Source organism: Anaerolineaceae bacterium oral taxon 439, assembly GCA_001717545.1.
Classification (GTDB): Bacteria; Chloroflexota; Anaerolineae; order Anaerolineales; family Anaerolineaceae; genus Flexilinea.
Window position 1 is genome coordinate 2,073,649 of record CP017039.1, and the last position, 57,671, is coordinate 2,131,319.

At 50.9% G+C, this 57,671-nt stretch carries 51 protein-coding genes, 2 tRNA genes and 2 pseudogenes (2 of these 55 only partly in view); 21 read left to right on the forward strand and 34 right to left on the reverse strand.

Annotated elements, in window-relative coordinates; all coding sequences use genetic code 11:
• The 5 genes from BEQ56_09230 to BEQ56_09250 form a co-directional block, all read right to left on the reverse strand.
• A protein-coding gene (locus BEQ56_09230; protein AOH43638.1) for a hypothetical protein crosses the window boundary here: on the reverse strand, positions 1–2,049 show its 5' portion. 507 nt of this gene lie to the left of the window's left edge; the window shows 2,049 of its 2,556 coding nt (coding positions 1–2,049); the start codon lies at positions 2,047–2,049; its stop codon lies off the left edge, out of view.
• A gap of 17 nt (positions 2,050–2,066) precedes the next feature.
• The gene (locus BEQ56_09235) at positions 2,067–3,062 is read right to left on the reverse strand and encodes an AAA family ATPase (GenBank protein ID AOH43639.1); all 996 of its coding nucleotides are present in this window, start codon (positions 3,060–3,062) and stop codon (positions 2,067–2,069) included.
• Positions 3,063–3,248: 186 nt separating this feature from the next.
• Entirely contained in the window at positions 3,249–4,772 is a 1,524-nt protein-coding gene (locus BEQ56_09240; protein AOH43640.1) for a glutamine-hydrolyzing GMP synthase, read from the reverse strand.
• A gap of 26 nt (positions 4,773–4,798) precedes the next feature.
• Complete coding sequence (locus tag BEQ56_09245) at positions 4,799–5,383, reverse strand: xanthine phosphoribosyltransferase (GenBank protein ID AOH44491.1); 585 nt, start codon at positions 5,381–5,383, stop codon at positions 4,799–4,801.
• 162 nt (positions 5,384–5,545) lie between these two features.
• The gene (locus BEQ56_09250; protein AOH43641.1) at positions 5,546–7,267 is read right to left on the reverse strand and encodes a hypothetical protein; all 1,722 of its coding nucleotides are present in this window, start codon (positions 7,265–7,267) and stop codon (positions 5,546–5,548) included.
• A gap of 192 nt (positions 7,268–7,459) precedes the next feature.
• Here BEQ56_09250 and BEQ56_09255 point away from each other — a divergent pair, with 192 nt between their 5' ends.
• From BEQ56_09255 to BEQ56_09270, 4 genes are all read left to right on the forward strand, one after another.
• The gene (locus BEQ56_09255) at positions 7,460–8,536 is read left to right on the forward strand and encodes a hypothetical protein (GenBank protein AOH43642.1); all 1,077 of its coding nucleotides are present in this window, start codon (positions 7,460–7,462) and stop codon (positions 8,534–8,536) included.
• 67 nt (positions 8,537–8,603) lie between these two features.
• Positions 8,604–9,575: a hypothetical protein gene (locus BEQ56_09260; GenBank protein AOH43643.1), complete on the forward strand. Its 972-nt coding sequence runs from the start codon at positions 8,604–8,606 to the stop codon at positions 9,573–9,575.
• A gap of 55 nt (positions 9,576–9,630) precedes the next feature.
• Positions 9,631–10,686 carry a type I glyceraldehyde-3-phosphate dehydrogenase gene (locus BEQ56_09265; GenBank protein AOH43644.1) on the forward strand — a complete coding sequence of 352 codons (1,056 nt, stop codon included), beginning with the start codon at positions 9,631–9,633 and terminating at the stop codon, positions 10,684–10,686.
• Positions 10,687–10,780: 94 nt separating this feature from the next.
• The gene (locus BEQ56_09270) at positions 10,781–11,956 is read left to right on the forward strand and encodes a phosphoglycerate kinase (GenBank protein AOH43645.1); all 1,176 of its coding nucleotides are present in this window, start codon (positions 10,781–10,783) and stop codon (positions 11,954–11,956) included.
• Between the two features lie 158 nt (positions 11,957–12,114).
• Here the strand turns inward: BEQ56_09270 and BEQ56_09275 are convergent, their stop codons facing one another.
• From BEQ56_09275 to BEQ56_09315, 9 genes are all read right to left on the reverse strand, one after another.
• Positions 12,115–14,682 (reverse strand): hypothetical protein, encoded by a 2,568-nt coding sequence (locus BEQ56_09275; GenBank protein AOH43646.1) that lies wholly within the window; start codon positions 14,680–14,682, stop codon positions 12,115–12,117.
• A gap of 7 nt (positions 14,683–14,689) precedes the next feature.
• Complete coding sequence (locus tag BEQ56_09280) at positions 14,690–15,310, reverse strand: hypothetical protein (GenBank protein ID AOH43647.1); 621 nt, start codon at positions 15,308–15,310, stop codon at positions 14,690–14,692.
• Positions 15,311–15,342: 32 nt separating this feature from the next.
• Positions 15,343–15,816 (reverse strand): hypothetical protein, encoded by a 474-nt coding sequence (locus BEQ56_09285; protein AOH43648.1) that lies wholly within the window; start codon positions 15,814–15,816, stop codon positions 15,343–15,345.
• Between the two features lie 249 nt (positions 15,817–16,065).
• Positions 16,066–16,743: a hypothetical protein gene (locus tag BEQ56_09290; protein AOH43649.1), complete on the reverse strand. Its 678-nt coding sequence runs from the start codon at positions 16,741–16,743 to the stop codon at positions 16,066–16,068.
• A 14-nt stretch (positions 16,744–16,757) separates the two neighbouring features.
• Positions 16,758–18,167 carry a hypothetical protein gene (locus tag BEQ56_09295; GenBank protein AOH43650.1) on the reverse strand — a complete coding sequence of 470 codons (1,410 nt, stop codon included), beginning with the start codon at positions 18,165–18,167 and terminating at the stop codon, positions 16,758–16,760.
• A gap of 92 nt (positions 18,168–18,259) precedes the next feature.
• A complete protein-coding gene (locus BEQ56_09300) occupies positions 18,260–20,038 on the reverse strand; it encodes a hypothetical protein (protein ID AOH43651.1) in 1,779 nt (592 codons plus the stop codon).
• Positions 20,039–20,052: 14 nt separating this feature from the next.
• On the reverse strand, positions 20,053–20,757 hold the full coding sequence (locus BEQ56_09305) for a hypothetical protein (protein ID AOH43652.1): 705 nt from the start codon (positions 20,755–20,757) through the stop codon (positions 20,053–20,055).
• Positions 20,758–20,766: 9 nt separating this feature from the next.
• Positions 20,767–21,831, reverse strand: a complete 1,065-nt coding sequence (locus BEQ56_09310; protein AOH43653.1) for a hypothetical protein — start codon at positions 21,829–21,831, stop codon at positions 20,767–20,769.
• Positions 21,832–21,998: 167 nt separating this feature from the next.
• The gene (locus BEQ56_09315) at positions 21,999–22,178 is read right to left on the reverse strand and encodes a hypothetical protein (GenBank protein ID AOH43654.1); all 180 of its coding nucleotides are present in this window, start codon (positions 22,176–22,178) and stop codon (positions 21,999–22,001) included.
• A gap of 190 nt (positions 22,179–22,368) precedes the next feature.
• Between BEQ56_09315 and BEQ56_09320 the strand changes: the two genes are divergently transcribed.
• The gene (locus BEQ56_09320; protein ID AOH43655.1) at positions 22,369–22,656 is read left to right on the forward strand and encodes a hypothetical protein; all 288 of its coding nucleotides are present in this window, start codon (positions 22,369–22,371) and stop codon (positions 22,654–22,656) included.
• Between the two features lie 310 nt (positions 22,657–22,966).
• On the opposite strand, the gene BEQ56_09325 is transcribed toward BEQ56_09320, so the two are convergent.
• Complete coding sequence (locus BEQ56_09325; GenBank protein AOH43656.1) at positions 22,967–23,818, reverse strand: hypothetical protein; 852 nt, start codon at positions 23,816–23,818, stop codon at positions 22,967–22,969.
• 352 nt (positions 23,819–24,170) lie between these two features.
• On the opposite strand from BEQ56_09325, the gene BEQ56_09330 reads away from it, so the two are divergent.
• Complete coding sequence (locus BEQ56_09330) at positions 24,171–26,216, forward strand: hypothetical protein (GenBank protein AOH43657.1); 2,046 nt, start codon at positions 24,171–24,173, stop codon at positions 26,214–26,216.
• 24 nt (positions 26,217–26,240) lie between these two features.
• Here BEQ56_09330 and BEQ56_09335 read toward each other — a convergent pair whose 3' ends face one another.
• The gene (locus tag BEQ56_09335) at positions 26,241–27,002 is read right to left on the reverse strand and encodes a hypothetical protein (GenBank protein ID AOH43658.1); all 762 of its coding nucleotides are present in this window, start codon (positions 27,000–27,002) and stop codon (positions 26,241–26,243) included.
• A 155-nt stretch (positions 27,003–27,157) separates the two neighbouring features.
• Between BEQ56_09335 and BEQ56_09340 the strand changes: the two genes are divergently transcribed.
• On the forward strand, positions 27,158–28,120 hold the full coding sequence (locus BEQ56_09340; GenBank protein ID AOH43659.1) for a hypothetical protein: 963 nt from the start codon (positions 27,158–27,160) through the stop codon (positions 28,118–28,120).
• A gap of 67 nt (positions 28,121–28,187) precedes the next feature.
• Complete coding sequence (locus BEQ56_09345) at positions 28,188–29,042, forward strand: hypothetical protein (GenBank protein AOH43660.1); 855 nt, start codon at positions 28,188–28,190, stop codon at positions 29,040–29,042.
• A 35-nt stretch (positions 29,043–29,077) separates the two neighbouring features.
• Here the strand turns inward: BEQ56_09345 and BEQ56_09350 are convergent, their stop codons facing one another.
• The 11 genes and pseudogenes from BEQ56_09350 to BEQ56_09400 form a co-directional block, all read right to left on the reverse strand.
• Positions 29,078–29,692, reverse strand: a complete 615-nt coding sequence (locus BEQ56_09350; GenBank protein ID AOH43661.1) for a hypothetical protein — start codon at positions 29,690–29,692, stop codon at positions 29,078–29,080.
• Positions 29,693–29,797: 105 nt separating this feature from the next.
• On the reverse strand, positions 29,798–30,826 hold the full coding sequence (locus tag BEQ56_09355) for a uroporphyrinogen decarboxylase (protein ID AOH43662.1): 1,029 nt from the start codon (positions 30,824–30,826) through the stop codon (positions 29,798–29,800).
• Complete coding sequence (locus tag BEQ56_09360; GenBank protein AOH43663.1) at positions 30,826–31,872, reverse strand: hypothetical protein; 1,047 nt, start codon at positions 31,870–31,872, stop codon at positions 30,826–30,828. Before BEQ56_09360 ends, BEQ56_09355 begins: the two co-directional genes overlap by 1 nt.
• A gap of 37 nt (positions 31,873–31,909) precedes the next feature.
• On the reverse strand, positions 31,910–32,548 hold the full coding sequence (locus BEQ56_09365) for a dihydroxyacetone kinase subunit L (GenBank protein ID AOH43664.1): 639 nt from the start codon (positions 32,546–32,548) through the stop codon (positions 31,910–31,912).
• A gap of 4 nt (positions 32,549–32,552) precedes the next feature.
• Positions 32,553–33,542, reverse strand: a complete 990-nt coding sequence (locus BEQ56_09370; GenBank protein AOH43665.1) for a dihydroxyacetone kinase subunit DhaK — start codon at positions 33,540–33,542, stop codon at positions 32,553–32,555.
• Between the two features lies 1 nt (position 33,543).
• The gene (locus BEQ56_09375; protein AOH43666.1) at positions 33,544–34,263 is read right to left on the reverse strand and encodes an ABC transporter ATP-binding protein; all 720 of its coding nucleotides are present in this window, start codon (positions 34,261–34,263) and stop codon (positions 33,544–33,546) included.
• Complete coding sequence (locus BEQ56_09380) at positions 34,250–35,029, reverse strand: ABC transporter ATP-binding protein (GenBank protein ID AOH43667.1); 780 nt, start codon at positions 35,027–35,029, stop codon at positions 34,250–34,252. The genes BEQ56_09375 and BEQ56_09380 overlap by 14 nt, the downstream gene beginning before the upstream one ends.
• Positions 35,026–36,069, reverse strand: a complete 1,044-nt coding sequence (locus tag BEQ56_09385) for an ABC transporter permease (GenBank protein ID AOH43668.1) — start codon at positions 36,067–36,069, stop codon at positions 35,026–35,028. The genes BEQ56_09380 and BEQ56_09385 overlap by 4 nt, the downstream gene beginning before the upstream one ends.
• Position 36,070: 1 nt before the next feature.
• Complete coding sequence (locus BEQ56_09390; GenBank protein ID AOH43669.1) at positions 36,071–36,946, reverse strand: ABC transporter permease; 876 nt, start codon at positions 36,944–36,946, stop codon at positions 36,071–36,073.
• A 41-nt stretch (positions 36,947–36,987) separates the two neighbouring features.
• A complete protein-coding gene (locus BEQ56_09395) occupies positions 36,988–38,184 on the reverse strand; it encodes an ABC transporter substrate-binding protein (GenBank protein ID AOH43670.1) in 1,197 nt (398 codons plus the stop codon).
• Positions 38,185–39,270: 1,086 nt separating this feature from the next.
• Positions 39,271–40,057: pseudogene (locus BEQ56_09400) on the reverse strand (hypothetical protein).
• A gap of 435 nt (positions 40,058–40,492) precedes the next feature.
• On the opposite strand from BEQ56_09400, the gene BEQ56_09405 reads away from it, so the two are divergent.
• The 6 genes and pseudogenes from BEQ56_09405 (at position 40,493) to BEQ56_09430 (ending at position 46,961) form a co-directional block, all read left to right on the forward strand.
• Positions 40,493–41,278: a short-chain dehydrogenase gene (locus tag BEQ56_09405; protein ID AOH43671.1), complete on the forward strand. Its 786-nt coding sequence runs from the start codon at positions 40,493–40,495 to the stop codon at positions 41,276–41,278.
• A 51-nt stretch (positions 41,279–41,329) separates the two neighbouring features.
• Complete coding sequence (locus BEQ56_09410; protein ID AOH43672.1) at positions 41,330–42,253, forward strand: hypothetical protein; 924 nt, start codon at positions 41,330–41,332, stop codon at positions 42,251–42,253.
• 110 nt (positions 42,254–42,363) lie between these two features.
• The gene (locus BEQ56_09415; GenBank protein AOH43673.1) at positions 42,364–43,893 is read left to right on the forward strand and encodes a D-xylose ABC transporter ATP-binding protein; all 1,530 of its coding nucleotides are present in this window, start codon (positions 42,364–42,366) and stop codon (positions 43,891–43,893) included.
• Entirely contained in the window at positions 43,880–44,860 is a 981-nt protein-coding gene (gene rbsC, locus BEQ56_09420) for a ribose ABC transporter permease (protein ID AOH43674.1), read from the forward strand. The genes BEQ56_09415 and rbsC overlap by 14 nt, the downstream gene beginning before the upstream one ends.
• 139 nt (positions 44,861–44,999) lie before the next feature.
• On the forward strand, positions 45,000–45,902 hold the full coding sequence (locus BEQ56_09425; GenBank protein AOH43675.1) for a hypothetical protein: 903 nt from the start codon (positions 45,000–45,002) through the stop codon (positions 45,900–45,902).
• Between the two features lie 272 nt (positions 45,903–46,174).
• Positions 46,175–46,961, forward strand: a pseudogene (locus BEQ56_09430) (hypothetical protein).
• 21 nt (positions 46,962–46,982) lie between these two features.
• On the opposite strand, the gene BEQ56_09435 reads toward BEQ56_09430, so the two are convergent.
• The 6 genes from BEQ56_09435 to BEQ56_09460 form a co-directional block, all read right to left on the reverse strand.
• Positions 46,983–47,198, reverse strand: coding sequence for a hypothetical protein (locus tag BEQ56_09435; protein ID AOH43676.1), 216 nt, complete (start codon positions 47,196–47,198; stop codon positions 46,983–46,985).
• Positions 47,199–47,331: 133 nt separating this feature from the next.
• On the reverse strand, positions 47,332–48,039 hold the full coding sequence (locus BEQ56_09440; GenBank protein AOH43677.1) for a hypothetical protein: 708 nt from the start codon (positions 48,037–48,039) through the stop codon (positions 47,332–47,334).
• 467 nt (positions 48,040–48,506) lie between these two features.
• Positions 48,507–48,947 (reverse strand): hypothetical protein, encoded by a 441-nt coding sequence (locus tag BEQ56_09445; protein AOH43678.1) that lies wholly within the window; start codon positions 48,945–48,947, stop codon positions 48,507–48,509.
• A gap of 181 nt (positions 48,948–49,128) precedes the next feature.
• Positions 49,129–49,962: an endonuclease IV gene (locus BEQ56_09450; GenBank protein AOH43679.1), complete on the reverse strand. Its 834-nt coding sequence runs from the start codon at positions 49,960–49,962 to the stop codon at positions 49,129–49,131.
• A 1-nt stretch (position 49,963) separates the two neighbouring features.
• Positions 49,964–50,884: a hypothetical protein gene (locus tag BEQ56_09455; GenBank protein ID AOH43680.1), complete on the reverse strand. Its 921-nt coding sequence runs from the start codon at positions 50,882–50,884 to the stop codon at positions 49,964–49,966.
• Between the two features lie 47 nt (positions 50,885–50,931).
• Entirely contained in the window at positions 50,932–51,573 is a 642-nt protein-coding gene (locus BEQ56_09460; protein ID AOH43681.1) for a hypothetical protein, read from the reverse strand.
• Positions 51,574–51,812: 239 nt separating this feature from the next.
• On the opposite strand from BEQ56_09460, the gene BEQ56_09465 reads away from it, so the two are divergent.
• The 4 genes from BEQ56_09465 to BEQ56_09480 all read left to right on the forward strand — a co-directional run bounded on the left by BEQ56_09465 (position 51,813) and on the right by BEQ56_09480 (position 56,616).
• Positions 51,813–52,805, forward strand: coding sequence for a peptidase S58 (locus BEQ56_09465; protein AOH43682.1), 993 nt, complete (start codon positions 51,813–51,815; stop codon positions 52,803–52,805).
• A gap of 282 nt (positions 52,806–53,087) precedes the next feature.
• The gene (locus tag BEQ56_09470; protein ID AOH43683.1) at positions 53,088–54,296 is read left to right on the forward strand and encodes an RNA polymerase subunit sigma; all 1,209 of its coding nucleotides are present in this window, start codon (positions 53,088–53,090) and stop codon (positions 54,294–54,296) included.
• A 131-nt stretch (positions 54,297–54,427) separates the two neighbouring features.
• Positions 54,428–56,131 (forward strand): hypothetical protein, encoded by a 1,704-nt coding sequence (locus BEQ56_09475; protein ID AOH43684.1) that lies wholly within the window; start codon positions 54,428–54,430, stop codon positions 56,129–56,131.
• 26 nt (positions 56,132–56,157) lie between these two features.
• Positions 56,158–56,616 carry a nucleoside-diphosphate kinase gene (locus tag BEQ56_09480; GenBank protein AOH43685.1) on the forward strand — a complete coding sequence of 153 codons (459 nt, stop codon included), beginning with the start codon at positions 56,158–56,160 and terminating at the stop codon, positions 56,614–56,616.
• On the opposite strand, the gene BEQ56_09485 is transcribed toward BEQ56_09480, so the two are convergent.
• Entirely contained in the window at positions 56,613–57,038 is a 426-nt protein-coding gene (locus BEQ56_09485) for a hypothetical protein (protein ID AOH43686.1), read from the reverse strand. The two genes, BEQ56_09480 and BEQ56_09485, sit on opposite strands and share 4 nt — an antisense overlap.
• Positions 57,039–57,222: 184 nt before the next feature.
• Between BEQ56_09485 and BEQ56_09490 the strand changes: the two genes are divergently transcribed.
• From BEQ56_09490 to BEQ56_09500, 3 genes are all read left to right on the forward strand, one after another.
• A tRNA-Arg gene (locus BEQ56_09490) sits at positions 57,223–57,294 on the forward strand.
• A 14-nt stretch (positions 57,295–57,308) separates the two neighbouring features.
• Positions 57,309–57,390: transfer RNA gene (locus BEQ56_09495), tRNA-Leu, on the forward strand.
• Between the two features lie 77 nt (positions 57,391–57,467).
• Positions 57,468–57,671: the 5' portion of a trigger factor gene (locus BEQ56_09500; GenBank protein ID AOH43687.1), read on the forward strand. 1,236 nt of this gene lie beyond the right edge of the window; only the first 204 of its 1,440 coding nucleotides appear in the window; its start codon is at positions 57,468–57,470; its stop codon lies off the right edge, out of view.

Here is a 57,671-nt window from a genome sequence, read left to right on the forward strand (position 1 = left end):
TCCAAGGTAGCGGTGTAGTTTGTTAGATATATCCCGCCTTGTCTTTAATTCAAGTGAAATTGCTAATATATTCGCTAAAAAACCCCATTCAGCACCATGCACTAACATTGCCTTAATCAACAAAGCTAAGTGAGCATCAGGAATTTGTTCGTTTTCGTTCTGAAACATGTCGAGTAAGGTATCATAGCATCTACTGGCTTCGTGAGAAATAAGTGCAGCAGCATTGCTTGTTCCGTATGTGTACATAATTTTATTTCCCATTCCACCAATAGATAATGGTGCAGCTGACGCAATTCCTGGCTTATTGGTTGGTGAAAACGGCCATTTAACAGTCGAATTTTTGCCTCTATTTACACTCATTCTTACATAACTTCGTCCGCCTGGATAAAGGATATCTGGTTTGACAGCTCTGTTCAGTCCCATACCAATTGCACTGTAAGCAGATGGCAACCCGTCTGAGCAAGGTATAGTTTGGTTAATATTCATATTTGAAGCAAGTGTAGCACTATCTTCAAATGTTGCCCCTACCGTCAATGCACTTATACTTTCAGCAGGAGATAACAGTCTTAGATTTCTAGATTTTCTATTTATATATTTAATAATTATATTATCACGATTCTTCATTGTTGAATTTGAAAAATCACTAAAATTCATACCTGTACCGATATCATCGATATGATTTCCTGCGCTTACAATAAATAGAACTCTATATTTCCAACTCAACCAATCCAACAATCTTGCAAGAGGGCTAATTATCCTATCAAATTGCCTATACGTTATTCCGATTGACAAATTAATAATTTTTATGGAAGGAGCAACTTCTTCTGCATCAGCTTCAAAAAGTCTTCTCACTGCAACATGTATCTTATCAACTAGAAGGCTGTTTGATGGGATTTCTTCACAAAAACCGTCAACAGTATTATATGGTCTCATAATAGGACGCACATATATTTTATGTGTTGTTGTATGGGTTGTTTCAGATAAATCACCGTGCGCAATTATTGAAGCCATCGATGTGCCATGCTTTCTTGCATCTGCGACATATCCAGCCGCATAGTTATCTGGATCATCTACAATCAAACGACCTTGTAGATAAGGATGGTTCTCCTGCGGTAAGCCATCGAAAAGAGCTATTATTGGCTCATCAGATATTTCCTCTGATGGCGGAATAATAAAATCTCCATCAAAGTATGTATCTTGAATAGCAACCGCTTGCCCAACCGGACGAAAAAACATAATCTGATCTGCTATTACAATTGATACGTCTTTATTTCCATTAATGATATCTTCTGCAGCCGCACGAGGTATAGATGCAAGTATTGAATGGTAAGCTATATCAGGTATTACGGAGCTACTTATAATTTCCCCGCCAAGAGCTCTAATCTTGTCCTTTAATTCCGCTTCAGCGACTATGCGTTTCTGTTCGTCTTTTCTAAAAAATAATTCAAGCTCGCAGTGTACTTTATCAGCATGAGGATCTTGCAACTCTTCTTGCCAAAATTCAAGGATATTTGTCTCTTCAATACGCTCTTTATACCCCCAAAAACGTATGTCTCGTAAATGTTTAAAGATATATTTCAAACCTGTTTTTCCATGTGGAAAAACTACATCTTCATCTTGACTATAGAGTTTCCATAACGACAGTATTTCTTCCATGGCTCGCACATTGGATAATACACAATATACCTTTCCGCTTAAGGCATCATCAGCCCGTGTACCATCCGATTTTAAGGTGAAAAAATCTTCATCAGTCTCAAATTCATCCGACACATCAAAAATCCATTCAATATTATCTCCGAAATTTTTTATAGCAGTATAAAAAGATTCAACATCTCCTATTACATCAAAAACAAGCGTCTTTTCTACTTCTATCGCGGCAGAAGTTTGTGTTAGCTTTAACACTGCATTCTGTAAATTTGTCATTTTAGGAGCAAGTCTTTGAATTTGTCTTCCGTGTGTGGGGTATTGTATTTTATCTGGGCCGCCATGGCGTTTTGCTCTTGAGGCCATATTTGGCTGACCAAAGAGAATTATAGGTCGTTTTGGCATTATTTATATCCTCCTTTTTATAAATGGTTTCCCGAGTCATCGTTTACCAGTGGGAGAAGAGACAACTCCCTTTGAGTGATGCTGCGTGGATTACCATCAGGAAAACGTAACACGAATTGCCGATAAACCGATAATCCGAATTCTTCTACTTCTGCATAGCTGCGTCCAAGCAATTTACGCGCTAAAGTCGATGGTGCTAAACCAAATGTGAAGCCATTTTGTGAATTCTTTTTCTCGAAAAGATAAAACCACTTTTCTAAATCCATTCGAGACGGTTTTGGTAGCTCCATCCGTATTTGAAATCTGCGCCAAGCAGCTTTGTCAAGTAGTGTGTCGTGGTTTGTAGCAGCAATAGCAATAACATAGCTCGGTAGAGCATCTATTTGGAGAAGGAGCGAACTTACTACACGCTTTATTTCCCCAGTTTCATGTATGTCGCCACGCTCCTTGCCAATTGTCTCAAATTCATCAAAGAATAAAACGCATTGTCGAGTCTTTGCATAGTCGAATAATTTGACAAGTCGCGATGCCGTCTCACCTAAATATGCTCCTATAAGACTTTCATATTTAACAGTTAGCAAAGGGAGCATTAAAGCCTCTGCTATTGCCTCTGCAAGAGATGTCTTTCCATTTCCAGGTGGCCCAATTAATAATATTCGATTGCGCGGTTCCAAACCGTATGAACGAAGCAAATCGGCTCTCATGTGTTCTTCAATTAGTGCATTACAGTTATCTATAATGCTTTGTGGCAATAACAATTGGTTTAATTTTTTTTCTGGAATTTTTTCGTATACGATATTTTCGCCGTTCCCATTGCGAGTAGAAGGCGTTATAGTATTTTTCATGGGATTCTTAGAGGACATATGTAGTATATCCTCAATTTTTTTTGCTACTACGTTATGTTGCTTAGATCGTTCCTCAGCACATATTGCTTCTACTGCTTTTCGGAAGTTGATATTATCGTTATTTAGTCCATACTTTATAATATCACATAAAAGGTCTGCTCTCGCCATTTTGAAACCTCCTTTCTTTATGGCCTATTTTTTTGTCTTTTAATTCGGCAGGTATCCCTACAAGATTTCCTTCGCAAAATTGAAAGAATGTCCTTTGGGCGAGATTACTTGGCTCCGATTTGCCGTTTTCCCAACGATTTACCGTGGTGTAATTAACGTTCAATGCTTGTGTTAGCTGCTGTTGACTCACTCCCACTCGATCGTCGCAGGCGGTTTATCCGTTACATCGTACACGACCCGATTCACCCCCGCGACTTCACTCGTAATTCTACGCGAAATTCTCCGCAGAACCTCGTCCGGCAATGGCACATACGAAGCTTTCATAAAATCCATCGTCTGAACCGCACGCAGAATAACCGTATGGTGATACGTTCTCGCCCCCTTTTCGACGCCAACGGAGCGATGATCGGATAAAACGGCGAAAAACTGACTCGGACGCAAATCGGCATCCGCAAGCTCCTCACGGAAAATCGCGTCCGCCTCGCGCAGCAGCTCAGCTTTCGCCCGGGTAACATCTCCCAAAATACGGATCGCTAACCCAGGACCCGGAAACGGCTGACGGTTAACGATCGACGACGGCAGCCCCATCAGCCGGCCTAACTGGCGGACTTCATCCTTAAATAAATACCGCAGCGGCTCGACTAAATCCTTAAAGCCGAGCTCCTTCGGCAGCCCGCCGACGTTATGATGCGATTTGATCAGGTTATTTTTACCGATTCCGCTTTCGATAACGTCAGGGTAGATCGTGCCCTGCGCTAAGAATTTTGCGCCGCCAACGCGCTGCGCCTGCTTGCTGAAAACTTTGATGAACTGCTCCCCGATAATTTTTCGCTTTTTCTCAGGATCGACGACGCCGGAGAGCTTCTTAAAGAAGCGCTCGGAGGCGTCGACCCGGACCAGCTTCAGCGATTTTCCCTGGAACGCCGCCTCGATTTCATCGCCTTCACCCTTGCGCATCAAGCCATGATCCACGAAGACACAGGTCAATTGATTCGGGACAGCCGCAGACAGAATCGCGGCGACAACAGAGCTATCGAGCCCGCCGGAAAGCGCCAACAGGATTCTTTCTTTCCCAACGGTATGCTTGATCGATTTAATCTGATTATTCAGGTAATCATCAATCGTAAACGATCCCTCCGCGCCGCAGATCCCGAACAGGAACCGTTCGAGCATTCGCCTTCCCGAAGCGGTTTCCTCCGCTTCAAGAAAAAACTGCGTTCCGTAGAGCTTCGCGGCGTCGTTTTCGAACGCAGCAACATTCAAATCCTGCATACTGGCAGTTGAGCGAAATCCGTCCGGAAGCTTCTCAATTCGCGCCACATGATCAAAATAAACCGGCTGAGCCTCGTCCAGATTCGAAAAAAGCGGCGAAGACGCGTCAACGCGAATTTCCGCCGCCGAACCCGGTGAATCCAACGGGATAACCGTTCCTCCCAGCTGCGCCGCCATGAGCTGCGCGCCGAGGCCAATCCCGAGGATCGGGATTCCTGATTTATACAGGCTCTTCTCCGGAAAAACGATATCCGAATCCAGAATTGATTTCCCACCGCCGACGAGAATAATCCCGATCGGATTCATTTTTCTGATCTTATCAGCATGGGTTTCGACCGGCAGAATTTCCGAATAAACCGAAAGCTCGCGAACGCGGCGCGCGATGGTATCGCGATAACGCCCGCCAAAATTGAGAATAACAATCGTTTGCTGGTCCATATGAGCTCCTGAATAACCGCGCCGCGTTAGTCTGACTGTGAACGAAAGATAATTTCGCCCTGCGGATTCATCGCATCAATAATCGCCAGCGATTCGACGCGATACCCCTGATTCCGGAGGTTCTTTCCGCCGGCCTGGAATCCCTTTTCGATCGCAATCCCACATCCGACAACCACCGCGCCGGCATCCTCAACCATGCCGACGAGACCCTTGAGCGCCTGCCCCTGCGCGAGGAAATCGTCGATAATCAGGACGCGATCGCCTCTGTTCAAAAATTTCCTGGAAATAATAACCGTGTAAGTAATTCCGGACGTAAACGATTCAACCGCAGCGGAATAAACCTCGCCTTCAATATTTTTCGTTCGATTTTTTTTCGCGAAAACGGCCGGGACGTTAAACTCGCGAGCGACCGAAACCGCGATCGCAATTCCGGAAGACTCAATTGTCAGAATCTTCGTAACCCCCTGATCTTTAAAGAGACGGTAAAATTCTTTTCCGAGTTCGTCGAGAAGCTTTACGTCAAGCTGATGATTCAAAAAACTGTCAACCTTCAGGATCGTTCCGTTCCGGACAACGCCGTCTCTCCTGATTCGCTCTTCAAGTAATCTCACCTTTTCCTCCAAAACCATTAACGCAACGAGGCCATCTATTAAATTTCAAAAAAACCTGTACGAATATTTTACCAACCCATCAGGACGATAATTCAATCGTCTCAATCTGTCATGACAGGCTGAAGACGGATAAATCGCCTTCGGTTCGTTCGCCTCCGACGCTCATTTAAGGATCCGAAGCGTCATCGGAGCGATCAGGATCTTTGAAGACAGGGAAGGCGTTTCGATGTCCTCGCCGGTCATCAGATCGTGCAAAATTCCCTTTCGAAGCGATTCCGGCGGACTGATCGCCGCTTCCGCATCGCTGTTATTGACAGCGCAAAGAATCGACACGTTCCCAAAATCACGCTGATAGACAAAAACTCCCGGTTCCTGAGTAAAGACCGTTTTGAAGCTGCCGAATCGAAGCGCCGGCTCGCATTTCCGCAGCGCAATCAATTTTTTATACAAAACGAGCGTCTCCTGATCCTGCCGCGACGCGTCCCAGATCATCCCGCGGCGGCAGTCCGGATCCGGCCCGCCGCTCAGCCCAACTTCGTCGCCGTAAAAAATCGACGGCGACCCGACGAACGTCATCTGGAACCCAACCGCCAGACGGTGGCGGCGCCGATCGTTCCCCGCGTCGTATAAAAACCGCGGCGTATCATGGCTGTCGAGCAGATTGAACATGACCTGATTGGTGACGTCCGCATAACTGGAAAGCATATGATTGATCCGCGAAGAAAAAGCGGCCGCGCCAATACGCCGATTCGCGAAAAAGTCGCGCGCCGCTTCGCGGAAAGCGTAATTCATCGCCGTATCGAATTTATCTCCCTGCGTCAGGTAACGCGAGGCGTCCCGCCATGTTTCGGCGATCAGGATCGCCTCCGGGAATTCGGCTTTTACCGCACGGCGTACCTCGCTCCAGGTCGTAAGCTGAACCTCGTCGGCGACGTCAAGACGCCACCCATCGATTTTTCCCTCGCGGAGCCAGAACAGCATAACCTCAATAACGAAATCCCGGACCGGACGGTAATCCGTATTCAGCTTGGGCATATGCGCCCTATCGGCGAAAGCTTCATACGTCAGGATCTCGCCGCCTTCTCCGCGATCGACAGGAAGAAACCAGCGAAAATACTCCGACGCCTCTCTTCTGGCTAAAAAATCCATAAACGGATGAAACTTCCGGCTGCTATGATTAAAAACGCCGTCTAAAACGACGCGGATCCCGAACGAATGCGCCTTAGCGACGAACGCATGAAAATCCGCCATCGTTCCAAAATCAGGGTCAATCGTGAAGTAATCGGTCGTCGCATATTTATGATTACATTCTGCATGAAAAATCGGATTCAGATAAATACAGTCCACGCCTAACGCCGAGATCCAGGGAAGCCTCTCGGTAATCCCGGGCAGATCCCCGCCCCAATAGTCATCCAGACTGGGTTTTTCATCCCAATCCCGATAATCATCCCGATTTTTCTGATTCAAACTCCGATAGAAGCGGTCGGGGAAAATCTGATAATAAACGATCCCCTTTGCCCAGTCCGGCGGTCGAACGCAGTCATTTTCGTTCGTATACTGATACTCGAAAAAACCGTCCTCAGGAACGCCGTCGCTGAATCCATACTCGCTGAGATAGATCTTCCGATGATCCTGATCCGTTAATTCAAAGTAATAACACAGGAACCGCGCTGGCGAATCAAACTTAAGAATCGCGCGATAATCGTCGGTATAAGCGTCTCGATACGCGATCTGGAGCGGCTGAGTCAGCGCAGTCGAAGGAGATCGATAGCGGCTGAAATAAACGAAACGAACGCTCGTAAGGTCATCCTTAGCGCAGCGCAGCCGAATCGCAAGTTCAGTCCGAGTCAACGGTATAACGAATTCATAGTTTGTACGATGCATTATGGCGGAAAAGTTCATTCAGGGAAAACTCCTCCCGGACGGGTTTCGTTGGATCGGCGCCTTGATAAGCGGATGATCAGAGTGTAATTTTACGAAATACCAAAAATGCCTGGATTCCGAAAGCAGGTAAAATATGATTAATCGCGTTTCTGAGCCGAAATTCGAACGAATAACTCGATTTGGGGGTATTTCATGATCCATTTAACACGCGGCGCACCCGCGCCGGAATCTTACGCAACCGACGATTTTGCGGACTGCTTCGCAAAGGCGATGAAAGAAGATGGGGAACGCGCCTGCGCGTATAACGGCGCGCCTGGATACGCGCCATTGGTTGAACTTTTGGCTGAACGGAATCATGTCGAACCTGCTCAGGTTTTCCTTGGGAACGGTTCGCTTGAGCTCTTCGGTTTCATCGCGCAGACCGAACTCCAGCCGGGCGATAAGGTTCTCGTTGAAGGGCCGTCCTATGATCGGACGAACCTGCTCCTGAAACGGCGCGGATCGATCCCGATCGAAATTCCGCTCGAATCGGACGGCGTCGATCTGAACGCGCTGGAAGACGCGATGAAAACGGATTCACCGAAAATCTTCTACTGCATCCCGGATTTTCAGAATCCGACCGGAACAACAATGAGTGTCGCAAAGCGAAAAGCGGTCGCCGGGCTGGCTGAAAAATATAACGTTCTGATTATTGAGGACTCGCCGTATCGAAGCCTGCGCTATTTTGGGGAAGACCTTCCGGAATTAGCCAGCTTCGCGAATCCAGATCGCGTTATCCGTGCTTCATCATTTTCGAAAACAATGGCCCCCGGATTTCGCATCGGATATATTGTCGGCAGCGCGGAAATCGTCAAACGTGTCAAAGCCTACGCCGGGAATACCTATATTGCGCCTGGCTCGGTTGCGCAGGCAGCCGCCTATCAGTTCATCGTCGGCGGATATTTCGAATCGAACCTGGAAAAACTGAAAGCGCTCTATCGTCCGCGGCTCGTTCGAACGCTGGAGCTGCTCGACGAGCGGCTGAGCTTCGCTCAGTATGCGCGGCCTGAAGGCGGTTTTTTCGTCGGCGTGACGCTTCCCGAAGGGAACGACATGGAAACGTTAATCCCCGCGGCAAAAGCGGCCGGATTGAATATCACCGACGGACGCGGCTTTTACCTGAACCCGGCGCTGGGAAGTCGTTTCCTGCGGATTCCGTTCTGCGGCTTGAATGCGAAGGAGTTGGAGACGGCGTTTGAGATTTTGACGCCGCTGGTAAAAATGGGGTAAAAGACAGACCGTGAAGCGACGCCGCCTCTATCTTTACAGGACGCAGCGGAAATGCTATAGTTACCTCATGAAAAATCAGGCAGGCTTGAAAATCGTCGCCATCGGCGGAGGGCACGGACTATCCACCGCGCTCCGCGGATTCAAAAAAATCGCGTCAGAATTAATCGCTATCGTTACCGTCGCTGACGACGGCGGTTCGTCCGGCGCGCTCCGCCGCGACATCGGCATCCTTCCGCCCGGAGACATCCGTAACTGCATGGCCGCCCTGTCCGACGATGAAGAATTCCTGACGCAGGTTCTTCAGTACCGATTTCCCGCGGAATCCAGCGTCGGCGGTCATAACCTCGGCAACTTGCTCCTGACTGCGCTCGCGAATATCACCGGCTCCTTCGAACAGGGCGTCAACGAACTCAGCCGGCTCCTCTCCATCCACGGGAAAGTCATCCCATCCACGCTCAGCGACATCAACCTGGTCGCCGACATCGAAACCGAACGGAATGGGGCCAAACTCGTCGAAACAGTTCGCGGCGAATCAACGATCACAGAACGAAACGGACGAATTATCCGCCTCGATATCGTACCCTGCGACGCAGCCGCAAACCCCGCCGCGCTCCGGGAAATCCTCAGCGCCGACCTGATCGCGATGGGCCCGGGTTCGCTCTATACCAGCGTGCTGCCAAATTTGAAGGTGCGTGGTATCCATCAGGCGATTCAAGCGTCGCATGCAAAAAAAATCTACGTCTGCAACGTCAGCACACAGCCCGGCGAAACCGATCATTACACCTGCTATGACCACGCAAAAGCGATTCAAAACGCCCTTCCCAACGTGAGTTTGGACGGTATAATTTGTAACAACAATCACGAAGCCGCTCTGTCTGTACCGGTTCAGTGGGTTAAAATAAATGAGCATCTATTAAGTGAATTCACCGTTTTTCAAGGCGACTTAATCGACGACCAGCATCCTTGGCGGCATGATCCCGATAAGCTCGCCGCGACCGTCCTTAAGGCATTCCAGAGTGGTAAAGCCAAAGACAAATGATGAAATCACTCTAAAGAAACGATAAAAAATATTATATTCAAACGGAGGATTACAAATGAGCAAGATTCAAATCGGTATTAATGGCTTCGGTCGAATCGGACGGCAGGTCCTGAAGTCGCTGATCGAGAATTACGGAAACGATCTCGAGGTTGTCGCGATCAATGATCTCTTTGATATCAAGACCAACGCACATCTTTTCAAATATGACTCTACCTACGGCCGCTTCAACGGGTCCGTCGCCGTTGACGGTTCCAACCTGGTTATCGACGGAAAGAAAATCCGGGTTTTCGCCGAAAAAGATCCGGGGAATCTGCCTTGGAAGGATTTGGGCGTCGATATCGTCATTGAATCAACCGGCATCTTCACCGACGCAATCGGCGATCCGGAAAAAGGAAAACCGGGCGCGAACGTCCATATTACCAAAGGCGGCGCCAGGAAAGTTATTATCTCCGCTCCCGCGAAGAACGAAGATATTACGATCGTCATGGGCGTCAACGACGACAAATACGATCCGTCGAAACATCACGTCGTCTCCAACGCCTCCTGCACGACCAACTGCCTGGCCCCCGCGGCGAAAATCGTCAACGACGCTTTCGGCATTGAATACGGCCTGATGACCACCATTCATAGCTACACGAACGATCAGGTCATCCTCGATCAGGGGCATAAGAAAGAAATGCGTCGATCCCGCGCCGCCGCGCTGAATATTATCCCGACGACGACCGGCGCCGCGAAAGCCGTCGCGCTCGTCATTCCGGAACTCAAGGGAAAATTCGACGGGTATTCTCTCCGTGTCCCGACCCCGACCGTCTCGGTCGTCGATTTCGTCTGCATGACCAGCAAGAAAACCTCGAAGGATGAGCTCAACGCGCTCTTCACCGAAGCCGCCAACGGCAAGCTCAAGGGCATTCTCGGCGTCACCACCGGCGAATATGACAACCCGCTCGTCGGGACCGACTTCCGCGGAGATCCTCGTTCCTCGATCGTCGATCTTCAGTATAACGCCGTCATGGGCGGGAATTTCGTCAAGGTCGTGACTTGGTACGATAACGAATGGGGTTATTCAAATCGCGCTTGCGACCTCGCGCTCATGATGTCCAGGAGCCTTTAATTTTCCGTTCAAACTGACGGATCCGAAAAATGAAATGATCGGCTTCGGTTTTTGACCGATCCGATCATTTTTCGATAAAAGAAGGAGATATCGCATGTTCAATAAGAAAACCATTCGCGACGTCGACGTCAACGGGAAGAAAGTCCTCGTCCGCGTCGATTTTAACGTTCCGCTGAAAGGCGGAAAAGTCGGCGACGACACCCGGATTCGAAGCGCGCTTCCAACGATTCAGTACCTGCTGGAACATGGCGCCGCCGTGATCCTCTGTTCCCATCTGGGCCGGCCGAAGGGAACGTTTAACATGGATTATTCGCTGAAACCAGTCGCGGAATATTTAGCCGGACTCGTCCCCAACAAGGTTTCGTTCGTTCCAGACTGTATCAACGAGCCGGCGGAAAAAGCCGTCGCTGCGCTTCAACCCGGCGAAATCCTCGTCCTCGAAAATACGCGTTTCTATAAAGAAGAAGAAAAGAACGATCCCGAATTCTCCGCCAGGCTCGCTTCGTTAGCCGACATCTACGTTAACGACGCGTTCGGCACGGCGCATCGCGCCCACGCCTCAACCGAAGGCGTCACGCATACAAAACCCGGCGTCGCCGGCTTCCTCCTCGAAAAAGAAATCCAATACCTTTCATCGGCGGTCGAAGACCCGAAACGTCCGTTCGTCGCGATACTCGGCGGCGCGAAGATCTCCGACAAAATCGGCGTGATTAAGAATCTGCTGACGAAAGCGGATCATGTCCTGATCGGCGGCGGAATGGCGAATACGTTCTTCAAGGCGCAGGGCTTCGAAACGGCGGATTCGCTCGTTCAGGACGAAGCGCTCGATACCGCGAAGGAAATCCTTGCCGCCGGATCGGAAAAACTCATCCTGCCAGTCGACCTGGTCATCGCCGATAAATTCGACAACGAAGCCGAAACGAAAGTCATCCCGACCGGAAACGTCCCCGCCGGCTGGCGCGTTCTTGACGTCGGACCGGAAACGGTCAAGCTCTTTTCAAAATACGTCGCGAAGGCCGGGACCGTTGTTTGGAACGGGCCAATGGGCGTTTTCGAAATGCCGTCGTTCGCCAAAGGGACCTTTGACGTCGCGAAAGCCGTCGCTGAGTCAAAAGCGATCTCGATTATCGGCGGCGGCGATTCGGTCGCCGCGATCCAGCAATCCGGCCTCGCGGATCAGGTCACGCATATTTCAACCGGCGGCGGCGCTTCGTTGGAGATGCTCGAAGGGCTCGTTTTGCCCGGCGTCGCTGCGCTCGAAGATAAGTAAATAAATATATTTTAATAGAATACAAAAGGCTGCTGATATCAGCGGCCTTTTATATTTATACTTGTTCTCTCGGCGAAACTATAGGTGACCACCGTCGATCCACTATTTATCATACGTCATCACACTGATCCGGGATGCAGAATCTGCCTGCTCGTTTTTTATCTATACGCATCCATCAGACCGGTAAACTGGCCTGAAGAAATATGAGCCTTGAGAACGGAGCATCCCTGCCCCTTCGGGAACACCGTAATCGTATAATCTTCTTCCGAAAACCGATTTCTGTTATAGCTAAGAATAAAGGGGCCGCAATGAAAGCGATTATCAATCAGTTGACAAGAATACCGATCGGAATAGAAACGACCCACATCTTCAACCTGAATTTCCCAATCCTGATTCATAGCCCAATCCGGAGGCTCGATCACCGCCATGACGCCGCCCAGAGCTGTAATCCCATCAGAAGTGCCTCGCGTTGCGCTGTAAATATTATATAAGCTGCCCATTCCCTCAGCGCTCCAGGGTTTACAATCTCCGCTCGCCAGCTTTAAATTACCGGTCATTTTCCAAACTGCCAAATCCTCAAACCGGGTCGAATACCCCTTAACCTCATGTCCATTCATAAATCCGGTCCCAAGCGAAATCTGACCGCTGTTCGTTCGATCTGAAAGATTCAGCCACGAGACAAACTGGTCATTCACAAAAAACAACCCAGTGCTCCCGGTAACGATTAACTTCAGCGTATTCTTTTCACCCTTTTGATAGGAATAAAACTTCGAGAGGCTCCCGCTGCTCAAAGCCGCTGCATCGCCCGAGCCAGTATGGTTGGACAGAGCCCAATCCCCGTCCGAATCGACAACAAGCCGGTATTGGCTATTCGGACCGTCATCGCGGAACAGCATGCCGTAATCCCAGGAATGGAAGGATGCGTCGTATGGGTTAATAAAACTGGCTTCAAGAATAAAATTCCGGATATCGTCTAAAGTTGAAGGGCTGTATGTCTCAATATAATCGTCTTCCATATGGGAGAGACTCGATTCAGAAACAGCCCGCATTTTCTTCGAAGCCTGCTTGATCTTTTCATAAGCGTCGTCAAACGCCCGCAGGAAATCGTCCTGACTCTCATATTCCCGATCAAAAAACTCCGCCTGAATCTGAGAAATACTCATCGCCGTTTTCGTCAAAGCAGGCGTTTTCTTAACGAGTGTTCCAGCCACTCCGGCCAAACTATTCCATGCCGAGCTCAAAGCAGGCGCCAGCGTAGCGGTCTCCAAGGCAGGGATCGGTCTGGCGTTCGACTCAGCAGGCGTAAGCGTAGCGCTTGGAACGGCTGCCGCAACCGTCATCGCGTTCTTTAACCCCGCGGCCATTTCTGTCGAGGCCAGCTGAAGACCGTTCTCGAACAGATGAGCAGAAATTACATCTGGAATGACGTCCAAACCATACGGAAGCCGGCTAAATCGAGAAACACGAACCAGGTTTCCAACGAATGCAACGAATAAAATCACCCCCAAAACTACAATCGGTATGCGATATCGACTTCGATTTACCTTCGTCGGCGCGGACGGGCGCGTCTTAACCTCGCTGGCCATCCTTTCAGCGGATTCCGCCGGAACAGTCGCCATCTCCGCCGCAGCCCGAACCGTCCGCAGCTCCGACATCCGCAGCATCACGGAACTATCGCCGCTTTCCGCCGAATCCGTCGGCAGGACCTCAACCGCCGTCTGGCTGACCGGAATCGTCATAACGCCGCTACGATCCGGCGCGGCCGCATCCTTCGCCGTCGTTCGTGCCGCAGAAGCCGCATCGGCGCTTTCAGGCTTGGCAGCCGCGGCTTCATTCGTCCCCTGTCCCGTCGCTTCCGCATCCTTCTTCAGCGCTGCTCGCTGCGCCCGAAGCGCCAGCCCCTGCAACCGGAGCCCGTCCAGATCGCGCAGATAATCTTTCATCTCCGCATACCGGTCTTCAGGCTTTTTCGCCAGCGCCCGATCCATGAACCGTTTCACCGATTCGCTCAATTCCGGATTAAACTCGCGCGGATCGGGAACCGGCTCGCTCGCCTGCCGCATGAGAATTTCCAAAGGCGTATCGCCGGTAAACGGCTTTCGCCCGGTTATCAGCTCGTAAAATACGATCGACAGCGAATATTCGTCGGCGCGCCCGTCTGTCTTCTTCCCTAACCCCTGCTCGGGGGCCATATACTCCGGCGTCCCAACGCCGACGCCCGTCCCCGTCAGGCCTTTCTGATCCTCATCCTCTTCAAGCCACTTCGCGATCCCAAAATCCGTCAGCATGACTTTTTCATGCTTCGTGATCATGATATTCGACGGCTTCACGTCCCGATGCAGCAGCCCTTCCGAATGCACATACGCTAACGCCTCCGCGATTGGCCGGATTAATCGCACCGCCGTTTCCACCCGCAGCGGCTTTTTCACGTCTTTCAGCGTCGCGCCCTCCAGGTACTCCATAACCAGGTAGGGCGCTTCCTCATGTTCTCCGTAATCCAGGACCTTTACGATATTCGGATGGTCCAGGCGCGCCAAAGCCCGCGCTTCCCGTTCGAACCGCGCCCGGATATGCCCGAAAATATTAGCCGCGAACGCGTTCGCCTGGATCAGCTTGATCGCGACAACCCGATCCAGTTTCGGATCATGCGCCTTATATACGATCGCCATTCCGCCCCGCCCGCGTTCGCCCAGGATTTCGTACCGTCCAATCGTTTTCATCCGCATAGCTCCGTCAGAAGCTCAAAAAACTATTTAAATTATTGATCATAATCGCACCGGATAACGCTAATACCAAAGCCAGAATCAGCGCGACGATCAGGATATAGATAATCGTTCCGCGCACGATCCGATTTTTATCGAGCCCGAAGAAAGTAAATATCAGCGTCACCATACTGAGCCATGCCGAAGCGGCGGGAGCAACCGCAAGCGCGCTGATTCCCAGATTGGCGACGGAAAAAGACCGGAAGCCCAGCGCAAGGTTCGAGAACAGTACCGCGACCGCCAGTAATGGAATCGCGGCGATCTGCGCCGCTGACAACGCGCAAAAAACATAGTCAAACGGAATATCCCGACCTAAGATCGACCCCGACGTCGCGGAAATCAGCCAGGCAATCCCAAGCGCCAGCAGGACAGATCCGACCAGTATGGAAGCCCATACCCGGATCCCGATACCCGCCATATTATCATTGTCAATACTGAATAGAAGCGACAAAAGCGAACCCCAGATCGGAATAATCGCGAAAAGCGTGAACGCCAAACCCATCTTCCTTTTTTTTACGACCCATTTCGCGGCTGAAACCGGTTCCAGCCAGTGCCGCATGATAAACGTCAGATCCCGCAAAATTTCATCCATATTCAATTCCTTCCCCTGCGCGGGCAGTCAAATTATTCACACTCGTTCGGATCGATCAGACGCATACCGCGCTTGCTGACAACACGTACGCAGTTAACCCGCGGCGAATACTTTCGCAGCACGTCAAGCAGCTGTTTTTTGACGACATGACAGCGGTTCCGATCTGATTCACCGTAATATTCAAGATCAGGCCAGATAAACCGATGGATCTCCTCGTACGAATACAGCCGGCCCGGATCCTGACAAAGAAGCTCCAACAGTCTGAAACAATTCGGGCTCAACGGCGGCGAGATTAACGTATTCTCGATCCAGACGTTCCCGGTCCGCGTGTCGAGAACGATCCCCAGCGAGAACTGCGGCGTCGTACCGGTCAGCGTAATATCCGAATCCTGAAACAGGAAGTAATACTTCCCGATAATCGAAATACGATCGTTCGCGAACAACGAAACCTCGTCTAAAACCTTCTTCCCGTTCACGAACGTTCCGTTCCGGCTCTGCAGGTCCATGATCGTGAACCGGCTCCCGCGTCTCCGAATCTTAGCGTGGTGACGCGAGACCTTCTGGTCGTCGATCACAAGATCAGCGTCTGGACTTCGTCCGAATATAAACTCTCCGTCTGACAGGCAAATCTTTCTCCTCGCCGAATCAAACAGAAAAGCAGTATCATTCGTTGGCATACAATGTCCTATCTCAGCAATGCTCAATTTCAAACGAAACGATCACGAAATCATAAGACGCCCGCGGCAGCGGCGGGCTTATCCGGATTGTGAACCGTTTTTATCCTTCTCCGAATCAGATTTCCAGGTAAACTGCGCTCCGCAAAACGGCACGAACAACATCGTCGTTTCCCCGATCTCGATCCGACTGTACGCCGATATCGGAAGCTGATTCATGCACGGCTCCCCATCGACGAAAGGCAGCAGGTTCCCATACGATCCAGCGCCGAAGATAAACTCGTTATGGCGGTCGTCATACGCGATTGAAGCGACCGCTTCCGTCCGCGAAATATTCATGTCGCTCAGGTTGACCTGATACTTATTCGTTGACGAACGCCCGATCAGGTTGCGCCCAGCCAGGATCCGGTAATCCTTTCCTTTATCCGGACCGGAGATACAAACGAGCCAACCCGCCACCGGCCCAATCTTATATTCTTCCTTATTATAGAAAGCGATCGTCTGCCCGCTGTCGTCGGCGCCTTTTTTCTCAGCGGCCATTTCGCTGAACATGGCATCCGTCGGGAGCGAAGAAGGAACGTCCGACAGAAAATCTGACGAAACGTCCGATGAAAAATCCATTCCACTCGCGCCGTACGAAACCGGAACCGTCGGCGCGTCGCTGTTTCCAAACGTCATTGAATCCGCATTACAATTCGGACACTGATCAAAAACGTCGTTGTTATAAAAGTGACCATTTGGACATTGAACGATACCCATAACATAACTCCTTGTCAACTAAACAGAATTATAATAACCATAATAACAATAAAAACAAGCGATCCATACAGAACGTAATCTACGATCGACAGCCCCTTTTGGGTCTCGTTCGGCCGGTTCCAGATTTCCGGATGGCTCGCTATCCTGTTTTCATCCCGCTCCCCGGCATCTTCGGCGCGCAGGATATCTTCTTCTTCTTCTTCTTCTTCGAAAAAAGTGTCGAATAGTGCGTTGCCTTCAACGATCGGCTGCGCAACCCCGGTCTCCGCAGGCTCCGGGAGCAAATTCGCTTCCGCCGCCGCGAATTCAACAACCGGCGCGGCCGCCGGGATCGCCGCTGGAACGGGAGCCGCACCGGGCTGCTGTCCAGCGCGAACCTGAACTGGCTGCGCAGCGGGCATTTGCCGCCGGCTTGCGACCGTCCGGCGGGAAAAAATCGGCTGGATCGATCGGACCAGCGCCTCGCGGAACTCCATCGCGCTTCCATATCGCTCGGACGGCTCAATCGCCAACCCCTTGAGCAGGACCGCTTCCTGAGCCCTGCTGACCGATGGATTGACCGCCGTCGGGCGGATCAGCTGATCGTCGAGCTTCCGGGAAAGCGAATCGAGCGGCGTCTTTCCGGTCAGCGCGTAATACATCGTCCCCGCCACGGCGTAAATATCCGTCCAGGGGCCCTGCTTCCCGGTCGAGGTGTATTGTTCCGGGGGTGCGAACCCCGGTTTCAGGATCGTCGTCATCGCCTTTCCCTTCGACTGCGTAAAGAATCGCGCCGCGCCGAAATCAAGGAGCTTAACCGTCCCGTCTTTTTGGATAAAGACATTATCCGGACTGACGTCCCGATGGATCAGCCCTTTGCTATGGATAAACGCGATCGCCTTCAGGATCGGATCGATAATCCCGACCACGTCCGGATACAGCAGCCGTCCATTCATCCGCCGGACATAATCTTTCAACGAAATCCCGTCAATAAAATCCATTACAAAATAACCGGTATTATTCCCATAGAAGAAACGATGGACCGAGACGATATGCTCCTGGTTTCGGAACGTCGCTAACAGCTCCGCTTCTTCCTTGAATTTTTTCAGTCCATAGCGAAAGATATCTTCGTCTTTGGTTGAGTTTGGCTGGACATTGGTCCTGAGACCGGTCTCCTGACGGGAAACGAGATGCGACGGGAAGAACTCTTTGATCGCGACGATTTTTTCGGTTTTCAGGTCAAGGGACAGATAAGTAATCCCAAAACCTCCCTGCCCCAGCGTCTTTCCGACGATAAAGCGCCCGCCGATAATCGTCCCCGGCGCGAGCGAAACGCCGCAGCTCTGGTTCGAGCCGACGCCCGTCCGGTTATCAAACCCGCAAACCGGACAGGCCCCGTCGTTCCGCTTCGCCGTAAAACAATTGAAACAAACCTTTTCAAACATCGTTTTCCCTTAGCCCACGTCCTGTCAGAACCGCCGCACTGACGAATCGCTTCGATCCGCAGCCTTCGCGCAGGTCCATATGACCGCCGCCGCTAAAAATACAGCTGCGTCTTATCGTCCGCGGTCGAAATCCCAGACCTGATCACATGAACCCGGTAGGTCGTCTTCCCGATCAGCAGGATATCCCCATCCTTTAATCGCGCCCGCGTCTGAATCCGGTTCCCGTTGAGAACGACGCCGTTACTGGAGGCCATATCCTCGATATAGAGCGTATCGTTGAGATACGCCAGCTTGAAATGCACCTTGGAAATACTCTCGTCGCCGTTCAGCCCGACGATTCCTTCAGCGGTCCGACGCCCGAACGTCTTTTCGCCGCCGCTGATAATCGATTCGCGGATCGGCGCTTCGACCCGACTCCGGTCCATATTTTCAAAAGAGATATTGCAGGAGCCTTTCGCGCGGTCCGCCTCCGTCTCAAAGCCGACGGTCGAAAGCTGATTCGCAATTCCGTCGGGAACCATGTCCGTCACGGTCGGCGGAATATCGGCGCCCTCGTCGTCCCAATCGTAATCGTCCCGCGCGTCTCTCCTCTCGGAGCGGACACCCCGCGTAAAGAGAATAACCGCCAGCAGGACCAGCCCGACCAGCCCCGCTCCAATCGCGATCAGAATTTTATTTTTAACCGTATATCCGAAAAGCGTCGTCGAACCATCCAGCCAAGATTCCGACGGTTCCAGCATCACCTGAGCCGTCGCCGTCATCTCAGCCTCTACCGTCGCCGTCATCTCAACCTCTGCCGTCGCCGTCATCTCAGCCTCTGCCGTCGCCGTCATCTCAGCCTCTGCCGTCGCCGTCATCTGCGCTTCTGCCGTCGCCGTCAGCGACTGGGCCACAGCGGTCAGCTCCTGCGCATATGTCATGACGTCGTTATACAGACCGCGGATCTTCGCGTTCTTCTTGACCGCCGACGCGGTTTCCGATCCTCGCGTCCCGAACCGCAGCGTCAATTGGTACGTGTCCTCCGGATTCGGCTTCAGCCCGATATAATCCTGCTGAAGCTGTCCGGTCAGGACGTACGACCGGAGCATCTCAACAACAATATTATCGACAACCTTCTGATTCCCGTCGTTGTATTCGCGCGCGCGCTGCGTCGTTCCGCTCGAGCTGTCGGTAATCTCGCGCATCAGGTCGACATGCTCCTGCTTTGTCATGTTGTCCTTATCATTATGAACAACGGCGTACACCGGGATTCCATATTCCTTCAACGCGTTTTTCAAATTCAGCTTGGAAATCTTTTTTTCGGAATGCGTCGTCGCGTCGGTAATCAGGACGATCGCCTGATACTCCTGAATTTTCGTTTCGCGCCGCTGCGCGAGGAAAGCGATCCCCTCCGAAAGCGCGGCGAAATAATCGGAATCCTCCGCCGTATAGGAGAACGCCTGCGAATTTTCTTCCGGGTTATACGCGCCTTCAACGCGGTCTCCGAACGGGATAACGAAATACGTTCGCGTCCGTCCTTCGCCGAGGTCGTTCTTCGTCGAGTCCATGAAGCGTTCGATAATTTCCTTCGCGCGCGACCGTTCGAGAAAATAATTATTCTTCTTCAGGTCGACCAGGAACAGGATCGTCATCGGATAGTCGGTATTCTTCCCGATCTGTTCAAAACTGACGTTCTGAAGCGGGGAATCGTCGATCGTCACGAACGGTTCGGTCGCGTCGACGACATGCGTCGGATCGTTGAAATAAATCTGGACGTTTTTCGAGGAATAATAAATATTCCCAACGCGAACGACGTCGCTGTTCGACTGAAATCCGCAAAGCAGGAAAATAACCGTCAGCGAAACAACAAGACACAGTATCCTTTTTTTCATGGCAAGCTCCATTTTTATTGAATCATGACCGCAATGGCCGAAAAATTATCGCTTTCCGACTTGAGTCGACGAACGATACGCAGCAACATAAAGTCAACCCAATCCTTAGGCTGACGCGATTTCAGCAGATCGATTTCCATCTCCGTTTCAAAAAGATATTCCCAGAATCCGTCGGAACACATCAGGAAAGCGTCGCCCGCCGCGGCATCGATCGCGGGATAGAGCTGCGGCTGGACCTTTTCGCTCGTTCCGATCGCGCGGACAAGCCGGCTCCGGTCGGGATGAAACCGGATATCCCCATAGTTCACCTCGCCGGAAGCGTAGGCGGCGTAGGCGACGCTGTGGTCGGCGGTCCGCTGGAAAAGTTCGCCTTTACGGAAATAATAGAGGCGCGAATCGCCGACATTCGCGAAGCGAAAGACACCCTCTTTCAAAAACGCGCTGACGAGCGTCGTCCGCGGGCCGTTCTGAGAATAAACGTACGAATTGATCCCCTGATACGCCGCTTCGATCGCCTCGTTCGTGAGCTCCGCCTCTCCGATCGGAAGCGACCGGATCGTTCTGACCGCGTATTGCGAAGCCAGTTCCCCGCGGGCGTGCCCGCCCAGTCCGTCCGCCAGCGCCCAGACGCCCAGATTCCCGTCGGCGAAAAATTCGAGCGCGTCTTCGTTCGGCGTGTGGGTTCCAGGATTGGTAAATAAAAAAGTAGACAGTTTCATCGTTCCTCGCTAATCGCAGCAAATAACTTCAGCGGTTAAATTATCCTGTTTGGGTGCGTTTTTCTTTAAAACCATGCTCTTCATCGCGTCCGCGCAGGCCTGCGCCGTCCCCTGGCTCATCGCGACCAGAAGCTCCTTCTCGGTCAGCCGGCCGCTGACCCCGTCGGTGCAGAGCAGGATCCGATCGCCGGATTGCAGCCGCAGCCCGGTCAGGTTCTGATCCAGATCGCGCAGTTCGCGCCGCCCAATATTCGACGTCAGCCCCTGAAGCGAAGGCTCGGCCATGAGCTGTTCCTTCGTAATCTCGCGATACATGAATTTCAGGTACAGTTCGTTCAGGCGGTTATGCTCCTTGTTGAGCTGGTAAAGCCGGCCCTGACGGAAGAGGAAAATCGCGCTGTCGCCGACGCTGACCCAGTACATCCCGTTCCGGTAAATATAGACGCAGATTAACGTCGTCCCGCCCTTCTGACGATCCGTTTCGTAGATATCATGATTCGTCTCTGCGACGAGAGAAGATAGCTGCCGCGGGATATTTCCGGCCGGAGAAAAATTCAGGAACGCCTTTCGGAACTTCCCGATCGCCCGCTCGCTGATCGATTTCCCGTTCTTAAGCCCGCCCATTCCGTCCGCGACGATCGCCAGAATTCCGCGCTTCGCGACCAGTTCCGGATCGGAGATATCCGAAAAACCGAATGAGTCTTCCTGATAATCCCGCCGCCCCTGATGCTGCATGTTTCCAAAATCGAATTTCAGGAAAGCGCTCATCGCCTGAATCTCCATCGTTTTCGGATCGGTCCCGACCCCGTCTTCGAGCCGAAGCGTCCGATTTTCCCGCGGCTCCCGGATATCCCGCGCTTCCGGCGCCGCGGCAGGTCGTACTGGAGCGGGTCGTGCCGCCGCCGGGCGGATCCGCTCCGGACGGGCCGGGCGGCGCTTCCGCTTCCGGATCAGCGTCCAGACCGCGCCGATCCCCACCAGTCCTGCCGCTGCGATGATTAATTCTCGAAGATATTTTTTAATTTTATCCCAGATCCCGCCACGTGTTGGAACGCCTGTATCGCTCGTTTCCAAAGGGTTGATATCTGCACTGCCCGTTCCCGGCACAGTGGTTTCAATGGGGCGGGCCGTCAGCGTCGCCGTCGACGTTGGCGTCGGGATTGGCGTTGGCGTTGGCGCAGGTGGATATATGTTTTCGTCCGAGCCATTCTCATTCCCTGCCGGTCCGATAGGTGCCAGGTTCAATCCTTGCCCTTCTTCAACTTCTGGATTCTGAAAATCCTGATTCTGTACAGATTCAGGATTACCTGTTGAGAGAATGTCCGCACCTGGCGCGCCATTGGACGGTGCAGATTGTACAGAATGATTTCCATCACCCCAAATAGCCCGTGCAGTTTGAGCCTGTGCGGTTTCAGTTGCAATTTGAGCCTGTTCCGCTTGTGTCCTCGCGGATTCCGTTTGGGCCAATGCAACCCTGGCTTGCTCAGTTTTAGAAGGATCTGGGGTATCTGAAGGCACAAATGTCGCGTCCGGTGTAGGCATACTATGAGGATTCACCATCTTATACACTTCGTCTAATGTTGAATAAAGGTCAGACATGCCAGGATTCCGTTGGTCAATCATCCACGCAAGCTCGCTGACAAAGAAGCGGTGAGGATCAAAGCTTTTATCGTCAGACGAGGATATACCACGATAATTTTCTTTTATACAATTTTCATATACTTTGAAGTAATACCACTCGCTCGGCATCTTAATACAATTTTGGTTCACTGCATTATTTCCAGAGCTCAGATCTACCGGTTGAAAAAAAAGGTTCTCAAATTCTGGAGAGGAAAAAAAATCACCAGAATCCTGATTATCCGAGGCAGACATAATCCAGCAATCGAAAGCCCTCTTTAAACATAATTCCTTGTCTGTATCCACATATGCTTTCATCCCATCTATTCTTTGTTTTTTTTCGTCAGCCTTCAGATTTTCGTCGCCATAAATCTTCGTTTCATACGCGTCAATAATTTCCTGAATAAAATGAGGGTATTCCGGCGGCTCCTGCCCCTGCCCCAGCGCGGCGAGCGCCCGCGCGAAAACCAGAACCATTGCAATTATCGCCGCGCCCAGCGCCCGCCGCGCCCTTCCGCCCCATATCCCGTTCAACCGCTTCGCCTTCGGCATAGACATCCTCCCTATCCTTTCGCTTCTTCCGCCCCGCGATCTATCCGACCCGGAAGCCCACCCGCTTCGAACCCAGATAAATCACGTCGTTTCGCTTCAGCGTCTTCGGTGCGCGCGGCTCGATCTTCCGCCCGTTCAGGTACGTCCCGTACGTCGACCCCATATCCACGACCTGATACGCGCCGTGGCTGGCGCTGTAACGAATCGCACAGTGCTTCTTGCTGATTCCCTTCACGTAATTGCGCATGACCAGACTGCATTCGCGCGACCGCCCGATCGTCAGCATCTGGCCCGAAAGCGGGATGGACTGGCCCGCGTAATCGCCTTCAATTCCGACGAGACGGGCCCGCGACGGCGATCCCGACGGACGTCGGGAAGGAGAGCGACCGTCGCCGAAAAGATCCGTATCGTCGTCCTGAAACGTCATCGATCCGCCCCGCGACCGGCTCGATCGGGAGGAGCTTCGTCCTTCCGACCTGAAAATATCGTCATCGCGGTCGTCAAACGAAAACGGATCCTGCCGCGAACGGCGCGAGCCGGAGCCGCCGCGCTTCTGCGACCGGTCATAGAGGATCATCCCGATCAGGATCGCCGCCCCAACCAGCGCGACGATAATCGTCATCTTGTGCTCTTCCCAGACAGATTTCTTTGGCCTAAAAACCCCATTAATCAAATCCCATATACCGTGGCCTACTACATTTTCTAATGTTCCTCCCGCGAATTCCTTTAAATAGTCCAGAACCCCATCCAAAAATCCCGAACTCGCTTCAATCGCTGGAGATGAATCCAAACCAAAGACGCCCATCAGTTCGCCCATGTCCTGAAGCGCCGGCTGGAACGCGTTCTCGAACGCCAGCGCCGGCGAAAACGAAATCAGGAGAACGAAAGACAACACAAGCGGTACCCACACAATTTTTTTCATCAGAATCCTCCAGAATTACGATTCTCATTATGAACGAAACCCGACATAATCTCTAAGAAAGCCTGCTTTCAAAAAAATTTATGAAAAATTAAGCCCTTAACAATAAGTTAGACATATTATAGTCCGCCTCGGCATGAAAAATTAAATAAAATTTGGGCAAAACAAGGTCAATTTCTGTTAAAACACCCGCTGTCGATAAAAAGAATGTAAACTTATGCAAACGAAAGATTAAGTTCCGAATCCATATTATAGTACGAAAAGGTATTTTAGAAAATACCTGGCAGGAATAAATCGAAAAATATGAAATACTTGGTAATGGGCTATGACGAATTTTGACGATCTCTGCATGAACTGTTTCGAACCGCGCCAGGGAGAAAACCCCTGTCCGAAATGCGGCGCGCCGGTCAAGCCGCCGTCGCAGAGCGGGTTCACGCTGCCGCCGGGAACGATCCTGAGCGGAAAATACCTGGTCGGGAAGGTCCTCGGCCAGGGCGGTTTCGGGATCACCTACCTTGGCTTCGACCTGAACCTGAAAAGTAAAATCGCGATCAAGGAATACTTCCTGAACGGATTTGTAACGCGAAGAAACGGGAAAATCGTCCCCGCCAATCCGCAGAACCGTGAAACGTTCCTGGAAGGCGTTGAGACCTTTTATCGTGAGGCCGAAAACCTCGCGCGCTTCCGTTCGAATCCGATCATCGTCAACGTTTACGACTTTTTCCGCGAAAACGGGACCGCGTATATCGTCATGGAATATATTACCGGTACGTCGCTGGAAACGTATCTGGAAAAGAAGAATGGGAAACTCGGATACAACGAAACGCTCCGGATCCTGAACCCAATCATGGACGCGCTGGACACGCTCCATAACGCCGGTTTCCTTCATCGCGACGTCTCGCCGGATAATATCCTGATCGCGACCGACGGACGGATCCGCCTGATCGACTTTGGGGCGACGCTTCCCGCCCTGAAAGGCAGTCGGGAAAACCTGCCGACGATCCTGAAAACCGGGTATGCGCCGATTGAACAGCACGCACAGGCTGAGGCCCAGGGATCCTGGACCGATTTATACGCGCTCGGGGCGACGTTTTATCGCTGCCTGACCGGGGAGGCAATTCCCGAAGCCACCGACCGGATCCTCAAGGATTCGCTTTCCGCCCCGTCGAAAAAAGGCGCGATCCTTCCTTCGGCGGCGGACCGGGCGATCGTAAAAGCGCTGGCGATCCATTCTGAAGACCGGATCCAGACGATCGCCGAATTCCGAGACGCGCTGAGCCGTTCCCAATCCCCTATGCCAGCCAAAACGTCCGACCCCGCCGCGGAGAATAAATCCTACGCGAAATCAAAGCGGGCCGACGATAAAAAAACGGGCGCTGAAAACCGCTCGGGGAAACCGAAAGCGAAAAGCGATCGGAAACTGCTCCGAGGGCCGCTCTTCCGCTTCCTTCTCCTCGCCACCGCTTATTTAGCGCTCGTCAACGGGTTCAACCGCCTGACCCGGAGCCATTCGGGCTTCGCCGTCTATCCGATCCTGAAGCTGACTTCCGCGCCCGCGACCGGGCCGGGAGCCGCCGCGCCGATCGGATCGACGGGCCCGGAAAAAACGGGACCGACCGGTCTGCCGACCGCCGCGTCAACTTCAACTCAGTTGTCTACGCGAAAACCTTCCGCCACGCTCAGCACGTCCACGCTCCCTTCGACGCTCACGCCAACGCTTCAGCCAACCCGAGCGCAGTCAACTGCGTTCGCCGCGTCCCCGGTCCCGGAGCGAGCGGAAAACCGCGTCCGAACGATCGATAACATGACCGAAGTCAATATCCGTTCAAGATCGATGAATTATTGGATAGACGAGCGAGAAATATCGGCGCAGCAATTTACCAATTATGCCGTCCAAAACGGCCTGGTCCAGCGGAGACCGAACGATCCGCCCGCGGCGCCAATGACGCAGGTTTCGCGGACCGACGCCGCCAACTACTGCGTCTGGGCTGGCGGACGCCTCCCGACGTTCCGGGAATGGCTCGCCGCCGCGAATCCGGGCTATGACCCTGCCGCCGGCATCGCGCTCGCTCCGGATATCGACCTGACGGGAACGAACTGCGGAAGTCTCCGCGCGAATCACGTCGACAATCCTCACTTTCCCGCGAACGGGAACGGGGTCTACGACCTGTACGGAAACGTCTGGGAATGGATCAACGGTGCGCCCGACGCGGCGCTCATCGAAGAAATCACGGGCGAAACCGATCTGCGCTTTCTTGTCGTCGGGGGCTCCTGGAAAAGCGAATGCGATTCGCTCCTCGATCCCGCGAACCTGGTTCAAGCTGGCGCGGAACGGGACGACGTCGGCTTCCGATGCGTCCGCGACGGATAAAAAACCGCCGCGCCGGCCCGCGATTCAGAGACGGCGCCCGATCAGGACCGAAACGTTATCCGGCCCACCCTTTTCGTTGACCCGGCGGATGAGCTCTTCCGCCGCGCCACGCGGCGATTTTTCCAGAACGACGTCGCGAATCTCATCCTCCTGAAGGACGCCCCAGAGCCCATCCGAGCAGAGCAATACGCGATCGCCCCGCGCCCATTCGGCCTTCGCGATATACGGTTTGACTTTCTCCTGCCGGAGCGATATTGCCATGGTCAAAACGCTGCGTTTGAGATGCGTTTTGGCTTCCTCCTCGGTAATCAGCCCCAATCGGACCTGCTCCGCGACCAGGCTGTGATCGTAGCTGATCTGTTTGATTTGATCCCCATGGATCAGGTAAGCGCGGCTGTCGCCGACATTCGCGATCGTCAGCCGGTCCCCGGTCAGCAGCGCGACGACGATCGTACAACCCATCCAGCCATGCTCCGCGTCCCGCGTGGAAACGCGCTTAATGGCGCGATGCGCCGCGTCGATCCCCTGCCGAATCGCGCTTTCCGCGGACCGCGTCAGAAGTCCGAAGCGAAACGAAGCGGTAAACGTCTCGATCGCGGTACGGCTGGCGATTTCGCCGCCGTTATACCCGCCCATCCCGTCCGATACGATCAGCCCTGCCGGCCGCCGCAGCCATTCATTCGGTTCGATCATGCCGATCGCGTCCTGGTTGGGCGATTCAGCGCGTTTTCGCCCAGGATCGGTCGCCCCGCCGATTTCGACGAATGGATATCGTTGTTCGATCATGCAGTTATTCCTCCCGACTTATCTACAAGCATACAGGAAAATCATCCTTTTCAAGGAACTGCCCGAGTTTTTTCATTGAATTGACAGATTATCACAAGGTTTAGCAGATCATTCCATCTTATAATAATATAAAAATCAAGCTGTCGGAGAAACTCATGAAAAAGTATATTCCTTATTTCGCGGTCTTTTTTGTCATTCTGTTGATCGTTATAACGATCGAAGAGAATAACGACCAGCCCTCAGAAACCAGCGCGGGAACCCTCATCGGCGCGGGCGCCGCCGCCGTCATCGGAGGCATCATCGGAAGCGGCAACAGTACGCATCAGGCCGTCAGTCCCACGCTCCCGGCCATCTACGATCCGGCCCCGCCGGAAGTCCCGCCAGCCATCATCGAACCGCTGGCCCCCGGCGCTTTCGATTCGCCCGAGACCGAGGCAGAGCCAGCGAACGGCCCGGACTACGGAGACACGCCGGTAAATATCCAGTTTGAGCCGACGCTGCCCGCGCCCGATCCCGCGAACCTGATCGTGAACGGATATTTTCTGAACGAATTTACTGAATGGAAGCGCGAATTAACCGACGAAGGCGGATCGAGCAAGGCGGCGATTGTCGAATCGAATAACAGCCCGTTCAACCGTGCGCTTCAGATCCAGCAGAGCGGTTTAGGGAATATCAGCTTCTCGCAGCTCGTCCCAGTCAACTCGATTAACCTCACTTTCTCCGTAACCTTCGAGTCCACCGCGACGCAGGGCGTCATCTGGGGCTTCAGCGGAACCGGATACTCAGCGATTATCCTGGACTACTACGATTATTATATACAGCCGTTAGGCTATACCATGCTGGCGACGATCAACGAAAGTCCGTTCGCCGGAGGGCCCGCCGTCGGCGCGCCCGATAAAATCGCGGATACAAATACGGAGCACTATATCCGCATCGAGTCGGACAAAGTCAATAAAGATTATACTCTCCATTTAGCATCGGAAATCAGCGAAAACCTGCTGGGGATAAACCCCGCCGACGTTTGCTACGTGAAAATCACGCTCCTGGCCGGATCGAACGATAAAAACGCCGAAGGGACGCTGACCGTGTCCGACCTTGTCCTGAAATACTACCTCTGAGACGCGACGTCATGCAGCGCCTGTCAGGGAATGATAAAAACAGCCTGATCGTCAGGCGGAGGACCACATGAAAAAGTACATACCCTTCCTGCTCGTCTTCAGCGTCTTCCTCCTGATCGCCGCAATGATCGACGAAAACAGGAACCGATCAGAAAAAGCCGCCAGAGATGCCGCGATCGACGCGATCACGGACGCCGTTATCCAAAGCATCCGCGAAGGCGAATTCAATATTAACAAGATCTTCGATGATCCGAACCGGACTCCCGCCGCGATTCCGCCGAACGATTCGCCGATTTCGATCGAGCCGCTCGATCCCGGAATTTTTGAGAATCCGGGGACCGGATCCGGATCGGGTGACGCGCCGATGATGGACATCCCGTATCCGTCGGCGCTGCCGGAGCACGACCCCGGTAACCTGATCTGGAATGGAAACTTCCAATGGGATCTCGACGGCTGGATACCGGACAAGATTGACGGAAGCGGATCAGGCAGCGCGGATATTCTTCAATCGAACAGCGATCCGAACGTTCGGGCGCTCCGGATCCGCCAGACCGGTATTGGCGCCCTCTTTTTCACTCAGGTCATCGCGATTGACTCAATCGATCTGGCTTTCTCGATGAGCTTTGATTCCGCCGTAACGAAAGACGAACGCCTCGACGCCAGCGAATTCGGATTCACGGCGGTCATTATCAGCTTCCACGATCAGGAATTCAACAGCCTGCGCCAGATCGAGCTGGATACGACGGTCGGCAGCGATGAGAACTATACGCTCGATTTATCCGATAAAAATAACCTGCACAACGACAACATGGATCCGGGCGACGTCCGCTATGTCAGTATCACGCTGATGGCCGGGACAGACGACGAGAACGCGGAAGCAACGCTGATCGTTACCAACCTCGCCCTGAAATATAACCGCTGAGTCGCCCCCTTTTGAAAAAAAGTCAGCTTTGACCGTCAGGCTGACTTGATATCCTCTTCCAGCAGGTAGATCGCCGCCCGCTTTTCATGCCGTTCGATCGCGTTCAGCACGGCGGTATGATTATCCGACATCTTTTTATCGGCGATATCGCTCAAGTTCGACCAGTACAGCGTCGCAAACGTAATCAGCTGCCGGTCCAGAATCTTTTTCAAAATATCGTAATAGAATTTATCCTGATACGAAATCGCCAGCGCCAGATGAAAATGGCTCGTTTGTTTCCAGTATTCAAACGGATTGTTCAGGACCGTTTTATCCATCGGAACGATACTCTTCCGAATCCGAACGATATCGGTCTCCGAAATCTTATCGAAAAAGAGCTCAAGATACCGCGGCTCAAGATTCAGCCGGAACCGGATAATCCCTTCAAGGTATTCGCGGTCAACGCTTTGAATCCTGTAACCGACGCGCGGAATACTGACCAGGATATTCTCGTGGCAGAGGCGGACGAGCGACTCGCGGACCGGGGACTTCGAAACGTGGAACCGCTCCATCAGCAAAGCTTCCGTAACCACGCTGTCGGAATGGATTTCCCCCTGAATAATAGCCGCAATAATAGCATCATATATCTCTTCAGACAAAGTAATTTTCATAATGCCATTGCCTCAACCAGTTATTCTATCACGAATATAATCCATTTTAATTGTTTTCATGACTGGCAGCTCAGACGTCGAAAAGCCAGTCATGAAGCGAAAAAACTAAGCCCCAACCGAGCCGCGGTCTTTTCCGTACGCCCCGGCGATATCGATTATCCAGCGCGCCCGTTCGGGATCGAACGTGTCCTTCACCGTGCAATCCGCCCCCAGCGCGACGCCCTTCGTCCCTGCCGCGTCCAGGATCCGGTAAATCTCATCCTTCAGTTCCGCTTTCGACCCTTCGTAAAGAAGCGATCCCGCGTTATTATCGAACCCGCCCAGAACCGGCTTGTCCTTAAAAATCTTCTTGCCCTCAGCGAGACCGATCTGCTCCGTATGCGTCGCCCAGTTGAAAATCTTCGCCGGATAATCGGCGTACCAGGCGAGCGGATTCTGATAATGACCGTAACCGCAGATATGAATCATAATATTATCCGTGTACTTCTGGATACGATCCATAATCATCAGGTCCAGCGGCCGGACATACGCGTCATGAAACGCGCGATCGGCGCGTGGATCCTGAACCGATTGAACGCTGTAATATATCCCGTCGACCCGCGTTTTTTCAAAAATCCGGTCGATCAGCAGCAAGATATCCGACGCGATCCGATCCCCCGCCGCGACCATCGCGTCCGTATCCTCGAAAAACAGCCGCGTAAATTTTTCGAAATCTTCGTCGTATTCCTCAAATTTAAGCCGAATATATTGCAGCGGCGAGAAAAGATTATAATACGTGTAAACGTCTCCGTTAACAAAGTCGCACACTTTTTTAACATATTCAACCTGCTCCTGAATAAACGGATGCGCCGCGCCGCAGGGCTGGATCCCCCGGATCCCAGCGACCGAATCGATCAGCTCGCCCGTCATGGCCGGATGACCGAAGAAGCCGTCGGACATGATCTTCACCAGATCCGGCTTGAACCGCCGGATATAGTCAAGCTGCCCGTCCAATACCTTTTTCATCACCGCCGGATCGGTAAGCCCGCGATGATGGTCATGAAACGATACAAAATGATGCCAGAAGACGACCGGCGCCCGCTCCGGCGACTCATTATTCATAAACTGTTCGACAATTTTTCGCTGATTCGTCATCAAAGACGCTCCTCTCCCTGTACCGCGAAATCTGGATTCGTAAACTCATGGCAAGCGTCGCGAATGACGCGGACCTGATCGTCGTTAATATCGTTCGGAATCGAACAGTCCGCGCCCACGATATACCCCGAATATCCGTTTTCCTCGATCAATCTTTTCGTATACGCGCGCAGCATCTCCGGCGTTCCCGTATCGATCAGCGTCCCCGGGTTATTATCGAACCCGCCCAGAACGCAGGCGCCGCCGAAAGCCGCCTTTCCCGCCTGAAGACCGATTTTCTCGGTATGCACCGCCCAATTATAAATCTTCGCGGAATAATCCCGATACGTCGAAAAACGGTTCACATGGCGATCATAACCGCAGATATGCAGAATATTCGTCGAAGTCAGCCGGTTCGCGAGCTTCAGGACCGGAAGCTCGCACGGCGCGACAATTTCATGATATTTTTCGTCGTCGTAGAAATCGCTTTGAATATTCTGGACACAGAAATAAAGTCCGTCGATCCCACTCCCGGCCAGCAGCAGCTCCGTCAACGTCAGGACGTCCTCCATGATGCGCAGTCCGGCGCCGCGAAACGCTTCCGGGTACCTTTCCGCGATTGTCACGAACTTATCGAGCGTCAAATCCAGGAAGTCGAATTTAATCCGGATCATCTGAAGCGGGGAAAACATGTTATAAAAACACATCTTTTCGTCCCGGAACCGATCGGCGATCCGCCGAACGTGCGCAACCTGCCGCGCGATCCAGGGATGATTCCGACCGACCGGGCGAATCCGATCGAGGTCCGACGCCGTCGTCAGCGCGTTCTCCATGATCGGCGGATACCCGAAAAAACCTTCCGACATGATCTTCACCAGATCGGTTTCAACGCGGCGATAATAGGCGAGATGACCCGCATAAGCGCGTTCAAGAACCTCAGGCTCCGTAAGCCCGATAAACTGATCCCTCCCCAGGATAAAATGGTGCCAGAATCCGCAGGGAACGCGCTCAACCTCCCGATTATTCATCACGTCCTGAAGAAGCCTGCGACTACTTCTTTGAATCATATCGCCGTCCTCACCACAATCGATAGCGCGTCCATATTCAAAGAGAAGCCAGAATGACGTCGCAGAGCGCGCCGACCTGATACGACATTGTGACCGCGCCAGGATCGAGATGCCCGACACCCTTGCCCGATTGATACGTAGCGCGGCCGCGAACGGCCTCCATCGCCCTCGTCGATTCAGCGCCCGCTTCCGCCGCGGCCTTCACCTTCGTCAGCAGCTCCGCCTCCGGCAAGCCCTCCGACAGGCCAAGCCTGAACGTTTCGACGGCAGGCGCAAGCGCGTCGATCATCGTCTTAAACCCGGCCTTCGCCTTTCCACGCGCCATGATATCGTTCAGCATCGCTTCCAGCGCGTCGCAAAGCCCCTGCCCATCCAGCGCTTCTTTTCCGTTCAGGCCCTTCGCCGCCGCGATATACGCGCCGCCATATAAAACTCCCGAGGACCCGCCGATCGTCGCCATCATCGTCATCCCGATCTTCTGAAATAAAGCGTTCAGCGGTAAACCGGCCAGCTCGTCCCTCATTTCAACCAGCTTCCGAAAACCCTTATCCAAATTGGACCAATGGTCCCCGTCGCCGGTAGCCAAATCCAAATCCGTCACGTACGTTTCGTTCGCATGGATCCGATCGTACGCCGCCCTCAGGAAGTCCACATAAAGCTCAGACGTAATCCTCATCAGCCTACCCCCTTATCGTTAATCCGAGCGTCCGGCAGGGCGCTGAAACCAGCTTTTTCAGTTCGACGTCGAGCTTCAGCAGCGTCACGCTCGCCCCCGCCATATCAACCGACGTCATATAATTACCGACCAAATCAAGCGCGACCCGAATTCCTCTGGATTTCAGGATTTCCTGAACCTCGTAATTTAAAATATATAATTCCATGACCGGGGTCGCGCCCAATCCGTTGATCATCAGCGCGACTTCGCTCTGATCAAAGTCATAATCCGCGAAAATATAATCGGTCAGCGTCTTCGCTAATTCCTTCGCCGTCTGAACCTTTCCGCGATGGACCCCCGGCTCGCCATGGATCCCCATCCCGATTTCGATCTCGTCGTCAGCCAGCTCAAATCCCGGACGCCCCACCGCAGGAAGCGTGCAGGCCGCCATCGCCATCCCCATGCTGCGAAGCTGCGCGATCGCCTTTTCGGCGACCGCCTTAACGTCCGCCAACGACGCGCCATCCGCCGCGGCCGCGCCGGCGACTTTATGAACGAAGACGGTCCCCGCGATCCCGCGCCGGCCGGTCGAATACGTACTGTCCTCGACCGCGACGTCGTCGCGAACGACGACATGCTCCACTGCGATACCTTCTCCGCGGGCAATTTCCTCGGCCAATTCAAAATTCATGATATCGCCCGAATAATTCTTAATAACCAGCAAAACCCCTTTACCGCTGTCGGCCCGGCGGATACCCTCGATAATCCGGTCCGGACTCGGAGATGAGAAAATGTTCCCCGCTACCGCCGAATCCAACATTCCCTCCCCAACATACCCTGCATGCGCAGGCTCGTGACCCGAACCGCCGCCGGAAACAATCCCGACGTTCCCGCTCCTGACCTTCTTCGTAACGACCTCGACGCCCGGAAGATACTCGAGCGTATTGTCCGCTGAAACCAGGCCCATCAACGTCTCGCTGACGACGGAATCCGGATGATTGATAATCTTCTTCATTTTAAAGTCCTTTCTGAATTAAGCCTAAATAAATTTGCCGGACGCGATGATCCGAGGAAATATCCTTCGCCCTGCCTTCCATGCCAACCCTGCCGTTCTCAAGAACGTACGCACGGTCAGAAATCTGCAAAGCCATATTCGCGTTCTGCTCGATCAGTAAAATCGTTACGCCCTGTCGCTGGATCTCCAGGATCAGCTCGAAAATCTGGTTCACGATATTCGGCGCCAACCCCAGCGACGGCTCGTCCAGGAGGAGCAGCCGCGGCTCCGACATCAACGCCCGGCCAATCGCGAGCATCTGCTGTTCCCCGCCGGATAACGTCCCCGCCTGCTGCCGCCTGCGCTCCTTCAATCGCGGGAACAGCTCGTAACAGCGGGCATATCCAGCCTCGATCTTCGCCGCGTCTTTAACGATATATCCGCCCAGACGGAGATTCTGTTCAACGGTTAAATCCGGAAAAACTTCGCGGCCCTCCGGCGATAAGCTCATCCCCAATTCGACGATTTTATACGCCTCAAGGCTGGTGATATCGCGGTCGTTCAGGCTGACTTTTCCGCTCCGCGGCTTCAACAGTCCGGAAATCGTATTCACCAGCGTCGACTTCCCGGCGCCGTTCGACCCGATCAGGCAGACGACCTCGCCCTGATCGACATGAAGCGAAATACCTTTCAGCGCGTGAATCGCGCCGTAGTACGTATGAAGGTCCTCAACCCGCAGCATTCAGATTTCCCCCTAAATAAGCCTCGATAACGCGCGGATTATTCGCGACCCCGGCAGGGAGTCCCTCCGCGATCATCGCCCCGTCGTCCAGAACGTAAATCCGATCCGAAATATTCATTACCACGCGCATGTCATGTTCGATCAGCAGGATCGTATACCCAAGCCCGCGAATATAGCGGATGCAGCTGAGCAGCTCATCCGTTTCCTGCGGATTCATTCCCGCCGCCGGCTCGTCCAGCAGGATCAGTTCCGCCCCGGTTGCGATCGCCCGGGCAATTTCAGCCTTGCGCTGGTCGCCGTACGGAAGATCGCCTGCGTAATCGTCCTTCTTCCCCTCGAGCCCGAGAATCTGAAGAATCTCCAACGCCTTGAGGACCTTCGCGTCCTCTTCCGCGCGGAAACGCTTCGTCCGGAAAGTCGAATCAAATAAACCGTACCCTGTCCGAATATGCGTCCCAACAAGGACATTCTCGATAACGCGCATGTCTTTAAAAAGCCGGATATTCTGAAACGTTCGCGAGATTCCCCGCTGAACGATCGCCTGAGGCTTTTTCCCATCGATCCGCTCCCCTTTGAAGCGAATTTCGCCATGATCCGGCGTGTACACACCGGTCAGCAGGTTGAAAACCGTCGTCTTCCCCGCCCCGTTCGGACCGATCAGGCTGACGATCTCGTTTTTATGAATTTCCAGGCTGACATTTTTAACCGCGCTGATCCCGCCGAACGAAATCGAGACGCCCGAAACTTTAAGAATCTCTTCGTTCATGGTTGATTCCCTTTCGACTCGGTCAGCCGCGATTCGAACTGGGTCAGAACGTCGTCGCGGATCGGATAAGGCGCGCGCGATTTCCAGCCGAGAATCCCCTGCGGACGGAAGCGCATCATCAAAATCAGGATCAGTCCGTAAATAACGAACCGATAATCCGTCAGCGACCGCGACAGCTCCGGAAGCAGGACCAGGATGACCGAGCCGACGACCATACCCCGGATCGTCCCCATCCCGCCAAGGATCACGACGCTCAGGATCATCGTCGACATATCGAAGGTAAACGTGTTCTGGTCGATATAGCCCAGCTGGTTCGCGTAGAGCGAACCGGCGAGCGCGGATATGACCGCCGCCAGGACGAACGCCATAACCTTATAATAGGTCACGTTGATCCCCATCATGACCGCCGCGGTCTCGTCGCCCTTAATCGCGCGAAAAGCCCGCCCGGTTTTCGAATCGTAGAGAAGCCTGCTGAAAATCATGACCAGAAGCATCAGGATCAGAGAAAGATAGTACAACCCGCCATTCGCCATTGAAAACGGAATTCCGAAAAGCTCCGGACGGGGAATCCCGCGGATCCCCAGCGGCCCGTTTGTGACCGGTTCCCAGACGATAATCATCGTCCGGATAATCTCGCCGAAACCCAACGTGATAATCGAAAGGTATGTCCCGGTCAGCCGCAGCGACGGCATCCCGATCAGGATCCCGACGATCGCCGAAACGACGACGCAGAGCAGCAGGGAAGCGAAGAAATTCCAGCCGTACGCCTTCGTCAGGACTGTCGTCGTATACGCGCCGACGGCGACGAATCCTGCCTGGCCCAGCGAGACCAGCCCGACGTACCCGACGAGAATATTCAGGCCCAGCGCCAGCGTAATATAGATCATGACCTTGACAACAATATTCATGATATACGAATTCAGGCGAAACGCCGGCAAAATCAGTAAAAGCCCGATCGAGAGAAGCTGCGCCATGAAGAGGATCGAAGGTCTGCTTAAGAATCGCAGGATAGATTCAGCCGTTGTCTTGATAGAGTTCATGCTACACCTTCTTAATCGATTTCTTCCCTAAAAATCCGTTGGGACGAATAATTAAAACCAGTATCAAAATAATAAATGACATGCTGTCCCTGAATTCGGAGCCTAAAACCGAGGCGGCGAACGACTCGCTTATGCCGACGACCAGTCCGCCCAGAAGCGAACCGGGCAGGCTTCCGATCCCGCCCAGAACCGCCGCGGCGAACGCCTTCAGGCCGGCCGTGTAGCCCATATTCGGGTACGCCATGTTGTAATAACTGCTGACGAGCGAACCGGCGATCGCCGCCGAGACCCCGCCCAGAAAAAATGTAAAGGAAATAATAAAATTAACGTTAACGCCCATCAATTTCGCGGCGGTGATATTCTGTTCCGACGCGCGCATGGCCAGCCCGATTTTCGTTTTCTCAACGACCAGGAGCAGCCCGACCAGCAGCGTCAGCGAAATCAGGAACATGCCGATCTGCGAATATGTAAAACTGATTCCTCCGACGGCGACCGCGCCCGCCGGGAAAAGAGACGGGAAAGATTTCTTCTGACTGCCCAGCCGGGCAATCAGAAGATTCGTAATCACGCTCGAAACGCCGATCGTCGTAATCAGCGAGGTAATCCCCTCGGCGCTTTTCTTCCGGAGCGGCTCCAGCGCCGTTTTATCGACAATCACACCCAGAATCCCGGTAATCAGGATCCCGGTAAGAATCGAAGGAACGATCCCGAAGTTCAACGAAATCAGAAACAGAATCGAATTCGCGCCGAACGCATATACCGAGCCGTGGGAAAAGTTGACCAGACGCAATATCCCGAAAACCAGCGAATAACCGACCGCAATCAGGGCATAGGTCATCCCGATCGTAATACCGTTCATGATTTGCTGCAATAACAAGGAACGCCTCCTCTCCTCTTCCCACGCGCCCTGGCCGGGAATTACTCGCCCGAACCGCTCTCCAACAGCACAAATTCGCCGTTTTTAATCGTGACCTTCGTAAACGACTTTTCGACATCGCCGTTCGCGTCAAACTTCGTCGTTCCGGTCACGCCCTCGTAACTCATTTCCGCAATCGCGTCCCGGACGGCGGCGGAATCCTGATCGCTCCCGAGCTTTTCGACGGCGGTAAAATAAATTCCGGCGGAATCGTACGCCTGAGCCGTTAACGCGCTCGGCTCGCTCCCGAATTTCGTCTTGAAATTTTTGACGAATTCCTGAACCTTCGGATCGTCAGACTTCGAGAAGAAGATAACCGGGAAAGCGACGCCTTCGACCGCCTCGCCGCCCAGCTTGATCAGCTCTTCGCTGTAAGAATTCGAGAAACCGACGATCCGGATATCCGGGTTGATTTCCTTGTACTGACGCGCGACCGGCGCGACCAGGTTATACATTCCAACGCAGATCACGACGTCCGCCCCAGCTTCGTTCAGCTTCGTGATCGCAGGGCGATAATCGTCCGATCCCTCGATAACTTCCTCGTGCGCGACGACCTTCGCGCCGCTGTCTTCCATCTCGCCGACCAGGTCCTTGACGATCCCGGACGTGCTGACGCCCCAGTCGGTCTTAATCGAAATAATTCCGATATTCTTTTTCCCGAGGTCGTTAACCGCGATATCGAGACTCGCTTTTGCCTCGCGCATGATCACCGTATTATTCCGGAAAATAAAATCGCCGATCCCGGAATAGTCCGGATGCGACGCAGAGGGGGAAATTTCGATAATTTTGTTTTCCTGATAGATCGTAGCCGCGGCCATGCAGACGCCCGAAGCGAAATGACCGACGACGCAGTGAATATCCTTATCGCTGGCGATTTTATTCGCGACCGAAACGCCTTCTTCCGGCGAATTCTTATCGTCGAACTGCACGACGGCAATCTTATTGTTATGGATCCCGCCTTTCTCGTTCCAGCTCTCCGCCATCATGGAAACCGCGTTATAGAACCCGATCCCATATTCGGAATTATCGCCCGTCAGCGGCGCCGCGACGGCGATCTTAATTTGTCCGCCGCCCGCCGTTTCGGCGGCTGCGCCCGGATCCTCCGTCGCGGCCGGCTTTTCCGTCCCGCCGCAACCAACCAGCGCCAGCGCCATCATCATAACCAACAGCAAGCCGATAAACTTTACAACCTTTTTCATGACATCTCCTTATTTTTTGTCCATTCAATCATCCGCTAAATATGATTGATAGTATGATTTAGAATAACATCAGCAAAAACCGCTGTCAATGTTACAAATGTCATATTTATCCGCGCCGGAATTTAGAAAAAAGATGAGAATCATGGAAAAGCTGAAAATCCGGGCATGTTCTCCAGGCAGCGTTTTGTCAAGTACCTTTTTTGATTTATTGACGCTTTCATTTTGAAAATTGAGTAACAAAAAACAGCAAACCTTTGTGATTTACTGTTTCAAAAATTTTCTATTCAATTAGATAAACTGGAATTTATTTTTCTCCTGCCCTGATAAAGTTAATAAGTTTCTCAACATCATCAGAGTCATCATAATCGCCATTAATTCTTTCACGATGATAGACAATGCCTTTCTCTTCATTTCTTTCAAGACAATCAAGAAGTAAAGTCTCTCCGTATCTTTTGACAAACAATGTAAATCCGTATGGTTTGATTTTTGACAACAAGCCTTTTCTGCATTCTAATTCGCATTCATAGCAATGTACATAGTTCTTTTCAATAGAGCATTTTCTGTTTTCACATCATTCTTTATCTGGATAATCTCCAGAATTGCATCCGCTACAGTGCTCATTTTCAGTACATAGACAACATGCCAGTCCGCATCGTGCTATCCCAAGTTCTCGCTTCATTTTATTACTCCCACAAATTCTAATTTGCTCCACTTAATATTTTTAATATTATAATGTATTCTTATTAAGTTTTATAGCGCTAACTCTTGCTTCTTGACCTGTGTTAGTCCTCTGTTTTCTTGCAATAATTTCTCTATGCAGCTTCTAACATTTTCAGCTTGTTCCACTTCTTTTCGTATGTCTACGATTTGAGAATATAGGTTGTCTTTTTCTTTCTTTCAATGCCGTTACTTCCAATTTCCATTTGGATATATTTAAGGTCTTGCTCGCTCCTAAATGTTCTCTCAGATATTTTCTTGCACTTTCAAATAAAATAATCTCTGCGACATGCTCATTATAGAAAGTATCTTGTTTGTTTTGACCAGCCCCAAAAATTCGTCCACTGAGAAAGTTAGTCTTTTTCAAATTTACCTCAAAGATGCTGCATACTCGGTTGGGGTGAGATAACCCAGTGTGCTATGCGGACGGGTTTGGTTATAGTCATTTCTCCAAATTTCAATTATCTCTCTATCCTCTTCCAGATTCCTGAACAGGTTCTGGTTCAAACATTCATCTCTGAATTTTCCATTGAAGCTTTCTATGGTTGCATTCTGGATCGGTTTGCCCGGCTCAATAAAAGTCTGCACGATTTGTCTTTCATAATCCCAAATGGTCATGGCCTTGCTGGTAAATTCGGATCCATTGTCACTGAGCAGTTCTTTTGGATAGCCTCTGGAATAAACCGGCTTTATCCAAAAATCGCCCGACGGCACTTCCAGTGATTGAACCAGCCACTTCAAGAGCCAGACACTCTCTGGTGACTTCATCCAATAACGTAAACACGCTGAACTTTCTTCCCAAACTCGTCTTGTCTGAAACGAAGTCCATCGACCAGCGTTCGTTCGCTGCCATTTCCTGTGGTCGGGCAGGCATCCCTCGTTTTAGATAAACTTTATTCCGTTTTTTCCTCTCCAAACTCAAGCCTGCCTCATTGTAGAGTCGGTATACCTTCTTATGGTTCACAATGATGCCCTCCCTCTCGAGCATTACTTGAAGACGGCGATACTCAAAACGTTTCCATTTGGATGCCAGAATAACTAAGCGCTCGCTGATGCGCTCATTCTCTTTGTTTCGGATGACTTGGTGCCTTTTAGTGCTCCTGGCTATCCCGATTATGAGGCATGCCCGCCGTTCGCTAATGGAGTGCTTTTGCATGATCTGGTCTGCTTTCTCCCTTTTGGCGGCGGGCTTGATCAGTTTTTTGAGACGATCTCCTTATAGGATCTTGTTCTTCTGTAAATCGTTTTTTCATATCGTCGCTCCTGTTTCCATTTTACGCGACTAACATTTCATTTGGTACAGTTTTCGGGGAGCAGGTCACTTAAGGGTACTTCTGACTCACTCTTTTGTTAAGGTTCAGCAATTTACAGAAACAATGTTACACTACTAATCCTCGCATCACTTATTGAAATTTTGGCTGTGTTTGATTCTTTTGAAAGAAGTGAAGTTGGATAATTTTGTTATATGTTTTGCGAATATTGTTATTGTCTTTCCTTGTTCTTATGTGTATATTATAAGTACGGTACGATGTCGGTGCGAATATATTGGTTGTATGGAAAATTTTATTTATAAAACACACAAGGATTCATTATGTCGACAGAACATGTATTAAAACAATTTTCTTTAACAGATCAAGTCGCGATTGTAACCGGAGGCGGGCAAGGTTTGGGTCGGGAAATGGCATTAGCCCTTTCAGAGGTCGGAGCTAATATTGTTATTGCTGCCCGTCGTACCGAAAGCGCATTTTCTACGAAAAAAGAAATTGAATCCAATAATGTCAAATGCCGTGTGATTAAGACTGATATAAGAAACGAATCAGATGTTATATCGATGGCTAATCAAGTTATGGATGAATTTGGGCGAATCGATATTCTTGTGAACAATGCGGGAATTTGGCGAGGGGATGACGCGGAAAAGGTTACAAGCGAAGATTGGCGAGAGGTAATTGATGTAAACCTGACAGGAGCGTTTATCGTATCCCGCGAGGTTGGCAAAGTAATGTTGGAGAGAGGAAAAGGCAGCATTATTAATGTTTCCTCGATGTCAGGATTGATTGTTAATACTCCCCAGAACCAATGTGCTTACAATGCATCAAAAGGGGGCTTGATCATGTTGACAAAGTCTCTTGCGACAGAATGGGCAAAAAGAGGCGTACGCGTGAATGCAATTTGTCCCGGCTATATGCGTACTGAAATGAGCGAAGATCGATATCAACGTAAAGATCCTGCAATTGATCGTTGGTTTTCAATGACTCCGATGGGACGTTCCGGAATGGCAAATGAATTAAAAGGGATTGTTGTGTTTCTTGCTTCCGATGCGTCAAGTTTTGTTACAGGTTCAACGATGTTGATTGATGGTGGGTATACCTCATGGTAACAATGAAATTGTTAACAATTTTTTCATGAGAAATAAAAAAGGAGTGAAATCATGAATAAAAATCGTTTACTGTTTTTTACAAGCATAATCGTTCTTATTATGCTATTGGGTGTTTTCACGATCGGGTCTGCCCAAGAAGTGAAAACTGTCAAAATTGGTGTATCTGTTGCGGATCAATCAAATCCTTTCTACATTGAAATTTTAGACGGAATGGAAAGCGCGCTGAAAGATGGCGATAAATTAATCGTTATGGATGCCGCTTTCGATCTGGCTAAACAAATATCTGATATCGAAGATATGGTTCAGCAGGAAGTAGACGTTATGATGATTGATCCCGTTGATTCGAAAGGAATACAAGCTGCATTAGTTATCTGCGAGGAAGCCGGTATACCTGTTATTAGTTACAATTCTCCAGTTGAGGATACCTCAATGGTTGTTTCCAATGTCGCAACTGATAACTTCATGGCAGGTCAACTTATCGGGGAAGCACTGGGCAAGGCGTTAGATGGTAAAGGTAATGTCATCATGCTCACATACAATGTTGCTCAAGTTTGCCTTGATCGGGCGAATGGTTTTCTTGATGCCATCGAAAAGTACCCGGAGATTAAAGTCCTTGATCAGCAGGAAATCGAACCAGGTGTAGATACGGCGATGCCGGTCATGGAAAATAAACTTCAGGCATTTCCCGATATCGATGGCGTTTTCGCGCTGAATGATCCGTCTGCAATTGGCAGTGCCGCTGCTATTGACAGCGCCGGTTTATTGGATCATATAAAGATCGTTGGCGTCGATGGTTCGGAAGAGGGTAAAAAAGCTATTTGCGAAGGTAAAATGTTAGCTTCAGCGGCTCAACATCCAGTTGAAATAGGTTCAATCGCAATTGAAACAGCTTATAAAGTGTTGTCTGGCGAGAAAGTTGAACCTGATATTAAAGTTTCTTCTGAATTGGTAGACATAGGAAATTGCGATAAATAATTTTTGTTGAAGTCTTTGATCGTGTAGACAGCCTTACGTATTGGAATTTATCGTAAGGCTGTCTACAAACAGCGAATAATACATGAAATAAAGGCTTCATGGAGAAACCAATGCCCAGCGAATACTTTTTGGAAATGAGTCGTATCAGTAAAACATTCTCTGGCGTCAAAGTTTTGGATGATATTGATTTCAATATTAAACCAGGTGAAATCCGTGCCCTTGTTGGGGAAAATGGTGCAGGTAAATCTACATTAATGAAGATACTTGGCGGCATTTATCAAAGAGATAAGAATTCCGGTTCTATAAAAATTAACGGTACAGCTGTAGATATAAATTCAGCAGCAGACGCCACGAGACTTGGCATCAGTATTATTCATCAGGAAATTCACTTGGCTGATAATATGAGCGTGTACGATAACATGTTCATGGGCTCTGAATTATTGATGGCTCACGATCTGTTTTTGGATGATAATGCGATGATTCACAAAGCTCAGATTGTTATTGACGATATGGGTATGGATTTAGATGTTAGAGAAAAAGTAAAAGACCTTAGTATAGCTCGACAACAGATGGTTGAGATCAGCCGTTCTCTTTTGTCAGATGCGAAGTTGATTGTAATGGATGAACCAACGTCTTCCTTGACTGAGAACGAGATAGAACAACTTTTTTCACAAATCAGAAAGCTGAAAAGTACTGGAATAGCGATTATTTATATCTCTCATCGTATGCCAGAGATATTTAAACTTTCCGATACAATAACGGTTCTTCGCGACGGGCAATTAATCGGAACTGATTTAACTTCGAATTTGGATGAACGGTCTGTTATTTCGATGATGGTGGGTCGCGAAATCTCCGAAATTTACGGATTAAAACCAAATACTTCTTCTGATGAAATTGTTCTTTCAGTAAAGGACCTATGCAACACCAAAATCCATAACATAGAATTTGATCTTCGAAAAGGTGAAATTTTAGGCTTTGCTGGATTAATTGGCGCAGGGCGATCTGAATTGGCTCGTGCAATCTTTGGCATAGATAAATTGGATTCAGGAGAAATTTATGTGAATGGTCAAAAGGTCGAAATCCACTCTCCTGCCCAAGCGATTCAGCATAAAATCAGCTATGTTCCTGAAAATCGAAAAACCGAAGGCTTATTTTTAACTGACTCGGTATCTTTTAATATTACAATTCCTGTTCTGAATAAGATTATTCGATTTATTGGAATTAAAAAATCCGCAGAGAATTCAATCATAAATAAATTTATACATGCTTTAAATATTAAGTTGGTATCAGAAGATCAAAAAGTAATGTTTCTTTCCGGTGGGAATCAACAAAAAATTCTTGTTTCAAAATGGTTAGCAACAAATCCGGACATATTAATCCTTGACGAACCGACGCGGGGAATTGATATTGGTTCGAAAAGTGAAATCTATCATTTAATGGGTGATTTGGTTCAAAAAGGTGTTGCGATTATTTTTATTTCATCAGAGATTGAAGAAATCATAAACCTCAGCGATCGAATTCTGGTTATGAATGGCGGGAAAATTTTCGGCGAATTGGACAATCCGAAGGAAGCAAGGGCTTCCCAAGAAAAAATCATGTGGTTTGCATCCGGAGGGAGAGATATCGATGGAAATATCTGAACGTAAAAAAGTTGTCTTAAAAAATAACCCGATATCCAAGTTTATTCGTAATAATATCGGGACACTTCTGGGTCTTATGATTCTATGTGTTTTGCTTTCGTTTTCTTCCGATTATTTTTTGACCGGTAAAAATCTTTTGACTGTTTTGCGCCAGATTTGCATTAATGCTCTTTTAGCGTTCGGAATGACTTTTGTTCTGATTATCGGCGGAATTGATTTAACAGTTGGTTCTATTGTCGGAATGAGCGGTGTGGCAGTCGTTATGCTAATTGAGTATGGTATTCCAATAGTATTGGCTGTTATTATTGCGTTGATTTTAGGCGGATGTGTAGGGATAATAAATGGAGTAATTATCGCATATGCGAAAATGCCTGCCTTTATTGTAACACTATCAATGAGCGGTGTAATCCGAGGTATCGCCTACATTATTACGGATGGTCGCTCTGTTGCCTCAAGCAGCTCGGTTTTCACGAAAATAGGGAACAGTTATTTTTGGAAAATCCCGATTCCTATTTACATTGTTTTCTTCGTGATTATTCTCATTTCTATTGTCCTCTATAAAACGCGCTTTGGAAGAAGAATGTATGCGGTCGGCGGGAATCAAATTGCTGCAAAGTATACCGGTATTGAGATCAAAAGTTTAATGGTGAAAGTTTATGTTATATCTGGCATGTTAGCATCGCTTGCCGGAATAATTCTTGCTTCCCGCATGTATTCAGGCCAACCAACCGCCGGACAAAATTATGAATCAGACGCAATTGCTGCGGCGGTCTTGGGCGGGACAAGTTTTACCGGTGGCATCGGTACGATTGGCGGTACGCTAATCGGTGCGTTGGTTATTGGTGTGTTAGGAAATGGGCTTAATTTGTTGCATATATCCTCCTATGTTCAAATGGTCATTAAAGGAATTGTGATCATTCTTGCGGTTGGTATCGACTTTTTCAGAAACAGAAATAACGATAAATAAATCATTGGCGCTGAATCAACTGTTTATGCTATTATGAGAGTGTAAAAAAGAGCGAAGCAGTTTTGAAGGCAATATAATATTGAAATGACTGCAAATGGAAATACAACGTGGAAACCTTATAGTAAAGGCTTAGTAGTTTATGGCTAATTATGTTCTTCGAAATGATAATTTAATGGAGAATAGGGTTTTTGGTGATTACTCGTTCCCTTTAGAAGTATTTTATAATACGCTTTCGAAGATGGTTCACGGTTTCGTAGATCCCCATTGGCATCAGGAGTTGGAATTAACGATTGTTCAAAATGGAGAAATGGAATATCAGGTTAATGATAAGATTTTCTCTTTAAAGCAGGGAAAAGGTGTTTTTTCTAATTCAAAATGTATCCATACCGCTCGTCCGTACCCTGATCGAGACTGTATTTTTTATTCAATCGTGTTTAATCCGATATTGATCATGAGCCATGAGAACAGTTCATTGAATCATTATATCGATGAGGTGGTAGATTCCGCTAATGTTCAATATGTGGAGTTCGACTCGGAAAATGAGTGGCAGCGTGAGATATTAAATCTGTCGGATGAGATTAGTTTGTTATTTCTTGAAAGAAAACAAGGATATGATTTTCGTATAAAAGGAAAGCTCTTTGAGTTATGGTATTATTTGTACGAAGGTGTTCAACCGCTTTTGAAAGAAAACGATTTGCCCGGAACTAAGAATATTCAAATGATTAAACATATGTTGGCTTTTATTCAAGACAATTTTACGGAGAAACTCACGTTGGGCGCCATCGCTGAATCGGCAAATATTAGTAAAAGTGAGTGCTGTAGGTTATTTAAGGCGATTATGAAAGAGTCGCCATTTACTTATTTGAATAATTATCGAATTCAAAAAAGTATCCCTCTTTTGCTCTCTAATACTTTTTCTATTTCTCAAATTGCGCAAATGGTCGGTTTTACTCACGCAAGTTATTATGCGGAAGTATTTCGGCGCACAACGAATTTTTCCCCATCTGGTTACAAAAAAGTGATGGTTGCAAATCAAGTTTAGGAAAGTAAACTCTTATTCCGGTTGAATTACCTTATAAATTAATATCCTCAAGGTCTCATTGTTATCTGACTGTGAATATCGATTTCTTTAAACATTGATAGTTTTTCTGACCTGTTCCCCGAAAACTGTACCAAATGAAATGTTAGTCGCGTAAAATGGGAACAGGAGCGACGATATGAAAAAACGATTTACAGAAGAACAAGATCCTATAAGGAGATCGTCTCAAAAAACTGATCAAGCCCGCCGCCAAAAGGGAGAAAGCAGACCAGATCATGCAAAAGCACTCCATTAGCGAACGGCGGGCATGCCTCATAATCGGGATAGCCAGGAGCACTAAAAGGCACCAAGTCATCCGAAACAAAGAGAATGAGCGCATCAGCGAGCGCTTAGTTATTCTGGCATCCAAATGGAAACGTTTTGAGTATCGCCGTCTTCAAGTAATGCTCGAGAGGGAGGGCATCATTGTGAACCATAAGAAGGTATACCGACTCTACAATGAGGCAGGCTTGAGTTTGGAGAGGAAAAAACGGAATAAAGTTTATCTAAAACGAGGGATGCCTGCCCGACCACAGGAAATGGCAGCGAACGAACGCTGGTCGATGGACTTCGTTTCAGACAAGACGAGTTTGGGAAGAAAGTTCAGCGTGTTTACGTTATTGGATGAAGTCACCAGAGAGTGTCTGGCTCTTGAAGTGGCTGGTTCAATCACTGGAAGTGCCGTCGGGCGATTTTTGGATAAAGCCGGTTTATTCCAGAGGCTATCCAAAAGAACTGCTCAGTGACAATGGATCCGAATTTACCAGCAAGGCCATGACCATTTGGGATTATGAAAGACAAATCGTGCAGACTTTTATTGAGCCGGGCAAACCGATCCAGAATGCAACCATAGAAAGCTTCAATGGAAAATTCAGAGATGAATGTTTGAACCAGAACCTGTTCAGGAATCTGGAAGAGGATAGAGAGATAATTGAAATTTGGAGAAATGACTATAACCAAACCCGTCCGCATAGCACACTGGGTTATCTCACCCCAACCGAGTATGCAGCATCTTTGAGGTAAATTTGAAAAAGACTAACTTTCTCAGTGGACGAATTTTTGGGGCTGGTCAATACCTTTCTTCTCCATTTGACTTGCCGATACGCCTAAGTGAATGGTCGGCATTTGTTCTATACATTGCCTTTGATAGAAACGGTGATCTACTTTTCCCTGTATGCTATTTTCTTCAAGATATTTGTTTGTGATGTCTGCCCTCGCTTTTCGCCATTGTTCTGCTTTGTCTTGTTCGTTCCAGTCCACTGCATTGATTTTTCTTGTTTTGAAATTGCCATTTTTGAGCTTGACCTTTTCCCCGTTTTCATTATAGCTTCTTATTTAATTGTTCACTATAAATAGATATGAATTTTAATGCTTATGCTCGTTTCCCGTTTTTTTAAAAAGCATTCCATAAAAATACAAAAACGAATACACACACCCATGCATTACCTGTAAATTCTTTTACCATAAGCATTCCGTATATAATAATCAAGATGGTGACCATCTCAATTATTCCTTCGAATGTGACTCCGATAGCTCCATGAATTAGAATGCACATAATAGCACAAAAAATCGCACCCCAATTGATCCATTTGTAATTTGCGGGATAGCGTCTGTTTATCTTTTCGCTTATTACCACATAATTAAAGCCCTCAAAGAACCCCCACACAGTTGCTGTAATTAGCATACCGATTACATTGATAGGGAAACCGCTTGCGAGAATTTCTTTTGTCGTCAAAACGCTCTGAAACGGTAAATAGCTGTTGCTCTGCCCCAAAGTAAAAGAAAATACTATATTTGGAACAAAGCACAGAACACAAAACAGGGTAGACAAAAATATTCTCTTAGTCTTTAGCCCATAGGAAAAAAAATGCTCTTTCCTTAAAATGCAAACAATTGTAATTCCAAATCCTGCAAGTCCATACTGAAATAGTGCAACTAACAAAACACGAAATAAAATAGGCAATTCTTCGTTTTTTATGGTTTCATAAATTTCTTTTTGAAATACAATAAATATAACTAAACTTACGAATGAAACAGTCATAATAATCCAAAGGTCTATATCAAGTTTTTTCTGCTTTTCATTTAGTTTTATTTTAGGCATTCCATGATCTCCTATTATATAAACAATCTTGCATTAAGTACAAATATTTCTCTCTAAATGCCCGATAATATTATACAACTTTTAAGGCATTTTTTCCACTGTCAGATTTTCTACTTACTTCAAGTCTTTCATAGAAACAGATTGGAAAAGAACAGAAATGGCGGATACAAAATCGGTATTCTTTGGAATATTCTCTATGGTAAGCTCGTGATTCTTCTTTCTTTGCTTCTTCGATTTCTTTCCTCGTCTGTCTGCTCTCTGACAAGACTGCTTTTTACCAATGCTTCAAATTCTTCTTTACTCTCTAATGAAAACTTTGCTATTTTTCGTAAAACCTCTGTGAGATTTTCCATAACATCATCGACATCAATACGGTGGGAAGAGTTGCATTTAGGGTGCTTTGTTCCAGTTATAGCGGTTTTCTTCATTGAGCGGTCTGCTTTTCGCTGTTCCTCTGCCTTGCTGTTTTAGATAAGCTGATATCCCTTGTATACCACTCTGACATGATATTTGATGAAGGGGGCAAATTCCAATGTGTTTTGGTCTTTGCTGCCTATACCGTTATTGATGGCGATAAAGCGTACATTGTTTCTTAGGAATATCTCCATCGCGTTTCCTGCTTGGAGATAATCTCGTCCCCGCCTTGTCATATCTTTCATAATGACAATGCCGATTTTCCCACTTTCTACATCGCTTATCATCTGTGTATAGGCGGAGCGGTCAAAGAACCTACCGCTTTCGTCATCATCGATATAGCGGCGAATATTCATCAGCTTATGCTGTCTTGCATATCGTTCTAAAAATGCCCTTTGATTTACAATGCGGTTGCTTTCGCCGCCGTCCCTGTCCTCGTCACCAACTGAAAGGCGGGAGTATAGCGCTGTGATTTTATTTGTATATTCTATCATAGCGTTATTTCCTTTTTTGTGTCTATATATCATTCCTATTTAGTTAATATTATGCAACCCAGGCCCCCACGCCTGCCGCATGCAAAAAACCGACGCCCGGATTTGGGCGTCGGTTCGTGGAAATCCCGCTCATGAACCAACCGTTCTGAAAACTGGGAAAGGGATGCTGATTTATCTTTGTCTATCCGCGATAAGCCTCGCGCAGCATCCGAATCTCATCGGCGTACCCGGAAATCTTTTCATGCGGCGTTTCCAGGTAAAACGGCAGCCCGCGCAGCGCCGGATGATTAATAAAGCGGACGAGCGCTTCCAGCCCGATCGTCCCAGCCCCGATCGGCGCGTGCCGGTCGAGATGCGAATTAAACGGCTTCATACTGTCGTTTAAATGCAGCGTTTTCAGGCGCTCCAGCCCGATCGCCTTATCGAACGCCGTCAGGACGCCGTCCAGATCCTGAACGATATCGTATCCGGCGGAATAAATATGGCAGGTATCCATGCACACGCCCAGCAGGTCCGGACGGTCGACACGATCGATAATCTCGCGGATCTCTTCAAACGTCCGCCCGATCTCGCTCCCCTTCCCTGACATCGTTTCCAGCAGCACCATTGTCCGCAACTCCGGATCGAGAACCTGATTCAAATGCGCGACGATCAGCTCGATCCCCGCCTCCGCGCCCTGCCCGACATGGCTTCCCGGATGAAAATTATAATAATTTCCCGGAAGCGATTCCAATATCCGCAGGTCATCCTTCATGACCATCAGCGCAAATTCACGAATCCGTTCCTCCGCCGCGGCAGGGTTCAGCGTATAGGGCGCGTGCGCCAGAATCGGCGCAAAATCGTTCGCCTTCATCAGCTCGATCAGCGCCTCCATATCGCCCGCCGCCGGCGTCTTCGCGGCGCCGCCGCGCGGATTTCGGGTAAAAAACTGGAAACAATTCGCGTCAATCGAAAGCGCCTCCCGCCCCATATGAGCGTAGCCTTTCGAGACCGACAAATGACACCCGATTTTCATTCTACTCATCTTCGTCCTCGTTCTCCGCGGCAGCCGCAACGGCTCGGTTCTTTCCTTTTCTCCCGCTCTGCTGCGCCGGCTGAGGCGTGGGCGGCGTATCCTCGTAGGTAATCTGATCTCTGGTAAACTGGCGCCGACCGACTTCCGGAATTTCGACCAGGACCGACAGCGTCATCGGGAACACCTCGACGACCTTCCCCTCGCCCTGCGGCGTCATCACCTTCTTCTTTTTCTTCGGGAGGAGCTTCCGATTCTCAACATAAATATCGTTTTCGTACTCCATGCAGCAGCGCAGACGCCCGCACATTCCGGTAATCTCCGTCGGGGTCAGCGAAATTCCCTGCGCCTTCGCCATGCGGATCGAGATACTGCTGAACTCGACCAGATGCGCCTTGCAGCAGCACTCCGGCTTTCCGCAGGAGCCGATCCCGCCGATCGCTTTCGCCAGATCGCGCGGGCCCAACTGCTTGATTTCAACGTTTCCAATCGAAAATTCGCTTTGAATCTCGGAACGGAGCGACTTCAAATCGACCCGCTCGTCTGTCGCCGTCGCGTACGTCAACAACAGATAAGAACGGTCGAAATTGATATCGGCGCCGATAAACTTGACTTCGAGAAACTTCTCGCGCTTCGCCCATTCCTTGCAGAATTCCAGGACGTTTCCGGACGTCATCTTAATCGATTCGTTCAGCGCAAGTTCAGCCGCGTTCGCCCGCCGGAGGACCGGTTTGAGCGGCTCCTGCCCATCGGGCCGGTAATCCTGGATCAGCTTAACCACCTGCCCGACCTGTTTCCCGCGGTTCGTCTCGACTAAAACGAAATCCCAGGGTTCAATCCCCGGTATTGACGATGCGTCGAAGGAATAAACGCGGCTGCCTTTTGAAAAACGGACCCCAACCGCCTGCGGTACGTTTGTCTTCATATACCCTCTGTTCCCGTCCGGCGAACCGGAACGTTAAATGTTGTAAGTTATCTGCGCTGCGCTAGCGCAAACAAGCCGATCGTCAGCCCCAGAATAAACAACACGATCACGATCAGCCCCATCGGGACCGTCCCGTTATCCGTCCCGGCAGTCGCGCCGACGAACGTCGGGATAACCAGCGGGGGGGGCTGCGTAAACGTCGCTAAACGCGTCGGTTCGAGCGTCACGATAAACCGCGCCGCCAGCGTCGGGTCGATCGTATTCGTGACCCGCGGCGTCGGTGTCCCCGGGACCTCGACGACCGGAAGCTCGCCGAAATAATCGACATACAACCGGTAAACCCAGGCGTAACCGCCCGGACCGCCCGGATACTCAATCAACAGCCAGTTTCCGCCCTCCGTCCGTCCGATCGCCGTCGCCTCCTGCCCGATGACCATCGTTCCAACGCGGTCGTACTCCGTTCCCGGACCGCCGCGGAGATTGATCTGCGGATTGGCTGGATCGTTCCGAACGGTGACGACGATCCCGCGATCCGTCCCGGTCACCGTCGGGATATGCACTGTTGGAATCTGCGCGCCGGCGTCCGCCGCGCTCAGCGGCGATAAAATCAGGATCAACGTCAATAAAAAAAACCACCGCGCGACTCGCGGCCGGAATTCGCGAAAATGAACCGTACGCAAGAAATTCATAGCCCTATTTTACTATACTTCGCGGGCTGACCCTGCGGCGGATATGCGCCGACGCGTATCATCCTGTTAATCTTATCAAAAAAGTCGGGGATTTTTCGGATAATTCGCTATGAAATCGCGGCGCGCAGAACGTCCCTCAGGTCAGTCCACGCTCCGGTCTCGCGTCAGACTCGATTAAAATTATCCAAAACGCAATTCAAATCGCGGCCCTCCGCGATCTACAAGGAGCGAAAACAACAATGAATTACGAATCAATCCATAAAATTCCTGGATTTAAAATCGGGCACGCCGAAGATACCGCGACGCTGACCGGCTGCACGGTGATCCTCTGCGATGAGAAGACCTGCGGCGGCGTCGATCAGCGCGGCGGCGCGCCGGGGACCCGCGAAACCGACCTGCTTCGCCCCATGCATTTAGTCGAGCACGTCAACGCGGTCCTGCTTTCCGGCGGGTCCGCGTTCGGGTTGGACGCGGCGGCCGGGGTCATGCGCTACTGCGAAGATCAGGGCATGGGGTATCCGGTCGGCCCGACGCGCGTCCCGATCGTCCCCGGGGCGGTCCTGATGGACCTGACCGTCGGCGATCATCGCGTCCGCCCCGACGCGGCGATGGGGTACGCCGCCTGTCAGGCGGCCAACGACGACGAACCGAAACAGGGAAACGTCGGCGCGGGAACCGGCGCGACCGTCGGGAAAATCCTCGGCATGGGACAATGCATGAAAGGCGGAATTGGCCATGCCGCGCTCGACCTCGGCGGCGGCCTTTGGATCGGCGCGATCATCGCCGTGAACGCGCTCGGAGACGTCGTCGATCCTGACAGCGGGAAAATTCTCGCCGGCGCGCGGACGATTTCGAAAGGGCCAATCCGGATCGGCGAGCCCGGATATTTCGCCGACACGCTGTCTATCATGCGCTCAACGCTGGGCCAGCGGGCGCTGGCGATGTCCGCTAAGACCAATACCGTCATCGGCGCCATCCTGACCAATGCCAGACTGACCAGGAACGAAGCGAATAAACTGGCGCAATGCGCGCAAAACGGGCTGGCGCTGACGATCCGACCCGCTCATACCATGTTCGACGGGGACACGATCTTCGCGCTCGCCTCCCGGAAAAAAGCCGGGAATATTCATACGCTCGCCGCGCATGCGCCGCTCGTCGTCGCCCGCGCCGTCGTTAACGCGGTGCGTTTCGCCGAACCTGTTGGAAATATCCCCGCGATCGCGTCGAAATAAGCCGCAGGAACCTCCGTACACAGCTGAAAGAACCCGGATGATCCGGAAATACCGGACCGTCCGGGTTCTTTTTCCGCGGAATCTTTTCCACGGAGCTGAATGGATCGGATATAATAAACGGTTACGTGCGGGATTTGTGCGCTTTTTTAAATCTTAACTTCCGAAGAAACGCGATTTCAACCTTCACATGAAAAACTCGTTCAAGTTCATAGTTGAAAAACGCAAAAAAGTTTTGTAATATAGATATTGTAATCTCCAAGCGGGCGGAGGAAAAGGTTAAGCATGGAAAATGACATTATTGACGTCGAACTGGATGACGATTCCTACAGCGCGGTAAATCGTCTTCTCGAAATCGCGCGGAAAAAGACATTCGCGACGATTGACGACATTCTTCAAGTCTTCCCCGAAGCGGAACAGAACGTCGACCAGCTCGAAGAAGCGTTTTCAGCGCTCCAGAACGTCGGTATCCCCTACATCGAAGATCCCACCGAAGAAGACGAAGTCAGCGCCGACGAGCTGGATTTACTGGCGGACGATTTAGAGATCGCGCCGAACCTCTATCAGGACGACCTCGCCAATATTGATACGGACGATACGATCGGCCTTTATCTGAAAGAAGTCAGCCGTGTCCCGCTTCTCAGCGCCGACGAAGAAGTCGACCTGGCTCAGCGGATCGAACGCGGACGGATCGCACGCGAAGAACTCGCGCATATCAGCGTCACCGATCATCGCCGCAGCGAACTTCGCCGCAGCATCGAGGACAGCTGGGACGCGCGCGGACATCTCATTACCGCCAACTCGCGTCTCGTAATCAGCGTCGCGAAAAAATACATGGGGCGCGGCGTACCCTTCCTGGACCTCATTCAGGAAGGGAATATCGGACTCATCCGCGCGACGAAAAAATTCGATTATCGCCGCGGTCATAAATTCAGCACCTATGCGACATGGTGGATCCGCCAGGCCGTTACCCGCGCAATCGCCGATCAGGGCCGGACGATCCGCGTCCCCGTGCATATGGGCGACCAGATTAATAAGCTCCTCCGCGTTCAGCACCAACTGACGCAGAAGCTCGGCCGCGATCCGTCGATCGAAGAAATCGCCGAAACGCTCGACGTCCCAACGAAAAAAGTCGAAAACATGATTCAGGTTGCGCGCCGGCCGTTATCGCTTGAAACGCCGACTGACGAAGAAGAAGATTCCGTTCTGGGCGATTTTATCGAGGACGAAGAAGCGCCGGCTCCCGCCGAAACCGCGACGTATAACCTCCTCAAGGAACATCTCGAATCCGTCCTGAAAGATCTTCCCCCGCGCGAAGTCCGGATCCTCCAGCTCCGCTACGGACTCCTCGACGGGCAAGCGTACACGCTCGAAGAAGTCGGGCGGAAAATGGGGGTGACGCGCGAACGCGTTCGCCAGATCGAAGCGCAGGCCTTAACCCGCCTTCGGCATCCGCAGATCCGGAAAATCCTCCGCGACTATCTGGGCGACTGATCTGACGCAAATCAGGGGCGGACGTCGCCTGATAACGACGACCTCCGCCTGAAACGGGTTCCCCTGCGTCGCGGATTATGCCCTATAATTAGACGGGCAATTCAGCATCACCGCAACAAAGGGCGAACCACGTGGAAAAGAAAACGCTTTCGGAATATTTTCAGCTCATCGATAAGTTCATCGACAACAATCATTTCGAACCCGCGTATCATCACGCAGCTTATCTCCTGACCCAGTTCCCGAAGTCCGTCGCGCTCTATCAGCAGCTCGGCAGAATCCTGCTCGAATTGAAGCGGTTCGACGACGCCGCGAATATTTACCTGCGGCGCGCCGCGATTCTCCCTGACGATTGGCTGAATTTCTTTACGCTGGGAATTATTTTTATCGGGAATGATCGCCCGGAGACCGCCGCCCGCTACGCAGCCTACGCTTTTGCGCTCGAACCAAAAATCCCCGACGTCCGCGCGCTGAACCGACGATTGAAATCGTATCTCAGCGCGGCGTTCATCGAAGAGCTGAAAATATTCAACGCCGGCCGATCGAAATTGCCCGACGCCGGAACCCGAAAAAGGGAAAAAACTTTCGCCCCGATTCGAGACAGCGGGTTAAAACTGCTCGCGGACTATTTCCGGTCGCGTCGCGAATCGGACCGTTTCGACGATCTTCAGAGCGCGAACGAAAACGTGTTGCGGAAGCTCCCTTACTGTAAAAAGACGCTGAGAACGCTATTGGATACCTACGCGAAATATAATGATCTGACCCGGTTTCAGCGCTGCGCCGACCGGCTCAGCGAACTCGATCCGGAGCTGGTTTATCTTCCCGGAGAAAACGGCACGTTCATTATTGAAGAAAAAACAGTTCGGGTGAGCTATTTTGAATGGACCGGGTTCCCAAATATCCGCGGCCGTTCTATCTGGCAGCAGGCGCAATCGCGCTACCTTGCGATCGAACCAGACCGCGTCGCTGCGTGTCTCGACCTGGTCGAAGTCCCGGTCGACTTCGTCGTCAGGCCTTCGCAGCCACCCGCTCTGCCCGAAGCCGAAAATCGCCGTCTCTTTCAGCAGGACAGCTGGAAAAGCCTCGGATCCACCTCGGTCGAGGACGATCTCTTTTTTCAGCAGGATTATTTCGAAACCCAGTCCGCCCGCCTGTCGACGCCCGAAGCGGTCCGCCGACGGGACGGGCAAACGCAGAACGCAACGAGCGCCCCAAGCGAAGCGAACCCGGGAAAAATCCTCGAAGACGCGTACGATTTTCTCGAAAAAGTTGTCACCGAAGGCTTCACGTCCGAAGAATTAAACCCAATCGAATCGATCTTCGGCGACGCAGCGTTCGCGGAGGCGCGCAACAAACACAGCAAAGAAACGGGAAGCCCAACGGCGCAGGGCGCAGCGGAAGAAATTCGCGCGGAACCGTCGCCATGCGAGCCGCCGGGAACGCCGGACACGGTCAAAAATAGCGGCGGAACCGAAGACCAAACGCCGCGCAAAACTGATACCGAAGCGATATGCGAAATTGAGGCCGTCGCAAAATCCGAGCCCGAGAGCGCGGCTAAAGACCAGACGGACGGACCCAATTCCGCGGTTGGCGGGAAACCGGAAAGAACGCCCGACGGCGCCAGCGAAGCGACCGAAGACGGGCGGAACCCTGCGCGGGATGCCTGGAACGCGTTCGTTCAGGGCCGGCGCGAAGAAGCGATCGAAAAATATCGCGCGCTGATCGAGAGCGGAACGGAAACCGATAAAATCCGCGCCGACCTGCGGACGTTGAGTATAATTTTCCCTGAAATTGACGCTTTATCCGAGCTGGCCGGCCGGCTCGAAGCGCCGCTATAAAGATCCGAATAAGGAGAAATGATCCCATGGAAAAAACATTTGTCTGCATTAAACCCGACGGCGTCCAGCGCGCCCTGATCGGCGAAGTCATCAAACGGTTCGAAAACCGGGGGCTCGTTCTCGTCGCCGCGAAGTTCCTTTCCGTGCCGCGCGAACTTGCAGAGAAACATTACGCGGAACACGTCGGGAAACCATTCTACAACGGCCTCGTCAACTATATCACCTCCGCGCCTGTTTTCGCGATGGTCTGGGAAGGCGAAGACGCGATCAAGGCCGTCCGCCAGACAGTCGGATCGACCAGGCCAACGGAAGCCGCCCCCGGAACGATCCGACATGATTTCGCGGCGAAAACTGACCGCAACCTGATCCACGCTTCAGACTCGCCAGAATCCGCCGAACGCGAAATCAATACCTGGTTCAATCCGGAAGAAATTGTCGAGTGGCAGCAGATCTCCTACCCCTGGGTCTTCGGCCGCAACTCCTAAAGCGGAAGATGGATCCCGCCGCTCGCGCCCCGGTCGCTGCGGGCGGCGTAGATCGTATTGGCCGGAACTTCGGTTACCGCCGGCGTCACGATCGGCAGGATCAGCAGCTGCGCAATCGCCTGATTCTTTTCTATTCGCAGCGCTGCGTTCGTCGGGTTGGCAATTTTAATCCGGATTTCGCCCTGATACCCTGCGTCGACAACGCCGGCGCCTAATAAATAATTGCTCCGGCTTTTCAGGAGGATCAGGCCGACCCAGCCCTTTTCCAGATCAAAGCAAACGCCCGTTCCGACGACAGCGAACGTCCCCGGCTCGATAACGGCCTCTTCCACGGCGTATAAATCCAGTCCGGCGTCGTCCGCGTGCCGCCGCGTCGGAAGGGCCGCGTCTGGGCGCAGCCTCGCAAACCTGATTTCGTTCATACAGATCACGCACCTCACTTTTCATATCCTCTTCGCTTTGTTATGCAAGTTTGCGTCCAGACGCTGCGCCGGGGCCAACCTTGGTCGCAGTTACTTTGACAGTTCACGAGGCGCAAGGCCATCATCGAAAAATCAGCGCAGATTCTGTGCATTCATAAAAACATGGTAAAATCGGTATCGTGTTGCGCCTATAGTGAAGTGGATATCACGTTACCCTCCGGAGGTAAAAGCCTGAGTTCGAGTCTCAGTAGGCGTGCTTGATGATCAAATGGGGGAGTGCTGGAACAGGCAGACAGGCATGACTTAGGATCATGTGCCGTAAGGCGTGAGGGTTCGACCCCCTCCTTCCCTACAGCGTCCGCCGGCAGCACTCCCTTTTTGATAAAACAAACGGATCAAGAACACGACGACAAGGAAAATTTAAATCGGATGAAAATTGAATCGAAATCCACCGAAAATCACGAAGCAACTTTCGAAGTCTCGGTCACGGCTGAAGAGTTTCAACCGTATAAACAGCAGGCTGCCCGGAAAATGGCCGCGCAGGCGAAAATTCCCGGCTTCAGGCCCGGGAAAGCGCCGTACGATATTGTCCAGCGCCTGTACGGCGGCGAAGCAATCGCGCAGGAAGCGCTT

What these genes read in the sequence shown, in the direction of transcription:
- BEQ56_09485 (AOH43686.1), bottom strand. Translation starts at nt 57,038, where the DNA reads ATGAACGAAATCAGGTTTGCGAGGCTGCGCCCAGACGCGGCCCTTCCG.
- BEQ56_09285 (AOH43648.1), bottom strand. Translation starts at nt 15,816, where the DNA reads ATGGACCTGCAGAGCCGGAACGGAACGTTCGTGAACGGGAAGAAGGTT.
- BEQ56_09445 (AOH43678.1), bottom strand. Translation starts at nt 48,947, where the DNA reads ATGATAGAATATACAAATAAAATCACAGCGCTATACTCCCGCCTTTCA.
- BEQ56_09425 (AOH43675.1), top strand. Translation starts at nt 45,000, where the DNA reads ATGGCTAATTATGTTCTTCGAAATGATAATTTAATGGAGAATAGGGTT.
- BEQ56_09340 (AOH43659.1), top strand. Translation starts at nt 27,158, where the DNA reads ATGAAAAAGTATATTCCTTATTTCGCGGTCTTTTTTGTCATTCTGTTG.
- BEQ56_09360 (AOH43663.1), bottom strand. Translation starts at nt 31,872, where the DNA reads ATGATTCAAAGAAGTAGTCGCAGGCTTCTTCAGGACGTGATGAATAAT.
- BEQ56_09405 (AOH43671.1), top strand. Translation starts at nt 40,493, where the DNA reads ATGTCGACAGAACATGTATTAAAACAATTTTCTTTAACAGATCAAGTC.
- BEQ56_09415 (AOH43673.1), top strand. Translation starts at nt 42,364, where the DNA reads ATGCCCAGCGAATACTTTTTGGAAATGAGTCGTATCAGTAAAACATTC.
- BEQ56_09480 (AOH43685.1), top strand. Translation starts at nt 56,158, where the DNA reads ATGGAAAAAACATTTGTCTGCATTAAACCCGACGGCGTCCAGCGCGCC.
- BEQ56_09280 (AOH43647.1), bottom strand. Translation starts at nt 15,310, where the DNA reads ATGGATGAAATTTTGCGGGATCTGACGTTTATCATGCGGCACTGGCTG.
- BEQ56_09350 (AOH43661.1), bottom strand. Translation starts at nt 29,692, where the DNA reads ATGAAAATTACTTTGTCTGAAGAGATATATGATGCTATTATTGCGGCT.
- BEQ56_09255 (AOH43642.1), top strand. Translation starts at nt 7,460, where the DNA reads ATGATCCATTTAACACGCGGCGCACCCGCGCCGGAATCTTACGCAACC.
- BEQ56_09450 (AOH43679.1), bottom strand. Translation starts at nt 49,962, where the DNA reads ATGAAAATCGGGTGTCATTTGTCGGTCTCGAAAGGCTACGCTCATATG.
- BEQ56_09375 (AOH43666.1), bottom strand. Translation starts at nt 34,263, where the DNA reads ATGCTGCGGGTTGAGGACCTTCATACGTACTACGGCGCGATTCACGCG.
- BEQ56_09370 (AOH43665.1), bottom strand. Translation starts at nt 33,542, where the DNA reads ATGAAGAAGATTATCAATCATCCGGATTCCGTCGTCAGCGAGACGTTG.
- BEQ56_09270 (AOH43645.1), top strand. Translation starts at nt 10,781, where the DNA reads ATGTTCAATAAGAAAACCATTCGCGACGTCGACGTCAACGGGAAGAAA.
- BEQ56_09330 (AOH43657.1), top strand. Translation starts at nt 24,171, where the DNA reads ATGACGAATTTTGACGATCTCTGCATGAACTGTTTCGAACCGCGCCAG.
- BEQ56_09240 (AOH43640.1), bottom strand. Translation starts at nt 4,772, where the DNA reads ATGGACCAGCAAACGATTGTTATTCTCAATTTTGGCGGGCGTTATCGC.
- BEQ56_09395 (AOH43670.1), bottom strand. Translation starts at nt 38,184, where the DNA reads ATGAAAAAGGTTGTAAAGTTTATCGGCTTGCTGTTGGTTATGATGATG.
- BEQ56_09290 (AOH43649.1), bottom strand. Translation starts at nt 16,743, where the DNA reads ATGGGTATCGTTCAATGTCCAAATGGTCACTTTTATAACAACGACGTT.
- BEQ56_09470 (AOH43683.1), top strand. Translation starts at nt 53,088, where the DNA reads ATGGAAAATGACATTATTGACGTCGAACTGGATGACGATTCCTACAGC.
- BEQ56_09305 (AOH43652.1), bottom strand. Translation starts at nt 20,757, where the DNA reads ATGAAACTGTCTACTTTTTTATTTACCAATCCTGGAACCCACACGCCG.
- BEQ56_09235 (AOH43639.1), bottom strand. Translation starts at nt 3,062, where the DNA reads ATGGCGAGAGCAGACCTTTTATGTGATATTATAAAGTATGGACTAAAT.
- BEQ56_09355 (AOH43662.1), bottom strand. Translation starts at nt 30,826, where the DNA reads ATGACGAATCAGCGAAAAATTGTCGAACAGTTTATGAATAATGAGTCG.
- rbsC (AOH43674.1), top strand. Translation starts at nt 43,880, where the DNA reads ATGGAAATATCTGAACGTAAAAAAGTTGTCTTAAAAAATAACCCGATA.
- BEQ56_09460 (AOH43681.1), bottom strand. Translation starts at nt 51,573, where the DNA reads ATGAATTTCTTGCGTACGGTTCATTTTCGCGAATTCCGGCCGCGAGTC.
- BEQ56_09465 (AOH43682.1), top strand. Translation starts at nt 51,813, where the DNA reads ATGAATTACGAATCAATCCATAAAATTCCTGGATTTAAAATCGGGCAC.
- BEQ56_09265 (AOH43644.1), top strand. Translation starts at nt 9,631, where the DNA reads ATGAGCAAGATTCAAATCGGTATTAATGGCTTCGGTCGAATCGGACGG.
- BEQ56_09275 (AOH43646.1), bottom strand. Translation starts at nt 14,682, where the DNA reads ATGCGGATGAAAACGATTGGACGGTACGAAATCCTGGGCGAACGCGGG.
- BEQ56_09260 (AOH43643.1), top strand. Translation starts at nt 8,604, where the DNA reads ATGAAAAATCAGGCAGGCTTGAAAATCGTCGCCATCGGCGGAGGGCAC.
- BEQ56_09335 (AOH43658.1), bottom strand. Translation starts at nt 27,002, where the DNA reads ATGATCGAACAACGATATCCATTCGTCGAAATCGGCGGGGCGACCGAT.
- BEQ56_09365 (AOH43664.1), bottom strand. Translation starts at nt 32,548, where the DNA reads ATGAGGATTACGTCTGAGCTTTATGTGGACTTCCTGAGGGCGGCGTAC.
- BEQ56_09380 (AOH43667.1), bottom strand. Translation starts at nt 35,029, where the DNA reads ATGAACGAAGAGATTCTTAAAGTTTCGGGCGTCTCGATTTCGTTCGGC.
- BEQ56_09345 (AOH43660.1), top strand. Translation starts at nt 28,188, where the DNA reads ATGAAAAAGTACATACCCTTCCTGCTCGTCTTCAGCGTCTTCCTCCTG.
- BEQ56_09410 (AOH43672.1), top strand. Translation starts at nt 41,330, where the DNA reads ATGAATAAAAATCGTTTACTGTTTTTTACAAGCATAATCGTTCTTATT.
- BEQ56_09440 (AOH43677.1), bottom strand. Translation starts at nt 48,039, where the DNA reads ATGCCTAAAATAAAACTAAATGAAAAGCAGAAAAAACTTGATATAGAC.
- BEQ56_09300 (AOH43651.1), bottom strand. Translation starts at nt 20,038, where the DNA reads ATGAAAAAAAGGATACTGTGTCTTGTTGTTTCGCTGACGGTTATTTTC.
- BEQ56_09250 (AOH43641.1), bottom strand. Translation starts at nt 7,267, where the DNA reads ATGCATCGTACAAACTATGAATTCGTTATACCGTTGACTCGGACTGAA.
- BEQ56_09455 (AOH43680.1), bottom strand. Translation starts at nt 50,884, where the DNA reads ATGAAGACAAACGTACCGCAGGCGGTTGGGGTCCGTTTTTCAAAAGGC.
- BEQ56_09295 (AOH43650.1), bottom strand. Translation starts at nt 18,167, where the DNA reads ATGTTTGAAAAGGTTTGTTTCAATTGTTTTACGGCGAAGCGGAACGAC.
- BEQ56_09385 (AOH43668.1), bottom strand. Translation starts at nt 36,069, where the DNA reads ATGAACTCTATCAAGACAACGGCTGAATCTATCCTGCGATTCTTAAGC.